This is a genomic window from Actinoplanes campanulatus, from assembly GCF_014647795.1.
Taxonomy (GTDB): Bacteria; Actinomycetota; Actinomycetes; order Mycobacteriales; family Micromonosporaceae; genus Actinoplanes; species Actinoplanes campanulatus.
The window spans coordinates 230,687-284,088 of record NZ_BMPW01000013.1; the positions used below are offsets into that span (position 1 = coordinate 230,687).

The 53,402-nt window shown below is 71.1% G+C and carries 43 protein-coding genes and 2 pseudogenes; 20 read left to right on the plus strand and 25 right to left on the minus strand.

Translation table 11 applies throughout. The features are described 5' to 3' along the window. Positions 1–10 precede the first annotated feature (10 nt). Positions 11–1,030: an aldo/keto reductase gene (locus IEZ13_RS25370; protein WP_183222206.1), complete on the plus strand. Its 1,020-nt coding sequence runs from the start codon at positions 11–13 to the stop codon at positions 1,028–1,030. A 225-nt stretch (positions 1,031–1,255) separates the two neighbouring features. Here IEZ13_RS25370 and IEZ13_RS25375 read toward each other — a convergent pair whose 3' ends face one another. The 4 genes from IEZ13_RS25375 to IEZ13_RS25390 all read right to left on the minus strand — a co-directional run bounded on the left by IEZ13_RS25375 (position 1,256) and on the right by IEZ13_RS25390 (position 6,343). Beyond that, positions 1,256–2,170, minus strand: coding sequence for a carbohydrate ABC transporter permease (locus IEZ13_RS25375; RefSeq protein WP_183222207.1), 915 nt, complete (start codon positions 2,168–2,170; stop codon positions 1,256–1,258). A gap of 1 nt (position 2,171) precedes the next feature. After that, positions 2,172–3,107 carry a carbohydrate ABC transporter permease gene (locus tag IEZ13_RS25380; protein ID WP_183222355.1) on the minus strand — a complete coding sequence of 312 codons (936 nt, stop codon included), beginning with the start codon at positions 3,105–3,107 and terminating at the stop codon, positions 2,172–2,174. Positions 3,108–3,265: 158 nt separating this feature from the next. Next, on the minus strand, positions 3,266–4,633 hold the full coding sequence (locus tag IEZ13_RS25385) for an ABC transporter substrate-binding protein (RefSeq protein ID WP_183222208.1): 1,368 nt from the start codon (positions 4,631–4,633) through the stop codon (positions 3,266–3,268). A gap of 345 nt (positions 4,634–4,978) precedes the next feature. Beyond that, positions 4,979–6,343 carry a UDP-glucose dehydrogenase family protein gene (locus IEZ13_RS25390; RefSeq protein ID WP_183222209.1) on the minus strand — a complete coding sequence of 455 codons (1,365 nt, stop codon included), beginning with the start codon at positions 6,341–6,343 and terminating at the stop codon, positions 4,979–4,981. A 322-nt stretch (positions 6,344–6,665) separates the two neighbouring features. Here IEZ13_RS25390 and IEZ13_RS25395 point away from each other — a divergent pair, with 322 nt between their 5' ends. The 5 genes from IEZ13_RS25395 (at position 6,666) to IEZ13_RS25415 (ending at position 17,840) form a co-directional block, all read left to right on the plus strand. Next, the gene (locus IEZ13_RS25395; RefSeq protein ID WP_183222210.1) at positions 6,666–9,335 is read left to right on the plus strand and encodes a cellulose binding domain-containing protein; all 2,670 of its coding nucleotides are present in this window, start codon (positions 6,666–6,668) and stop codon (positions 9,333–9,335) included. A 57-nt stretch (positions 9,336–9,392) separates the two neighbouring features. Next, positions 9,393–12,311, plus strand: coding sequence for a glycoside hydrolase family 48 protein (locus IEZ13_RS25400; RefSeq protein ID WP_229795005.1), 2,919 nt, complete (start codon positions 9,393–9,395; stop codon positions 12,309–12,311). A gap of 2 nt (positions 12,312–12,313) precedes the next feature. Continuing rightward, complete coding sequence (locus IEZ13_RS25405) at positions 12,314–13,426, plus strand: lytic polysaccharide monooxygenase auxiliary activity family 9 protein (RefSeq protein ID WP_183222211.1); 1,113 nt, start codon at positions 12,314–12,316, stop codon at positions 13,424–13,426. Between the two features lie 163 nt (positions 13,427–13,589). After that, the gene (locus IEZ13_RS25410) at positions 13,590–14,843 is read left to right on the plus strand and encodes an SGNH/GDSL hydrolase family protein (RefSeq protein WP_183222212.1); all 1,254 of its coding nucleotides are present in this window, start codon (positions 13,590–13,592) and stop codon (positions 14,841–14,843) included. A 258-nt stretch (positions 14,844–15,101) separates the two neighbouring features. Next, entirely contained in the window at positions 15,102–17,840 is a 2,739-nt protein-coding gene (locus IEZ13_RS25415) for an AfsR/SARP family transcriptional regulator (RefSeq protein WP_183222213.1), read from the plus strand. Here IEZ13_RS25415 and IEZ13_RS25420 read toward each other — a convergent pair. Then, the gene (locus IEZ13_RS25420; protein WP_183222214.1) at positions 17,824–18,453 is read right to left on the minus strand and encodes an L-threonylcarbamoyladenylate synthase; all 630 of its coding nucleotides are present in this window, start codon (positions 18,451–18,453) and stop codon (positions 17,824–17,826) included. The genes IEZ13_RS25415 and IEZ13_RS25420 overlap by 17 nt on opposite strands. A gap of 23 nt (positions 18,454–18,476) precedes the next feature. Here IEZ13_RS25420 and IEZ13_RS25425 point away from each other — a divergent pair, with 23 nt between their 5' ends. Next, a complete protein-coding gene (locus tag IEZ13_RS25425; protein WP_183222215.1) occupies positions 18,477–18,929 on the plus strand; it encodes an NUDIX domain-containing protein in 453 nt (150 codons plus the stop codon). A 6-nt stretch (positions 18,930–18,935) separates the two neighbouring features. Here IEZ13_RS25425 and IEZ13_RS25430 read toward each other — a convergent pair whose 3' ends face one another. From IEZ13_RS25430 to IEZ13_RS25440, 3 genes are all read right to left on the minus strand, one after another. Beyond that, positions 18,936–19,901 carry a glycoside hydrolase family 26 protein gene (locus IEZ13_RS25430; RefSeq protein WP_183222216.1) on the minus strand — a complete coding sequence of 322 codons (966 nt, stop codon included), beginning with the start codon at positions 19,899–19,901 and terminating at the stop codon, positions 18,936–18,938. Positions 19,902–19,981: 80 nt separating this feature from the next. Beyond that, complete coding sequence (locus tag IEZ13_RS25435) at positions 19,982–20,944, minus strand: hypothetical protein (protein ID WP_183222217.1); 963 nt, start codon at positions 20,942–20,944, stop codon at positions 19,982–19,984. 13 nt (positions 20,945–20,957) lie between these two features. Further along, positions 20,958–21,113, minus strand: coding sequence for a hypothetical protein (locus tag IEZ13_RS25440; RefSeq protein WP_183222218.1), 156 nt, complete (start codon positions 21,111–21,113; stop codon positions 20,958–20,960). Between the two features lie 87 nt (positions 21,114–21,200). Between IEZ13_RS25440 and IEZ13_RS25445 the strand changes: the two genes are divergently transcribed. The 5 genes from IEZ13_RS25445 (at position 21,201) to IEZ13_RS25465 (ending at position 26,299) form a co-directional block, all read left to right on the plus strand. Further along, positions 21,201–22,628, plus strand: a complete 1,428-nt coding sequence (locus tag IEZ13_RS25445; RefSeq protein WP_183222219.1) for an NAD-dependent succinate-semialdehyde dehydrogenase — start codon at positions 21,201–21,203, stop codon at positions 22,626–22,628. Positions 22,629–22,676: 48 nt separating this feature from the next. Continuing rightward, positions 22,677–23,063 (plus strand): GntR family transcriptional regulator, encoded by a 387-nt coding sequence (locus IEZ13_RS25450; RefSeq protein ID WP_183222220.1) that lies wholly within the window; start codon positions 22,677–22,679, stop codon positions 23,061–23,063. Then, positions 23,060–23,908 carry an ABC transporter ATP-binding protein gene (locus tag IEZ13_RS25455; RefSeq protein WP_183222221.1) on the plus strand — a complete coding sequence of 283 codons (849 nt, stop codon included), beginning with the start codon at positions 23,060–23,062 and terminating at the stop codon, positions 23,906–23,908. The genes IEZ13_RS25450 and IEZ13_RS25455 overlap by 4 nt, the downstream gene beginning before the upstream one ends. Further along, positions 23,905–24,981: a hypothetical protein gene (locus tag IEZ13_RS25460; RefSeq protein WP_183222222.1), complete on the plus strand. Its 1,077-nt coding sequence runs from the start codon at positions 23,905–23,907 to the stop codon at positions 24,979–24,981. Before IEZ13_RS25455 ends, IEZ13_RS25460 begins: the two co-directional genes overlap by 4 nt. 184 nt (positions 24,982–25,165) lie before the next feature. Beyond that, positions 25,166–26,299, plus strand: coding sequence for a sugar ABC transporter substrate-binding protein (locus IEZ13_RS25465; RefSeq protein WP_183222223.1), 1,134 nt, complete (start codon positions 25,166–25,168; stop codon positions 26,297–26,299). 24 nt (positions 26,300–26,323) lie between these two features. On the opposite strand, the gene IEZ13_RS25470 is transcribed toward IEZ13_RS25465, so the two are convergent. The 5 genes from IEZ13_RS25470 to IEZ13_RS25490 all read right to left on the minus strand — a co-directional run bounded on the left by IEZ13_RS25470 (position 26,324) and on the right by IEZ13_RS25490 (position 29,464). Beyond that, complete coding sequence (locus tag IEZ13_RS25470; RefSeq protein ID WP_183222224.1) at positions 26,324–27,040, minus strand: alanyl-tRNA editing protein; 717 nt, start codon at positions 27,038–27,040, stop codon at positions 26,324–26,326. Between the two features lie 191 nt (positions 27,041–27,231). Next, on the minus strand, positions 27,232–28,239 hold the full coding sequence (locus tag IEZ13_RS25475) for an LLM class flavin-dependent oxidoreductase (RefSeq protein WP_183222357.1): 1,008 nt from the start codon (positions 28,237–28,239) through the stop codon (positions 27,232–27,234). A gap of 6 nt (positions 28,240–28,245) precedes the next feature. After that, on the minus strand, positions 28,246–28,725 hold the full coding sequence (gene smpB, locus IEZ13_RS25480; RefSeq protein WP_183222225.1) for an SsrA-binding protein SmpB: 480 nt from the start codon (positions 28,723–28,725) through the stop codon (positions 28,246–28,248). Next, positions 28,718–29,005 carry a hypothetical protein gene (locus IEZ13_RS25485; RefSeq protein WP_183222226.1) on the minus strand — a complete coding sequence of 96 codons (288 nt, stop codon included), beginning with the start codon at positions 29,003–29,005 and terminating at the stop codon, positions 28,718–28,720. Before IEZ13_RS25485 ends, smpB begins: the two co-directional genes overlap by 8 nt. Positions 29,006–29,032: 27 nt before the next feature. Then, entirely contained in the window at positions 29,033–29,464 is a 432-nt protein-coding gene (locus IEZ13_RS25490) for a DUF1801 domain-containing protein (RefSeq protein WP_183222227.1), read from the minus strand. A gap of 24 nt (positions 29,465–29,488) precedes the next feature. Between IEZ13_RS25490 and IEZ13_RS25495 the strand changes: the two genes are divergently transcribed. The 3 genes from IEZ13_RS25495 (at position 29,489) to IEZ13_RS25505 (ending at position 31,005) form a co-directional block, all read left to right on the plus strand. Next, a complete protein-coding gene (locus IEZ13_RS25495) occupies positions 29,489–30,172 on the plus strand; it encodes a suppressor of fused domain protein (protein ID WP_229795007.1) in 684 nt (227 codons plus the stop codon). 75 nt (positions 30,173–30,247) lie between these two features. Continuing rightward, positions 30,248–30,577, plus strand: a complete 330-nt coding sequence (locus IEZ13_RS25500; RefSeq protein ID WP_183222228.1) for a putative quinol monooxygenase — start codon at positions 30,248–30,250, stop codon at positions 30,575–30,577. A 146-nt stretch (positions 30,578–30,723) separates the two neighbouring features. Next, entirely contained in the window at positions 30,724–31,005 is a 282-nt protein-coding gene (locus tag IEZ13_RS25505; RefSeq protein ID WP_183222229.1) for a hypothetical protein, read from the plus strand. 54 nt (positions 31,006–31,059) lie between these two features. On the opposite strand, the gene IEZ13_RS25510 is transcribed toward IEZ13_RS25505, so the two are convergent. The 4 genes from IEZ13_RS25510 to IEZ13_RS25525 form a co-directional block, all read right to left on the minus strand. Next, positions 31,060–32,097, minus strand: a complete 1,038-nt coding sequence (locus IEZ13_RS25510) for a GDSL-type esterase/lipase family protein (protein WP_189285750.1) — start codon at positions 32,095–32,097, stop codon at positions 31,060–31,062. Between the two features lie 249 nt (positions 32,098–32,346). Further along, the gene (locus IEZ13_RS25515) at positions 32,347–33,759 is read right to left on the minus strand and encodes a (Fe-S)-binding protein (protein ID WP_183222231.1); all 1,413 of its coding nucleotides are present in this window, start codon (positions 33,757–33,759) and stop codon (positions 32,347–32,349) included. Next, complete coding sequence (locus IEZ13_RS25520) at positions 33,759–34,919, minus strand: FAD-binding oxidoreductase (RefSeq protein ID WP_183222232.1); 1,161 nt, start codon at positions 34,917–34,919, stop codon at positions 33,759–33,761. The genes IEZ13_RS25515 and IEZ13_RS25520 overlap by 1 nt, the downstream gene beginning before the upstream one ends. Further along, positions 34,919–36,376: an FAD-linked oxidase C-terminal domain-containing protein gene (locus IEZ13_RS25525; protein WP_183222233.1), complete on the minus strand. Its 1,458-nt coding sequence runs from the start codon at positions 36,374–36,376 to the stop codon at positions 34,919–34,921. Before IEZ13_RS25525 ends, IEZ13_RS25520 begins: the two co-directional genes overlap by 1 nt. Positions 36,377–36,501: 125 nt before the next feature. On the opposite strand from IEZ13_RS25525, the gene IEZ13_RS25530 reads away from it, so the two are divergent. Together IEZ13_RS25530 and ppdK are read left to right on the plus strand one after the other, a co-directional pair. Beyond that, positions 36,502–37,188 carry a hypothetical protein gene (locus IEZ13_RS25530; RefSeq protein WP_183222234.1) on the plus strand — a complete coding sequence of 229 codons (687 nt, stop codon included), beginning with the start codon at positions 36,502–36,504 and terminating at the stop codon, positions 37,186–37,188. Between the two features lie 266 nt (positions 37,189–37,454). Next, positions 37,455–40,133 carry a pyruvate, phosphate dikinase gene (gene ppdK, locus IEZ13_RS25535; protein WP_183222235.1) on the plus strand — a complete coding sequence of 893 codons (2,679 nt, stop codon included), beginning with the start codon at positions 37,455–37,457 and terminating at the stop codon, positions 40,131–40,133. 603 nt (positions 40,134–40,736) lie between these two features. Here the strand turns inward: ppdK and IEZ13_RS25540 are convergent. Next, complete coding sequence (locus tag IEZ13_RS25540; protein ID WP_183222236.1) at positions 40,737–41,573, minus strand: class I SAM-dependent methyltransferase; 837 nt, start codon at positions 41,571–41,573, stop codon at positions 40,737–40,739. A gap of 267 nt (positions 41,574–41,840) precedes the next feature. Continuing rightward, positions 41,841–43,295: a hypothetical protein gene (locus IEZ13_RS25545; RefSeq protein ID WP_183222237.1), complete on the minus strand. Its 1,455-nt coding sequence runs from the start codon at positions 43,293–43,295 to the stop codon at positions 41,841–41,843. A gap of 179 nt (positions 43,296–43,474) precedes the next feature. Here IEZ13_RS25545 and IEZ13_RS25550 point away from each other — a divergent pair, with 179 nt between their 5' ends. Next, positions 43,475–43,885: a VOC family protein gene (locus IEZ13_RS25550; RefSeq protein WP_183222238.1), complete on the plus strand. Its 411-nt coding sequence runs from the start codon at positions 43,475–43,477 to the stop codon at positions 43,883–43,885. A 175-nt stretch (positions 43,886–44,060) separates the two neighbouring features. Here the strand turns inward: IEZ13_RS25550 and IEZ13_RS25555 are convergent, their stop codons facing one another. Continuing rightward, the gene (locus IEZ13_RS25555; protein WP_183222239.1) at positions 44,061–44,480 is read right to left on the minus strand and encodes a DUF4259 domain-containing protein; all 420 of its coding nucleotides are present in this window, start codon (positions 44,478–44,480) and stop codon (positions 44,061–44,063) included. A 517-nt stretch (positions 44,481–44,997) separates the two neighbouring features. On the opposite strand from IEZ13_RS25555, the gene IEZ13_RS25560 reads away from it, so the two are divergent. Next, positions 44,998–45,561 carry a YceI family protein gene (locus IEZ13_RS25560; protein WP_372441867.1) on the plus strand — a complete coding sequence of 188 codons (564 nt, stop codon included), beginning with the start codon at positions 44,998–45,000 and terminating at the stop codon, positions 45,559–45,561. A gap of 443 nt (positions 45,562–46,004) precedes the next feature. Here IEZ13_RS25560 and recQ read toward each other — a convergent pair. The 3 genes and pseudogenes from recQ to IEZ13_RS25575 all read right to left on the minus strand — a co-directional run. Beyond that, positions 46,005–47,843 (minus strand): annotated as a pseudogene (recQ, locus tag IEZ13_RS25565) (DNA helicase RecQ); the annotation flags it as partial. Positions 47,844–47,879: 36 nt separating this feature from the next. Continuing rightward, entirely contained in the window at positions 47,880–49,808 is a 1,929-nt protein-coding gene (locus IEZ13_RS25570) for a SpoIIE family protein phosphatase (RefSeq protein ID WP_229795009.1), read from the minus strand. Positions 49,809–49,858: 50 nt separating this feature from the next. Further along, positions 49,859–50,512 carry a GTP cyclohydrolase II gene (locus IEZ13_RS25575; RefSeq protein ID WP_183222359.1) on the minus strand — a complete coding sequence of 218 codons (654 nt, stop codon included), beginning with the start codon at positions 50,510–50,512 and terminating at the stop codon, positions 49,859–49,861. 130 nt (positions 50,513–50,642) lie between these two features. On the opposite strand from IEZ13_RS25575, the gene IEZ13_RS25580 reads away from it, so the two are divergent. After that, positions 50,643–51,335, plus strand: coding sequence for a RibD family protein (locus tag IEZ13_RS25580; RefSeq protein ID WP_183222242.1), 693 nt, complete (start codon positions 50,643–50,645; stop codon positions 51,333–51,335). Between the two features lie 191 nt (positions 51,336–51,526). Here IEZ13_RS25580 and IEZ13_RS25585 read toward each other — a convergent pair. After that, a pseudogene (locus IEZ13_RS25585) lies at positions 51,527–52,450 on the minus strand (lysylphosphatidylglycerol synthase transmembrane domain-containing protein); the annotation flags it as partial. A 51-nt stretch (positions 52,451–52,501) separates the two neighbouring features. Further along, positions 52,502–53,278, minus strand: a complete 777-nt coding sequence (locus IEZ13_RS25590) for a class I SAM-dependent methyltransferase (RefSeq protein ID WP_183222360.1) — start codon at positions 53,276–53,278, stop codon at positions 52,502–52,504. Positions 53,279–53,402 lie beyond the last annotated feature (124 nt).

Sequence of the window (53,402 nt, forward strand, 5' to 3'; positions counted from 1 at the left end):
GGAGACCGCCATGCAGTACCGCACCCTCGGCCGCACCGGTGTGCAGGTCAGCGCCCTCGTGCTCGGCGCCATGAACTTCGGCCGGATCGGGAACACCACCCAGCGGGACGCCGAGGCCATGATCGGCGCCGCCCTCGACGCCGGCATCAACCTGATCGACACCGCCGACTGGTACAGCGACGGCCAGTCGGAGGAGATGGTCGGTAAGGCCATCGCCGGCCGCCGCGACGACATCGTGCTGGCCACCAAGGCCAGCATGCCGATGAGCGAGAACCCCAACCACCGGGGCGGCTCACGCCGCTGGCTGTGCACGGCGCTCGACGACAGCCTGCGCCGCCTCGGCGTCGACCACGTCGACCTCTACCAGATCCACCGGTGGGATCCGGAGACCGGTGACGAGGAGACCCTGGCCGCGCTGACCGACCTGCAACGGGCCGGAAAGATCCGCTACTTCGGGTCGTCGACGTTCCCGGCCTACCGGATCGTGCAGGCGCAGTGGGCGGCCCGGGAACACCGTCTGGGCCGGTACGTCACCGAGCAGCCCAGCTACTCGATCCTCCAGCGCGGTATCGAGGCCCACGTCCTGCCGGCCACCCGGGACTACGGGATGGGCGTGCTGGCCTGGAGCCCGCTCGCCTCGGGCTGGTTGTCCGGGGCGGTCCGGGCCGGCCGGGAGATCACCACGAACCGCTCGGCGATCCTGCCCGAGCGCTTCGACCTCACCATCGCGTCCAACCGCGCCCGGATGGACGCCGTCGAACGGCTCGCCGTGGTCGCCGATCAGGCCGGGCTCACGATGATCCAGTTGGCCCTCGGCTTCGTCACCGCGCACCCGGCGGTGACCAGCGCGATCATCGGACCGCGCACGACGGCCCACCTGGAGGCCCAGCTCGCGGCCGCGGACACGGTGCTGCCGGCGGACGTGCTGGACGCGATCGACGAGATCGTCGCGCCCGGGGTGGACCTGGCGGCGCACGAGAAGTTCGACACGCCGCCGGCCCTGCTCGAAACCGCGCTGCGCCGCCGGTGAGAAGTGGCGCTGCGCCGCCGGCGGGAACCCGGCAGAACCGCCGGCGGGAAGGCGCCGGGTGGCAGCACCGCCCGGCGGTGCCTCGCGGGCCGGACCCGGCAGATGGTCGCGGTGCGCCACGGGACGGCGATCGGTGCGGTCGGGGACGCCTCACCCCGTACCGGAAATGGTCGAAGGCCGCACCCTCGCGCGGAGAATGCGGCCTTCAGGGATCTTGCGGAGGGATCAGCCCTTGACGCTGCCCGCGAGCAGGCCGCGGACGAAGTAGCGCTGGAGCAGGAGGAACACCGTGACCGGCACGACGATCGACACGAAGGCGCCGGCGGAGAGCAGGTGCCAGGCCGTGCCGCGGGTGCCGCTCAGGTTGGACAGCTGCACCGTCATCGGGGAGATCTCCGGCGAGCCGGCGAAGGTCAGCGAGACCAGCAGGTCGTTCCACACCCAGAGGAACTGGAAGATGCCGAACGCGGCCAGGGCCGGCGTGAGCAGCGGCAACAGCACCTTGAAGAAGATCGACACGTGGCCCGCGCCGTCGATGCGGGCGGCCTCGATGAGGCTGGACGGGACCTCTTTGATGAAGTTGTGCAGCAGGTAGATCGCCAGCGGCAGCGCGAACGTGGAGTGCGACAGCCACAGCGTCCAGAACGTGTTGTTCAGACCGGCCTTCACGTAGAGCTGCAGCAGCGGCACCAGGGTGACCTGGAGCGGGACGATCTGCAACGCGAAGATCGCGATGAACAGGATGTTCTTGCCGGGGAAGTTCATCCAGGCGAACGCGTACGCGGCCAGCGACGCCAGACACAGCGGGATCACCACCGAGGGGATGGTGATGACCAGCGAGTTCAGGAAGAAGTCGGCCAGGTTGATGCCGCCGTCGTCGAAGACGGCCCGGTAGTTGTCCAGCGTGACTTCGGGGTCGGAGAAGAACGTCCACCAGCCGGTCCGCTTGATCGCCATCTCCGGGCGGAACGAGGAGATCAGCAGGCCGAACGTGGGAATCGTCCAGAGCACGGCGAGGACGACCGCGGCCAGCGACGCCCACGGCGAGGTGAGCTTGTTCTTCGCGGACGCCGCGGCGGACAGCTTCTTGGTCTCCGACTTCGACACCGGCGTGGTGGTGAGAGGAGCTGCGGTGGTCATCTCACGCCTCCGAACGGCGAAGCTGGCGGATGTTGTACACGACGATCGGGATCACGAGGACGAACAGCACCACCGCGAGCGCCGAGCCGAGGCCCTTGTCGTTGCTGCGGAAGCTCTGGCTGTAGAACTCGTTGGCGATCACGTTCGTGTCGAACCGGCCACCGGTCATGGTCTGGACGATGTCGAAGACCTTCAGGGTGCCGATCGCGATGGTGGTCATGACGACCACGACCGCGGGGCGGATCGCGGGCAGCGTGACGAACCGGAACATGCCCCACGGGCCGACGCCGTCGAGGCGGGCCGCTTCGATGATGTCGTCCGGGATCGCCTTGATGGCCGCCGCCAGGACGGTCATCGCGAAACCGGCCTGAATCCAGATCATGACCACGATCAGCAGGAAGGTGTTCAGCGGTGATTCGATGAGCAACTGCACCGGTTCGCCGCCGAGCCAGACGATGACCTGGTTGACCAGGCCGATCTGCTGGACGTTGCGCTGGTCGGGGCGGTACTCGTACATGAACTTCCAGATCACCGACGCCGCGACGAAGGAGATCGACATGGGCAGGAAGATCAGCGCCTTGGCGAACGACTCCAGCCGGGCCTTGTCGACCAGGATGGCGTAGAGCAGGCCGATGCCGGTCGCCGCGAACGGGGTGACCAGCACCCAGAACGCCGTGTTGCGCAGCACGGTGAGCTGCTCGGCGTCGGTGAAGATCTTCGTGTAGTTGTCCAGGCCGATGAAGTTGCTCAGCGAGGCGTCGAAGAACGACTGGTAGACGGTGCGAACACCGGGGTAGAGCAGCCCGACGCCGAGCATCAGCACGGTCGGGAGGAGATAGAGCGCGGCGACCGCACGGTCGCGCTTGCCGGCCACGCGGCTGGCGGCGAACAGGATCACGCCGACGGCGGCGGCGAACAACAGGATCGCCGCGAACATCTGGAGGATCTTGTCTGAGGTGGTGGAGGCGGTGGTGAACACGCGGCCCGTTCCTCCTTGGCTTGGTGCAAGCGAGAGGTTAAGTGAAGAACAGATGGGGGCGAACTGCCAGGGCCGGTCGGGTATGACCCCCGACCGGCCCCGGTATTACCAGTTCGTCACTTGGGCCAGGACTTCTCGATGTTGTCGAGCGTGGTCTTGGTGTCCTGACCGATGATCCAGGCCGTCGCCTGCTTCCAGAACGAGTTGGCGCCGACCGCACCGGGCATCATGTCCGAACCGTCGAAGCGGAACTGCGCGTTCGGGTCCTGGAGGATGCTGGCCGAGAGTTGGTCGATCGGGTTGGTCAGGTTCGCCGGGTCGAGACCCTTGTTGGCGGAGACCCAGCCCGAGGAGAGCTTGGCCTTGGTGTTCGCCCACACGTCGCTGGACAGGTAGGTCTGGAAGGCCTTGACCTCCGGACGGTCCGAGAACGCCAGGACGAACTCACCGCCGCCGAGGACCGGCTTGCTGGTGGCGTCCTTGCCCGGCAGGTAGAAGGCGTAGACGTCGCCGTCCTTGGCCACCTTGGTGCCGGCCGGGAAGTTGGCCGCGTAGAAGCTGGCCTGGCGGTGCAGCGAGCACTGGCCCTCGAGGATCGGCAGACCCGCGTCCTGGAAGGTGGTGCTGGCGATGCTCTTGATGTCGCCGAGGCCGCCGTTCACGTACTGGTCGTTCTTGAGGTAGGCGCCCACGCCGTCCAGGGCCTGGGTCGCCTCGGGGCCGTTGAACGGGATCTCGTGCTTGACCCACTTGTCGTAGGCCTCCGCCCCGGAGAGGCGGAGCATGAAGTCCTCCATCCAGTCGGTGACCGGCCAGCCGGTCGCCTCACCGGACGCGATGCCCGCACACCACGGCTTGCCGCCGTCCGCGACGATCTTGTCGCTCAGCGCCTTGAGCTCGTCGAGGGTGGTGGGGATCTGGTAGCCCTTGTCCGCGAACTCCTTCGGCGAATACCACACCAAGGACTTCACGTTGGCGCCCAGCGGCGCGGCGTAGAACTTGCCGTCGACCGTGCCGTAGGCCTTCCAGTCGGGGCCCCAGAACTTGTCGACGTTGGCGGCGACCTCCGGCGGGGCCTCGACGGCCTTGCCGGTCTTCACCAGGTTCTGCAGCAGACCCGGCTGCGGCACGTAGGCGATGTCCGGCGGGTTGCCGGCCTCGGCGCGCACCAGGATCTGGGTCTCGAAAGCCTTGTCGCCCTCGTACTTCACCGTGACGCCGGTGCACTTCTCGAAGGGGACGTAGGACTCCTTGTGCGGAGTGTCCTCCGGGGTCACGATGCCGGTGTAGATCGTGACCGTCTTGCCCTTCAGGTCACCGAACGCGGTGTAGGGCGAGCAGTCGATCGCCGCCGCCGAAGCGCCGGTGTCGGCTCCGGTGTCGTCGTCGCTGTCGCCGCAGGCGCTGAGGCCGAAGACCAGCCCCACACTGAGGGCACCGGCGAGCGCGACCCGCGATCGCGAACTCCCACGTTGAACGAACATACCGCTCCCTATGTCTGTAGCGCCTCCGGCGTCTTACGACGCCGCCGTCCGAAGCGCCTCTTGTCCCTCAGTCAAGAGGTAACCAGCAAGTTGCGCAATGATTTCCGCGCGATCGAGTCGGTAACGATATCGCTGCGACCCATCGGCACCTTAACCGGTTAAGGAGATTGGCGAAAGAGCCTACCGTCCGCCGAGTTTCACCGGGGCCTTTATCCAGATTTTTCCGGATAAAACCTTGGGTGAGACGGTTTTGTTGGCGCTACTTCTGGCGATACGGGTCCACTGTCGCAAAAAGGAACCGCCGCACCCCTCGGTGAGGGGTGCGGCGGTTCCGGCCACAGTGTTCTAGCGGGCGACTGCGAGGTACTTGTAGCCGATCCGGCGCATCCGCTCCGGGTCCAGGACATGGCGTCCGTCGAGCACCACCGGGTTGCGCATCAGGCCGACGAACTTCGACCAGTCCAGCTCCAGGTACTGCGCCCACTCGGTGACCAGCACGACCGCGTCGCAGTCGGCGAACAGGTCGTCGATGGTCGCGCTCAGGTACGGCGCCAGCTCCGGCTGCTCGGCGCGGAACCGCTCGGACGCCACCGGGTCGTGCAGCTTCACCCGGGCGCCCCGGGCCAGCAGCGAGTTCGCGATGTCCAGCGCCGGCGCGTCGCGCAGGTCGTCGGTGTTCGGCTTGAACGCCAGCCCGAGCAGGCCGATCTTGCGGCCCTTCAGGATGCGCAGCTCGTCCTGGAGCCGCTCGACGGCGATGGCCCGCTGTCGGCTGTTGACGTCGCGGGCGGCCTTCACGATCGGCATCTCGAGGTTGTACTCGGACGCGGTGGCGATCAGGGCCTTGGTGTCCTTGCCGAAGCAGGAGCCGCCCCAGCCCACGCCGGGCTGCAGGAACCGGGAGCCGATCCGCTGGTCCAGCCCCATGCCGCGGGCGACCTCGGTGATGTCGGCGCCGACCTTGGCGGCCAGCTGGCCGATCTCGTTGGCGTAGCTGATCTTGAGGGCCAGGAACGCGTTGGCCGCGTACTTGATCAGCTCGGCCGAGGCCAGGTCGGTGGAGACCAGCGGGACCGCGTTGGCGTCCTCCGGCCGGGGCATGAAGGTCGGCGGCGTGAACGTCTGGTTGATGATCGGCCGGTAGAGGCGGTTGAGCACCTCGAGGCTGCGCGGGTTGTCCGAGCCGATGACGATCCGGTCCGGGTACAGCGTGTCGGCGATGGCGTTGCCCTCACGCAGGAACTCCGGGTTCGACGCGACCGCGAACTCGACACCCTCCGGCCGGTCCTCCCGGGTGGCGAACGAGTCACGCAGGATGGCGTCCACCCAGTTGCCGCTGCCGATCGGGACGGTGGACTTGTTGACCACCACGGTGAAGTCGTGGTCGAGAGCGTGCGCCACGCTCTCCGCCGCGCCGCGCAGGTAACGCAGGTCCGGGCTGCCGTCCGGGGCCGACGGGGTCTGCACCGCGACGAAGACGACATCCGCGCCGGGGACGGCCTCCTCGTACGACGTCGTGAACGTGAGGTTCTGCGCCGCCTCGGCGAGCAGATCCTCCATCCCGGGCTCGTAGATCGGGCACTTGCCACCACGCAGCATGTCGACCTTGGCCTGGTCGAGGTCGACACAGGTGACGTCATGGCCGAGGAAGGCCAGGCTGACGCCCGTGGTGAGACCGACATAGCCGGTACCGACAACGCAAACCTTCATGCAATCTCCTCCACCGCTATGCCGGCCCGCGGTTACGCCACGTATCGGGGGCGTGGCTCACCGGCCTCTGGTCGGAGCCGGCCGGCCGGTGCCGCCGATGGCACCGACCTGCGTGTTCCGGCCGAATGATACACAGCCTTTTGGCTCACTTTTTGTCACTGAATGTGGCCTTCCATCGTGCCGCGCTTCCTCCTCATCGGCAGGTGAACCCGGAGTGCTGCGAAGGATGCGGAAAGTTTCCGGCTCTTGACAGGAAGATGACGGAGACCGACGCTGCTGGGAGCGCTCCCACTCACGAGTTTCAATGGAAGGGTCATCCCCCATGCGAAGGTCCCCCGGCGGCGCGATCGTCGCCGCCCTCGTAACGGCCGCGACAGCGGTCGCCGTCGCGTCTGGCCCGAACATAGCCTCGGCCGCCCCCGCCGAGCCCTACACCTGGAAGAACGTCCGGATCGACGGCGGTGGTTTCATCCCCGGCATCGTCTTCAACCCGGGCGAGAAGGACCTCATCTACGCGCGCACCGACATCGGCGGCGCCTACCGCTGGACCCAGTCCACCCAGAGCTGGACCCCGCTGCTCGACTGGGTCGGTCAGGACGACTGGGGACACAACGGCGTGCTCAGCATCGCCCCGGACCCGGTCGACACCGGCCGGGTCTACGCGGCCGTCGGCATGTACACCAACAGCTGGGACCCCAACAACGGCGCCATCCTGCGCTCCACCGACAAGGGAAACACCTGGCAGCGGACCGCCCTGCCGTTCAAGGTGGGCGGCAACATGCCCGGCCGTGGCATGGGCGAGCGCCTCGCCGTGGACCCGCGGAACAACCGGAACGTCTATTTCTCCGCCGAGGGTGGAAACGGGCTCTGGCGCAGCACCGACTACGGGGCCACCTGGGCGAAGGTGTCCAACTTCCCGAACGTCGGCAACTACGTGGCCGACCCGTCCGACACCAACGGCTACCTGAGCCAGAACCAGGGGCTGAGCTGGGTCACCTTCGACCCGGCGTCGACCAGCGTCTACGTGGGCGTGGCCGACAAGGCGAACCCGGTCTACCGGTCCACCGACTCCGGCGCCACCTGGGAGCGGATCGCCGGGCAGCCCACCGGCTACCTCGCGCACAAGGGCGTGGTGCAGGGGAAGTACCTGTTCATCGCCACCAGTGACACCGGCGGCCCGTACGACGGGACGGCCGGCCAGGTCGCCCGGCTGGACACCACCACCGGCGTCTGGACCGACATCTCGCCGACCCCGGTGGCCGACCGCTACTACGGCTACTCCGGGCTCACCGTCGACAAGCAGAAGCCCGGCACGCTGATGGTCGCCACCCAGACCTCCTGGTGGCCGGACGCGATCTTCTTCCGGTCCACCGACTACGGCGCCACCTGGACCCGGATCTGGGACTGGAACGGCTACCCGAGCCAGACGAAGCGCTACACCATGGACATCTCGGCCAACCCGTGGCTGGACTTCAACAGCAATCCGCAGCCCCCGGAGAGCACCCCGAAGCTCGGCTGGATGAACGAGAGCCTGGAGATCGACCCGTTCGACTCCAACCGGCTGCTCTACGGCACCGGCGCCACCCTCTACGGCACCACCCAGCTCACCAACTGGGACGCCAACACCACCTTCTCGATCAAGCCGTTCGCCAAGGGCATCGAGGAGACCGCGGTCCAGGACCTGGCCAGCCCGCCGACCGGGGCGCCGCTGGTCAGCGCCCTCTTCGACGTCGGCGGCTTCTACCACGCCGACCTCGACACCGTGCAGGCGAGCTTCCACGACAGCCCGGCGCTGGGCAGCAACACCGGCCTGGACTTCGCCGAGCTCAACCCGCAGTTCTTCGTCCGGGTCGGCAACGCCTCGGCCGCCCCGCACATCGGCGTCTCCAACGACGGCGGCAAGAACTGGTACCAGGGCCAGGAGCCGTCCGGCGTGACCGGCGGCGGCACCGTCGCGGTCGGCGCCGACGCCAACGCGGTGGTCTGGTCCCCGGCCGGCGTGGGCGTGCACTACTCCACCACCCGGGGCAGCACCTGGACCGCGTCGACCGGCATTCCGGCCGGGGCCAAGGTCGAGAGCGACAGAGTCAACCCCAAGACCTTCTACGGGTACGCCGCGGGCAGGTTCTACACGTCCACCGACGGCGGGGCGACGTTCACCGCCTCCGCCGCCGCGATGCCCACCGAGGGCCGGGTGAACCTGAAGGCCGTCCCGGGCGCCGCCGGTGAGGTGTGGGTGGCCGGTAGGACCGGGCTGCTGCGCTCCACCAACTCCGGCCAGACGTTCACCGCGATCGGCGGCGGCGTCTCCGAGGGCATCAACGTGGCCTTCGGCAAGGCCGCCCCGGGCGCCACCGCCCCGGCGGTCTACCTGGTCGGCACGGTCGACGGCGTGGACGGCGTGTTCCGGTCCGACAACACCGGGGCCTACTGGGTCCGGATCAACGACGACAAGCACCAGTACGGCAACGCCGGCGACGCCCTGGCCGGTGACCCGCGCGTCTACGGCCGGGTCTACCTGGGCACCAACGGACGCGGCATCCTCTACGCCGACCGGCAGGGCGGGCCGACCTCGCCGACCCCGTCGACGTCGGCCTCCTCGGCGTCGCCCTCTCCCTCGGTCTCCGTGTCCCCGTCGGTCTCGGTCTCGCCGTCGGTCTCCGTCTCGCCCTCCACCTCCACCGGGTGCACCGCCACCTACAAGGTGACCGGGCAGTGGGGCGGCGGCTTCCAGGGCGAGGTGACCGTCAAGAACACCGGTACGGCCACCACCACCGGGTGGAAGGTCGGCTGGACCTACACGGCCGGGCAGACCGTCACGCAGAGCTGGGGCGGCACCGCCACCCAGTCCGGCGCCGCGGTCACCGTCGTGAACGCCGGATACAACGGCACCCTCACGTCCGGGGCATCCACCACGTTCGGATTCCTCGGCGGCAACACCGGCACCACCAACCCCGTTCCGTCCCCGATCAGCTGTTCCACCACCCCGTAGGCCGGATCCCGGGCGGCCCACGGGCCGCCCGGAACCCGGCGGAGAGGAACACCCCCCGTGAGTCCATTCAGACACCGCCTGCGACGCAGGCTGGCACTCTCCGGCGTCGCCGTTCTCGGCGCCGGCGCGGTGCTCGCGGCCGGCGCCCCGGCCTATGCCGCGGCCGGCTGCACCGTGGTCTACAAGGTGCAGAGCCAGTGGCCCGGCGGCTTCACCGGCGACATCCAGATCAAGAACACCGGTGACCCGCTGTCCAGCTGGAAGCTCGAGTTCGATTTCCCGGACGCCGCGCAGAAGGCGGGGCAGGGCTGGAGTGGCGTCTACAGCCAGACCGGCCAGCACGTCACCGTCAACAACGCCGCCTGGAACGGCTCGCTCGGCACCAACGCCACCGTGGGCACCGGCTTCAACGGCACCTTCGGCTCGGCCAACCCGGTGCCGACCGCGTTCACCCTCAACGGCACCGCCTGCAACCAGGCCGCGAACGCGCCGACCGTGGCCATCACCAGCCCGGCGGCCAACACCCGCTACACCGCGCCGGCGTCCATCCCGATCGCGGCGACCGCCACGGCGGCCGGCGGGCAGACCATCAGCAAGGTCGAGTTCTACCACGACGGCCTGCTGCTGGGCACCGACACGGCCGCGCCGTACACGTACTCCTGGGACGGGGTGCCGGCGCAGACCGCCGCCTACCACGTGCAGGCCATCGCGTACGACAACGCCGGCACCAAGAGCAGCACCGCCGACGTGCCGGTCTTCGTCGACGCGGCGACCACCCCGGCGATCGTCGCCGACGCCACCTCGCTGGCGATCAACCCCGGCGCGAGCGGTACGTTCAAGATCGCGCTGAGCAAGGCGCCGACCGCGAACGTCACGGTCGCCGTGGCCCGTTCCGCGGGCTCCACCGCGGTCACCGTGGCCCCGGCGACGCTCACCTTCACCACGTCGAACTGGAGCACCGGCCAGTCGGTCACCGTCTCGGCCGCCAGCACGGCGACGGCCGGGTCCACCGCGACGATCTCGGCCACCTCGACCGGCTACACGGCCGCCCAGCTGGGCGTCACCGTCACCGAGCCGGGCTCGGTGGACACCCGGTTCACGCAGCTCTACAACGACCTGAAGAACCCGGCCAACGGCTACTTCAGCCCGGAAGGCGTGCCCTACCACTCGATCGAGACGCTGATCGACGAGGCGCCCGACCACGGTCACGAGACCACGAGTGAGGCGTTCTCCTACTGGCTGTGGCTGGAGGCCGCCAACTCGCGGATCACCGGCGACTGGGCGCCGTTCAACAGCGCCTGGACCACGATGGAGAAGTACATCATCCCGTCGCACGCCGACCAGCCGACGAACGCGAACTACAACGCGTCCAAGCCGGCGACGTACGCGGCCGAGTACCCGCTTCCGTCGCAGTACCCGTCCCAGCTCGACACCGGCGTCTCGGTCGGCACCGACCCGCTGGCCGCCGAGCTGAAGAGCGCGTACGGCACCGACGACATCTACGGCATGCACTGGCTGCTGGACGTCGACAACACGTACGGCTTCGGGCACTGCGGTGACGGCACCACCCGGGTCGCCTACATCAACACCTTCCAGCGTGGCACCCAGGAGTCGACCTGGGAGACCGTGCCGCAGCCGTCCTGCGACACGTTCAAGCACGGTGGCCCGAACGGCTACCTGGACCTGTTCACCAAGGACGCGTCCTACGCCAAGCAGTGGAAGTACACCAACGCCCCGGACGCCGACGCCCGTGCCGTGCAGGTCGCCTACTGGGCTCTGCAGTGGGCCACCGAGCAGGGCAAGCAGTCGCAGATCTCGACGACCGTCGCCAACGCCGCCAAGATGGGCGACTACCTGCGGTACTCGTTCTACGACAAGTACTTCAAGCAGCCCGGCTGCGCGTCCACCTCGTGTGCCGCGGGCACCGGCAAGAACGCCTCCAGCAACCTGATGTCGTGGTACTACGCCTGGGGCGGGGCCTACGACACCAGCGCCGGATGGGCGTGGCGCATCGGCTCCAGCACGAGCCACTTCGGCTACCAGAACCCGATGGCCGCGTACATCCTGTCCAACGTCAGCGCCTTCAACCCGAAGTCGCCGACCGCGAAGGCCGACTGGCAGGCCAGCCTGACCCGGCAGCTGGAGTTCTACCAGTGGCTGCAGTCGTCCGAGGGCGCGATCGCCGGCGGTGCGACCAACAGCTGGAACGGCAACTACTCGGCGCGGCCGGCCGGCACGCCGACCTTCTACGGCCTGGCCTACGTGGAGGCCCCGGTCTACTCCGACCCGCCGTCCAACCAGTGGTTCGGCATGCAGGCCTGGTCGCTGGAGCGGCTGGCCGAGTACTACTACACGACCGGTGACGCCAAGGCCAAGACGATCCTCGACAAGTGGGTCACCTGGGCGCTGGCGAACTCCACCATCACCGCCACCAACTTCGAGATCCCGTCCGACCTGACCTGGTCCGGCGCGCCGGCCACGTGGAACCCGTCGAGCCCGGCGGCCAACACCAACCTGCACGTCACGGTCAAGAACAAGAGCCAGGACCTGGGTGTCGCCGGCTCGTTCGCGAAGCTGCTGACCTTCTACGCCGCCAAGTCCGGCAACACGGCGGCGAAGACGGCCGCGAAGAACCTGCTCGACGCGATCTGGACGCACAAGGACGGCAAGGGCGTCTCGGTGACCGAGACCCGTGCCGACTACAACCGGTTCGACGACGTCTACAACGCGTCCACCGGTCAGGGCATCTACATCCCGCCGGGCTGGAGCGGCAAGATGCCGAACGGCGACGTGATCCAGCCGGGTGTCTCGTTCCTGGACATCCGCAGCTTCTACCGCAACGACCCGGACTTCCCCAAGGTCCAGGCCTACCTGAACGGCGGCGCCGCGCCGACGTTCAACTACCACCGGTTCTGGGCGCAGGTCGACGTCGCCACCGGCTACGCCGAGTACGCCCGCCTCTTCCCCCAGGGGTGACGATGAGAATTCTCAGAATGGCCGCGGTGGCCCTGTTCGCCGCCGCGGCCGGGCTCCTGGCCCTGCCCAGCAGCCCAGCTCAGGCCCACGGCGCCATCCAGGTGCCCGGTAGCCGCACCTGGTTCTGCTACCAGGACGGCCGTAACCCGAACACCGGCGCGATCGAGCCCAAGAACGCCGCCTGCGCCGCGGCGGTGGCGGCGAGCGGTGTCACGTCGCTCTACAACTGGTTCGCCGTGCTCCGGTCCGACGGGGCGGGGCGGGTCAGCGGGTTCCTCCCGGACGGTCAGCTGTGCAGCGGCGGGACCGGCGGGCCGTACAACTTCACCGGGTTCAACCTGGCCCGTACCGACTGGCCGACGACGCACCTGACGGCCGGGGCGACCATGCAGTTCAAGTACAACGACTGGGCCAAACACCCCGGCACGTTCTACCTCTACATCACCAAGGACGGCTACGACCCGACCAAGCCGCTCGCCTGGAGCGACCTCGAGCCGACGCCGTTCGACCAGGTGACCAACCCGCCGGCCAACGGCGGGCCGGGCACCGACGACGGGCACTACTACTGGACCGGCAAGCTGCCGGCCGGTAAGACCGGCAAGCACCTGATCTACTCGGTGTGGTCGCGCTCGGACAGCACGGAGACCTTCTACGGCTGTTCGGACGTGGTCTTCGACGGCGGCAACGGCGAGGTCACCGGGATCGGCGGCGGGGGCACCACCAGCCCGTCCCCGAGCACGCCCACCTCGCCCTCGCCCAGCGTGCCGGTCTCCCCGAGCGCCTCGGTGTCGCCGAGCACGCCCGGCGGCGGAACCGGCGGCTGCTCCGGCATGTACAACGTCGTCTCGGCGTGGAGCGGTGGCTTCCAGGGCCAGATCATGGTGCACGCCGGCACGTCGGCGGTGAACGGCTGGAACGTCTCCTGGACGTTCCCGGGCGACCAGAAGGTCGCCCAGGTGTGGAGCGGGAAGGCCACCACCAGCGGATCCCTGGTGTCGGTGACCAACGAGAGCTGGAACGCGAGCGTCCCGGCCAACGGTTCCGTCACCTTCGGCTTCCTGGCGTCCGGCACAGCCGCGACACAGTTGCAGAACCTGACCTGCACCACGGGGTGACACCCCGGTGACGGTTCCCCCGGCAGTGTGATGGACGTCGCGCCGCCGGGGGCGCCGTACACCGGGAGGCAGCTTGACGAGCAACGGACGATATCCGTACGTTACCCGCATTAAGCAAAAAAGCTCTTTTTCAGGTCGATCCGGCCGGCCCGCGGTCGGCCGCGTGCTCACCCGCCGCGGCCTGCTGCTGGCCGGTGGCGGCGCGACACTCGTCGTGGCCACGCCCGGTGCCGCCGGGCAGCGGACCACCCTGGAACGTGAGCCCCCGCGGGTCGGCACCTGGGCGGCCGCCCCCACCGCGGTTCCGGTGAAGAAGCTCCTGACGCTCGACGACGAGACCGTACGGCAGGTCCTGCACACTAGCATCGGCGGCGATCTCCCACGGCTCACCCTGTCGAACGAGTACGGCGCCGAACCGGTGCGCATCGGCGCCGCCCGGATCGGGGTGCGCACCGGTGGCCTGGGGTCCAGCGCCACCGTCCCGGGCAGTGACCGGCCGCTCACCTTCAACGGCTCGCCGGCCCCCGTCCTGGCCCCCGGGCAGGTGCTGGTCAGCGACCCCGCCGACCTCGTCATCGAGGCCGGCGCCGACGTGGTGGTCAGCCTCTACCTGCCGGAACGCGTTCGGGCCGGCACGATCAGCCCTCGCTCGAAGCAGGAGAACCTGATCGTCGCCGGCGACGCCACCGCGCGGCCCGATCCGGGTCCCGGCAAGACCATCACCCGGTACCTGTGGGTGACCGGGCTGAGCGTCCGCGCGGTGCGGGCGGCGTCCGCGATCGTCGCCCTCGGCGACTCGATCACCTGCGGCACCTCGACCACCGACAACGCCAACCACCGCTGGCCCGACCTGCTCGCCGCCCGGCTGCGCGTCGAAGGGCTGCCCCGCGGGGTGCTCAACGCCGGGCTCAGCGGCAACCGGCTGCTGTTCGGCTACGAGGACCCGACCGGCAGCGCGGACAAGAAGGCGTACATCGGCGCGGCCACGCTCCGGCGCTTCGACCGTGACGTGCTCACCCACCCGGGCGTGAGCCACGTGATCATCCTGGTCGGCGTGAACGACCTGGCCAACAAGCCGGCCCGCACCGCCGCCGAGATGATCGCCGGGCACCGGGAGCTGATCCTGCGGTCCCGCGCGGCCGGGCTACGGGTGATCGGCGGCACCCTGCTGCCCTTCGCCGGCGCCTCGGACCGCTACGACAGGCAGGCCAGCCAGCGGGTCCGGACGGAACTCAACGCGTGGATCCGGGGCGGCGGCGAGTACGACGGGGTGATCGACTTCGACGCGGCGATGCGCGACCCGAACGATCCGTGGCGCCTGAACCCCCGTTACGACTCCGGGGACGGGCTGCACCCCAACGACGAGGGCACCGCGGCGCTGGCCGCGGCCGTGCCGCTGAGCCTGCTCGGTAACTGACCGTCCACCTCCGGCTGGCTCACAGCGCTGTGTCAGGCCCCCCAGAACAGCACTGCGAGCCAGCCGGAAGTGGCGGCCGGGGCGGCTCAGAAGGTGGCCGCGCCCGGCGTCGCCCCCCATGGACGATCAGGGCGCCCACGACCCCCCGTGATACCCGTGGACGCCGGACAATGGTGCCCTGACCCGTTTGCAAAATCCTTGCACTTGAGCAATCGTTCTAGGCTCTGACGGGGGAAGCTTCACGGGGGAACAAACGGGATGCGCTGGCGCTTGCTGGGGCCGATGCGGCTGCACGACGAGAAGGCCGGCCCCGGGGCGGAGCCCGTCGACCTCGGCCCGGGCAAACAGCGCTGCCTGCTCGCCTCCCTGCTGATGACCCCGCGCCAGGTGGTGCCGGCTGGCACCCTCGTCGACCGGGTCTGGGGCGAGACCCCGCCGCGCTCGGTCACCCCGCTGGCCCCGTACGCCACCCGCCTGCGCCGCGTCCTCGACCAGGTCCCGGGCGCCGGTGCGATCCGCTGGACCGCCGGCGGCTACCTGATCGACTGCGAGCCCGAGGAGGTCGACCTGCACCTGGCCCGCCGCCAGGTGTTCGAGGCCCGGGCCGCCGAGGAGGCCGGCGACCACCGGCAGGCCGCCCGGCTGATGCTCACCGCCCTCGACGACTGGGGACCGGAGGCCCTCGCCGGGGTGCCCGGCCTCTGGGCCGCCCGGGTCCGCTACGCCCTGGCCCGGGAGCGCCTCGACATCATGGCCCGCCTGGGCCGGGCCGGGCTGCGCCTTGGTCGCGCCGACGAGGTGGCCGAACGCATCGGCCCGCACTCCGCCGAGCATCCCACCGTCGAGAGCCTGGCCGCAGTGCTGATGGAGGCGCTGGTCGCGGCCGGGCGCCCGGCTCAGGCGCTGGAGGCGTTCGCCCGGACCCGGGACGCCATCGCCGAGGAGCTGGGCAGCGAGCCCGGGGCCGACCTGACCGGCCTGCACACCCGGATCCTGCGCGGCGAGGCGCCCGGCCGTTCGGCCACCGCCGCCCGGTTCCGGCCCGGCACGCCCGCCCAGCTGCCCGCCGACGCCATCGCGTTCACCGGCCGCCGCGCCGAACTCGGCGAGCTCGACCGCGCCCTGGGCGGCGGCCCGCGGATCGCCGCGGTCACCGGGCCGCCCGGCGTCGGCAAGTCCGCGCTCGCCGTGCACTGGGGCCACCGGGCCCGGCGCCGCTTCCCGGACGGCCAGCTCTACCTCAACCTGCGCGGCTTCGACAGCGGCGGGGTGATGAGCCCCGAGGAGGCGGCCCGCAACCTGCTCGTCGCGCTCGCCCCGGACCGGCCGGCGCCGGCCGGGCTGGACGCCCGTACCGGGCTGCTGCGCAGCATGCTGGCCGGGCGCCGGGTGCTGCTGGTCCTCGACAACGCCAAGGACGCCGGCCACGTCCGCCCGCTGCTGCCCGGCGCCGGCGAGTGCGTGGTGCTGGTCACCAGCCGGGACCGGCTTACCGGGCTGGTCGCCTCGCACGGCGCGTGGCCGGTGCCGCTGGACTCCCTCGACCCGGGTCAGGCCGGGGAACTGCTGGCCGGGCGGCTCGGGGCGGGCCGGCTCGCCGCCGAGCCGTGCACCGTGGCCACCCTGGTCACGGCCACCGCCGGGCTGCCGCTCGCCCTGGTCACCGTCGCCGCCCGGGCGGCCATGCGGGCCGGGCAGCCGCTCGGGGAGCTGGCCGCCGAGATCGCCGGCTCCCGGCTGGACGGGCTGGGATCCGCCGACGGCGAGACCGACCCGCGGACCGTCTTCTCCTGGTCCTACCGGGCGCTGAGCCCGGCCGCGGCCAGGGTGTTCCGGCTGCTCGGCGCCAACCCCGGACCGGACCTCTCGGCGGCCGCCGCGCACTCCCTGGCCGGCACCGCCGACGCCGCCGCCGCGCTCGCCGAGCTGGCCGAGGCCAGCCTGGTCTGCGAGCACCGGCCGGGGCGGTACGCGATGCACGACCTGCTTCGCGCGTACGCCTCGGATCTGCTCGAAAGCGAGGAACGCGGCCCGGCGCTGCGCCGCCTGCTGGACCACCACCTGCACACCGGCCACGCGGCCGCGCTGGCCCTCGACTCACAGCGGGAGCCGCTGCGGCTCGCCGCGCCGGAGGCGGGCGTGCGGCCCGAGCCGATCGACGGCGAGGCCGCCGCGCTGGCCTGGTTCGCGGTCGAGCACGCCGGGCTGATGGCCGCCATCCGCACCGCCGCCGACCTCGACGACTACGGCTGGCAACTGCCCTGGGTGGTGATCGACTTCCTGGACCGGCAGGGGCACTGGGACGACTGGATCACGGCCGAGCGGATCGCCGTGGCCGCCGCCCACCGGCGTGGCGAGGTCCGGGCCGAGGCGCTCGCCCAGCGGGTCCTGGCCCGCGGCTACGTCCAGCTGGGCCGGTACGGCGAGGCCGAGCCGCACTACGCCGAGGCGGACCGGCTCTACCAGGCGGCCGGCGACCCGGTGGGCCGGGCGCACACCCTGTTCAGCATCAGCTGGATGCGCGAGCAGCAGGGCCGCGACGACGACTGTCTGCGGCTCACCAACCAGGCCCTGGAACTCTACCGGGCGGCCGGGCACCGGGTCGGCGAGGCGCGGGCGCTCAACGCGCTCGGCTGGTACCTGGGCCGGCTCGGCCACCACGACCTCACCCTGCGGCACTGCCGGGCGGCGCTGGCGTTGCAGCAGGAGCTGGGCGACCGGTACGGCGAGGCGGCCGTCTGGGACAGCATCGGCTGGGCGCACCACCATCTCGGTGACCACGATCGGGCGGTGGCCGCCTACCGGACCGCGCTCGACCTCTACCGGGCGGCCGGGGACCTGCTCAACGAGGCGGAGATCCGCGAGCACCTCGGCGACGCGTACGCCGGGGTCGGCGACGCCCCGGCCGCCGCCGGTCAGTGGCGGCAGGCCCTCGCCCTGCTGGAGAAGCTCGACCACCCGGCCGCGGCCGGGCTGCGGATCAAACTTCGCTCGTGAACCGGTACGGATCCCCGGCGCCCACCCGCAGGATCTCCGGGGTGCCGCCGGACAAGTCGATCACCGTGGTCGGCTCGGTGCCGCAGTCGCCGGAGTCGACCACCGCGTCCAGGGCGTGGTCCAGTTCCTCCTTGATCTGCCAGCCGTGCGTCATCGGCTCGGTCTCGCCGGGCAGCAGCAACGTGCTGGAGACGAGCGGCTCGCCCAGTTCGGCCAGGATCGCCTGCGCCGTCACGTGACCGGTGATCCGTACCCCCACGGTCTTCTTCCTGGGGTGCAGCAGACGCCGGGGAACCTCCTTGGTGGCCGGGAGGATGAACGTGAACGGCCCCGGGGTCGACGCCTTCACCGCCCGGAACAGCGCGTTGTTGATCGTCACGAAATGACCCAGCTGGGCGAAGTCATGACACATCAGGGTGAAATGGTGCCGATCGTCGAGATGACGGATCGCCCGGATCCGGTCCAGCGCCTCCTTGCTGCCCAACCGGCAGCCCAGCGCGAAGCATGAGTCCGTCGGATAGGCGATCAGAGCGTCGCCGCGGATCAGGTCGGCGATCTGATGGATGCTGCGCTGCTGCGGATTGTCCGGGTGCACGTCGAAGTACTTGGCCACTCGTCGCAGCTTAGGCTGCGGTCATGGCGAGCGTTCACCGTCCGGCGGCAAGAGTGATCTGTTTCGACGCCGACGGGCGTGTCCTGCTCCTGTACTGGGAGGATCCGGTCACCGGCGACCGCCTCTGGGAACCACCCGGCGGCGGCATCGACCCGGGCGAGACGCCGCTGCTGGCCGCCCGGCGCGAACTGGCCGAGGAGACCGGGCTCGACCCGTCCGCGGTCCGGGAGCGATGCATCGACGTGCCGCGCGACACCTGGTGGAAGGGGACCCACTTCGTGGGCCCCGAGCAGTTCTTCCCGGCCTTCTTCGGCACCGCACGGCCGTCCGTGACCAGAGACAACCTGCTTTCGTACGAGCAGAGCGAACTCCAGGGACATCGGTGGGTCCACCCCGCCGACCTGCACACGCTGCCCGGCCGCCTCGAACCGCCCACCCTGCCCGCCGTGATCGCGGAACTGCGCGCCCCGGCCTGACCGGGGTCAGCCGGAGAAGCGGGCGGAGCGCGCCATCCTGCGGTAGGCCGCCAGCGCCTCGGCGTCGCTGTCCGGCCGGAAGTTGCGGGACGTCCCCTTCTGCCGGTCGGTGTCGAACCAGACGACCGCGCCGACCGACGGGGTCTCCTTCACGTAGGCGGAGAGCTTCCGGATCCACGGGGCCTTGGTGCCCCTACCGTGGCCGATCGCCGCGGTCTCGGCCAGCACGATCGGCTTGCGCTTGCCGTAGGCCGACACGATCGGGCTGAACAGCGTCCGCGGCGACTCCTTGGAGAAGTTGTAGCCGGAGACGCCCACCCAGTCGACGTAGTCGTCGCCCGGGTAGTAGTTCTCGAACCGATTCCACGAGACGTCCGGCCCGGAGTTCCAGTTCGGCGCCCACACCCAGGCCACGTTGGCAGCACCCTCGTCCCGGAAGATCCGGTGGATGCGCCGCCACGACCTGATGTAGCCGGCGGGCTTCTTCCCGTTGTGGGCGCCGTCCCAGGCGAACCAGTTGCCGTTCATCTCCCACGCCCAGCGCAGCATGATCGGCCGTTTCATGCCGGCCAGCCGGTTCGCCATCAGGGCGATGTTCTTGTCGGACCTACCGCTGGTGATCCGCTTGTGGGTGGTGCCGTCCCAGGAGACCATCAGGACCGCGCTCGCGGGCACCTCCGGCTCGGCGAGCGGCGCGTAGCCGGACCACGGGTAGTAGCGGTGCACGATCCGCTGCTCCCGGCCGAGCTGTCGTCGGCGCAGCGCCAGGCTCTCGGTGAGCGTCCGCCCGCGCAGCGACAGGTACGAGCCGAGCAGCGCCTTCCCCTTCCGGAAGGGGACCGCGCCGCCCCGGGCAGCGGCCGCCTCGGCGCCGCCCGACACGGCGCCGGACAGGGCCACCGCCGGCACGGTCAAGGTCAGCAGGCTCAGCACCCGCCGGCGGGCCAGCCCGTCATGCTGCTCGTTCTCCATCCGAACCAGCCTGCCGCAACCCGGACGGCCCGCCCTCACCCCCGCGGCCGCCGAAGATCACCCGTTCAGCCGGACGGACCTCAGCGGTCCAGCAGGTCGCGGCGAGCCTCCGCCAGCGCGTCGCTGACGTCCTCCGGGTCGAGGCGGCGTACGTCGTAGGCGTCGACCAGATGCCCGGCGAGCCCGTCCCAGATCTCGATCGCCTCCTCGACCAGCTCCAGCGCCTCCGTGCCGGCCGGCCCCGCGCACAGGATCTCGGTCTCGGCGATGAGGCGGCGGCCCGCGTCCTCCACGTCGGCGATCTCCCACCGGGAGCCGGTGGTCACGGCCTCGACCTCCTGGAGGACGGCCTCGTACACCTCGACCGCGGAACGGTGCTCGAGCAGGCCCGCCGCGCTCAGCAGCCGGGCCGCGAACAGCCGGTCCCGTTCCGCGTGTTCGACCACCAGCGCGGCCAGCCGGGCGGGGTCGAGCATCCGGACGGCCCGCTGGTAGACGGCGTGGTCCGGCTCCTCGGCGTACGGGTCGGCCTCGGCGGCGAACCGCACGTCGGCGTCGAATGAGGTCAGCGCCACGGCGACGGCGTGGGCGCAGAAACCGTCGTCGTCGGACGGGCCGTCGCAGTCGCACTCGCCGGTGAACGCCCGGTCGACGACGCCCACCCAGGCCAGGTACAGGGCGCCGTCGTCGGTCACCTCGGCCTGCGCGCCGCCGCCGACGGAGGTCAGGTCGCCGACGGCGCCGGTGGCGGTCAGGCGGTCGGCGACCGCGATGATGCCGGAGGGGATCGAGTCACGGAACGCGGGTACGTCGATGAGGGCCGCCATGATCGGGAACCCTACCGGTCGACGGTGATCCAGGCGGCGGTGTCCGGGGCAGCAGGCCCCGGAGGTGAGCGACCCGTTGGTGAGCCGGACGCGACCGGCCAGCAGGGGGACCGGCACGGTGCCCATGGCGACGGGGTTGGGGACGATGTCGACGATCACCCGCAGGCCAGGTTCACGGGCACGGGCCGGCATCCACCTGGTAGACGACCCCGTCACGCCACCACATCGGTCAGCGGCGGTGGCCGCGGCTCTGCAGGCGGGTCAGCAGGTTGCGGATGCGGGCCTGGTTCTCCGGCTTGGCCAGCTCGCGGCGGCCCCGGTCGACGATCTGCCGGCCGCGCGGGCTGCTCAGAAACGCTTGGATGCGCTGCGTGATGGTGGGCATGACTCCAGTGTGCCCGGCTTTGCGTGGCGCGACACGTGCGAGCGGACGATGCTGAGCAGGTAACCACCGTGAGTGTGAGGAGTCCCCGTGGAGACCGATCTGTTCATCGCCGGGAAGTGGGTGCCCGCGTCCTCGGGCAGCCGGTTCGACGTGCTCGACCCGGCGACCGGCGACACCATCGCGTCGGTCGCCGACGGTGGGGAGGCGGATGCGATCGCCGCGGTGGAGGCGGCCGCCGCGGCCGGTCCGGGCTGGGCCGCGACCTCGCCGCGGGCCCGGTCGGAGGTGCTGCGCAGGGCGTTCACGTTGATGACCGAACGCGCCGCGGACCTGGCGAAGCTGATCAGCCTGGAGAACGGCAAGGCGCTCACCGACGCGAAGGGCGAGGTGACGTACGCCGCCGAGTTCTTCCGCTGGTTCGCCGAGGAGGCGGTGCGGGGCGAGGGCGCGATCGCGACGGCGCCGTCCGGCGCCAACCGGATCCTGGTGGTCCGCCAGCCGGTCGGCGTGTGTGTGCTGGTGACGCCGTGGAACTTCCCCGCCGCGATGGCGACCCGCAAGATCGGCCCGGCGCTGGCCGCCGGCTGCACGGTGATTCTCAAACCGGCCAGCGACACGCCGCTCACCGCCCTGGCCATGGCCGCGCTCCTGGCCGAGGCCGGCGTGCCGGACGGTGTGGTGAACGTGCTGCCGTCCCGGAGTTCGGGCCGGGTGGTGTCGGCCATGCTGCGCGACTCCCGGGTGCGCAAGCTGTCGTTCACCGGTTCCACCGAGGTCGGCCGGATCCTGCTGGCCCAGGCCGCGGAGAACGTCGTGAACACGTCGATGGAGCTGGGCGGCAACGCCCCGTTCGTGGTGTTCGCCGACGCCGACCTGGACGCCGCGATCGAGGGCGCGATGATCGCGAAGATGCGTAACGGCGGGGAGGCGTGCACCGCGGCGAACCGGTTCTTCGTCGAGTCCGGTGTGGCCGGCGAGTTCGCCCGGCGGCTGGCGCAGCGCATGTCGGAGCTGGTGGTGGGCCCGGGCACGGACGAGAGGACGCAGGTCGGTCCGCTGGTCAACGAGGACACCGTGGCCAAGGTGGACGGTCTGGTCCGGGGCGCCCTGGACGGCGGCGCGTCGGCGGTCACCGGGGGCAGCCGGCCGGCCGGTCCGGGCTTCTACTATCCGCCGACGGTGCTGACCGGGGTGGCCGCGGACGCGCCGATCCTGCGGGAGGAGATCTTCGGGCCGGTCGCGCCGATCGTCACGTTCACCGGCGAGGACGAGGCGGTCCGGCTGGCCAACGACACCGAGTACGGCCTGGTCGCGTACGTCTACACCAGAGACCTGGCGCGTGGCCTGCGGGTGAGCGAGGCGATCGAGGCCGGCATGGTCGGCATCAATCGGGGCCTGGTCAGTGACCCGGCCGCGCCGTTCGGCGGGGTGAAGCAGAGCGGCATCGGCCGGGAGGGCGGCCACGAGGGCCTGCTCGAGTACCTCGAATCGAAGTACATCGCCGTCAACTGGTGATCCGTCTTCAGCTATTCTGCTAGGCACCTAGTGGAATAGAGGTTACGGATGATCGAGTTCCATCTGGACGCCCGGTCCGGTGTGTCGCCGTACATGCAGCTCATCCAGCAGGTGCGGCACGCGCTGCGGCTGGGCGTCCTGCGCGAGGGCGACAGGCTGCCCACCGTCAAGGAGGTGGTGGCCCGGATCGCCATCAACCCGAACACGGTGTCCAAGGCGTACCGGGAGCTGGAGTACGAGGGGCTGGTCCAGGCGCGGCCCGGGCTCGGCACGTTCGTCACGCGGACCCTCGCCGCGGACGCCGAGAGCCACCGACCGCTGCGCCATGACCTGGAGCGATGGCTGGCCGGGGCGCGCGCCGCCGGCCTCGACGACGAGAGCATCGAGGCACTCTTCGTCAGCGCGTTCCGCGCCTTCCAGGAGGCGCGACCGTGACCGCCGCGCTGGAGACCCGGAACCTCACCAAACGGTACGGGCGGCGTACGGCCCTGTCCGACTGCACCCTCACGGTGCCGGCCGGCCGGGTCGTCGGGCTGGTCGGGCCGAACGGCGCCGGCAAGTCCACCCTGCTCCAGCTCGCCTGCGGCCTGCTCACCCCGAGTGACGGCGACATCCGGGTGCTGGGGGAGCGGCCGCTCGGCGGCTCCCCGCGGGTCGCGTTCGTGGCCCAGGACACCCCGGTCTACCCGGGTTTCACCATCGCCGAGCACCTGCGCCTCGGCGCCCGCCTCAACCCGTCCTGGGACGCCGGATACGCCGAGCGGAGGATCGCCGCCCTCGGCCTGGACCCGGCGCAGCGGGCGGGCGCCCTCTCCGGCGGCCAGCGCGCCCAGCTCGCCCTCACGGTGGCCGCCGCGAAACGGCCCGAGCTGCTGATCCTGGACGAGCCGGTGGCCGCGCTCGACCCGCTCGCCCGGCGCGGCTTCCTCCAGGCGCTGATGGAGCTGACCGCCGAGTCCGAGGTCAGCGTGATCATGTCGTCGCACCTGATCGCCGACCTGGAGCGCACCTGCGACCACCTGATCGTGCTGCGCGACTCAGCCGTCACGGTGGCCGCTGACGTCGACGACCTGCTCGCCACCCACCACCGGCTGACCGGCCGGCGGCAGGATCCGGCAGCGCTCTCCGGCGGCCGGGCCGTGATCGACCAGCGGCACACCGGCGTGCAGTCCACCCTGGTCGTGCGCAGCACCGCGCCGATCGACGACCCGGGGTGGCAGGTCGACCGGCTCGACCTGGAGGACATCGTCCTGGCGTACCTGACGGAGGGACCGCGATGATCTGGCTGACCTGGCGGCAGGCCCGCGTGCAGGCGCTGGCCGCCGCCCTGATCCTGCTCGCGGTGCTGTCCGCCGTCGCGTTCACCTGGCCGTCACTCACCGACGCCGCGCGGGTCAGCGGCTTCGCGGCCTGCCACGGCGACTGCGAGGCGGCCGCCGGCGAGTTCTCCGCCCTGGTGGCGACACGGACCGCGATCCTCGTCTACTACGCCGGCACCGCGCTGCTGCTCCTGCTGCCCGCCCTGGCCGGCGCGTTCTGGGGTGCGCCGCTGGTGGCCCGCGAGCTGGAGTCGGGCACGTTCCGCATGGTGTGGAGCCAGAGCGTCCCGGCCCGGCGGTGGCTCGCCGTCAAACTGGCCGGCGTGGGCGGCGGGGTGGTCCTGCTGGCCGCGGCGACCAGCACGGCGATGACCGTCTGGGCCGGGCAGATCGACCGGGCGTACGCCAACCGGGTCGAGCCGGTGATCTTCGCGGCCCGCGGTGCGGTCCCGGTCGGCTACGCGGCGCTGGCCCTGGTCATCGGGGTGCTCCTGGGCCTGCTGCTGCGCCGTAGCCTGCCGGCGATGGCGGTGACGCTGCTCGTGGTGGCGACCGTGCAACTGGCCTTCCCGGTCACGGTGCGCCCGCTGCTGGCCGACCCGGTCACCACGGTCTCCGCCCTGGACCTGAGCGCGGAGAGCGGGCTGTCCCTGTCGGTCGACGAGCGGGACGGCAGCGTGGAGGCACTGGTGGATCCCGGCGTCACCGGGTCCTGGGTGCTCGGCAACCGGGTGCTCACCGCGGGCGGCGAGGAGTTCACCGGGCCGATGGACCCCACCCGCTGCGGCCTCACGGCGGCCCACGGCGCCTGCCTCGCCTGGCTGGGTGAACAGGGTCTGCGGCAGGAGGTGAGACACGTGCCGGCCGGCCGGTTCTGGGCTCTCCAGTGGCGTGAGTTCGGAGTCCTGGCACTGCTCACGGGCGTACTGTCCGGGTTCTGCCTGTTGCGCACCCGCCGCCGGAACCGGGGAGCTGAGGCCGCCCTGACGGCCGGTGCGGTGGTCCTCCCACCGGCCATTCCTCGAGGGGCCTAACGGCCGGTACTGAGGAGAGATGACGCCATCACACGCAGTGATTGTTGGCAGTCGGCGTACAGAAATGAATAATCTTGTTTCTCGGCCCCCACCCGACGATCATCACGGTGCGTTCTGACCGATACTTGGCGGACCGTTCAGTGCTCACCGCAGCTCGGGACACCCTGAGAGGACACCTATAGCCATGCGCAAGTCTTTGCTCGCTCTGGTCGCCGCCGGCCTGCTGACCACGGCCACGCTCACGGCTTGTGATGACGGGGGTGACACTGACGCGGCGGGTGGCAACGCCCCGGCGACCACGAACGGTGGCAGCGAGGAGGTGACCGGCGAGGGCGGCATCGGCGTGATCCTCCCCGACACCAAGAGCTCCCAGCGGTGGAAGTCGGACGACAACCGCTACCTCGAGGCGGCCTTCAAGAAGGCCGGCGTCAAGTACTCGATCGTCAACGCCGAGGGCGACAAGGAACAGTTCAAGCGCCTCGCCGAGACCATGCTCGACAAGGGCTTCAAGGTCCTGGTGATCGTGAGCCTCGACTCGATCAGCGGCAAGGCCGTCATCGACAACGCGCACTCCCGCGGCGTCCCGGTGATCGACTACGACCGGCTCACCCTGAACGGCGCCGCCGACTACTACGTGAGCTTCGACAACGAGGCCGTCGGCCAGCTCCAGGCCAAGGAACTGCTCAACTGCCTGAAGGAGAAGAAGGTGTCCAACGCGGTGGTCGCCGAGCTCAACGGCTCGCCCACCGACAACAACGCCACCCTCTTCAAGAACGGCTACGACACCGTCCTCAGCGCCAGGTACGACGCGGCCCAGCTGATCAAGGGCCCGGACCAGTGGGTGCCGGACTGGGACAACGACGAGGGCCGCGAGATGTTCTCGCTGATGCTCAAGCAGTACCCGAACATCGGCGGGGTGCTCGCCGCCAACGACGGTCTCGGCAACTCGGCCATCGAGGTCCTCCGGGAGAAGAAGCTCAACGGCAAGGTGCCGGTCACCGGCCAGGACGCCACCACCCAGGGCCTGCAGAACATCCTCGTCGGCGACCAGTGCATGACCGTCTACAAGGACGTGAAGCAGGAGGCGGACGCCGCCGCCGGACTGGCGATCAACCTGTTCAACGGCGTCAAGCCGGGCCTCAAGGACAAGCTCAAGGACCCGGAGTCCGGCCTCTACATCCCGTTCCTGAGGCTGCTGCCGAAGGCCATCACGATCAAGAACGTGAAGGATGTCGTCGACGCCGGCTTCGTCGACGTGGACACGCTGTGCAACGCCAAGTACAAGAAGGCCTGCCAGCAAGCCAAGGTCATCGGCTGATCATCGGCACCGGGCCGGTAGGACCTAGTCCGCGATCCTGATCCGGACGCGGCGGTTCTGCCGGCCCTTGCTCTCCACCTTCACCACCTCGACCCGGCCCACCTGCGCGGTCGACGCCACATGCGTCCCGCCGTCGGCCTGCACGTCCAGCCCCACGATGTCGATCACCCGGATCTCCGGATGATCCAGCGGCGGCAGCGCGTCCTGCGTCCGTACCAGCGTCGGGATCTCCAGCGCCTCCGCCCGCGGCAGCACCCGCGCCACGATCTTCCGGTCCGCCACGATCTCCGCGTTGACCGCGTCCTCCAGCGCCTGCTTGAACCCAACCGGAACCTCCGGCAGGTTGAAGTCCATCCGCGCCTCACCGGGCTGCATGTTCCCGCCGGTCACCAGCGCCCCGAAATCCCGGAACACGGTCCCGCACAGGATGTGCAGCCCCGAGTGCGTCCGCATCAGGCTGCTGCGCCGCGCGTCGTCGATCGCCCCGCGCACCGTCGTCCCCGCTTTCGGCACCGGATCACCGGGAGCCGGGATCAGATACTGCTCGTCACCCTTGCGCGTGTCGACGATCCGGGTCTGCACACCCTCCCAGAGCAACACCCCGTGATCCGGCGGCTGCCCACCCCCACCCGGGTAGAACGCCGACCGGTCCAGCACGATCCCCGCCTCCGGATCGGACCACAACACCGTGCATTCCCATTCCCGCACACTCGGGTCGATCCAGTCCAGCCGCTCCGTCACATCACGACTCTATGACAAACACCCCACCGGCGCGGTCACCCTCACCGCCACCCGGCCTTTCCCCCCGATTTCGTACGGCGTGCGCCGCCCCCGACCACACCAACGGCGTCCCGCCACCTCCGCGACCCATTGCCGGGTCGAGCCCGCGAGGCCCCGCCGGGCGGAGATCGCCACTCACCCTCCGATCCGGATCACGCCGCGAGGAGTTCGCGGACTCGGGGGACGACCTCGGTGGCGTAGAGCTCGACGCAGGTCATCAGGTGCTCGTGGGGGAGCGGGCCGTGTGAGTACTTCAAGTCGAAGCGGTCGATGCCCAGGTCACGGATCGTGGCGGCGATCTTGCCGGCGACCGTCTCCGGGGAACCGACGTGCCAGGCGCCCTCGGTGACGTCGGCCTCGAAGCGGTCCCGGGTGGCCGGGGGCCAGCCCCGTTCGCGGCCGATGCGGTCCAGGTTGCGGCGGGCGTGCGGCCACAGGATGTCGACGGCCTCGGCGTCGGTGGCGGCCACGAAACCGGGGCAGTGCACGGCGATCGGCTGGGGCTCCTGCTCCAGCTCCTTGAGGGCGCGGTGGTAGAGGTCGACGTACGGCGCGAAGCGGGCCGGGGCGCCGCCGATGATCGCGAGGACCAGCGGCATGCCGTACTGTGCGGCGCGGACCACCGACTCGGGGCTGCCGCCCACGCCGATCCAGGTGCGGATCCGGCCCGACTCGGTCTTCGGGTAGACCTGCTGGGCGCGCAGGGCGGGGCGGATCGAACCCTCCCAGGTGACCGGGCCCTCGGTGAGCAGCTCGGCCATCAGGTCCAGCTTCTCGGCGAACAACCGCTCGTAGTCGGCCAGGTCGTAGCCGAACAGCGGGAACGACTCGGTGAACGAGCCACGGCCCAGGATGATCTCGGCCCGCCCGTTCGCCACGGCGTCCAGCGTGGCGAAGCGCTCGAACACCCGTACCGGATCATCGGAACTCAGAACCGTGACCGCCGTGCCCAGCCGGACCCGCTCGGTCCTCGCGGCGATCGCCGCGAGGACGATCTCCGGAGCCGAGATCGCGTAGTCGTCGCGGTGATGCTCGCCCACCCCGAAGAAGTCCAGGCCGAGCCGGTCGGCGAGCACACCCTGCTCGACCACGTCCCGGATGACCTGCGCGTACGGCTTGTCGTTGACGTCGCCGAAGGTGTCCAGACCGAATTCCACCAGTCGACCCTACCGGCGGCCCTTCAACCGCCGGCCCATCTCCTTGGCGATCTCCTTCTTGGCGTCCCGCTCGGCCATGACCTGCCGCTTGTCGTAGCTCTTCAGGCCGCGGGCCAGGCCCAGCTCGATCTTCGCCCAGCCGTCCTTGAAATAGAGCGACAGCGGCACCAGGGTCAGGCCGGAGCCGTCGCGCAGCTGGTTGAGGATCTTCACGATCTCGACCTTGTGCAGGAGAAGTTTCCGGGTACGCCGTGGGGCGTGGTTGGTCCACGAGCCGAACCCGTACTCGGCGATGTGCAGGCCGTACAGCATGAGCTCGCCCTCGTGTTCCTGGGCGAACGTGTCGACCAGCGACGCCCGGCCCAGCCGCAGCGACTTCACCTCGGTCCCGGCCAGGACCAGACCCGCCTCGTACGTCCGGAGGATCGCGTAGTCGTGCCGCGCCTTCTTGTTCGACGCGATCAGCTTGACGCCGGTCTCCCTAGGCACCCGGATCCACCAGGTTCGGCGGGATCGGCCGGCGCATCGAGTAGGTGACGCTGCTCAGCCGGTGCGGCTCGCCCATCACATGGATCGCCGCCCGGTTGTACGCCTGCCACCCGGCCGCGCCCGCCCGGTTCAGATGCCGCAGGTCGTCGAATCGCTCGTCGGTGCCCCAGCGCAGCACACCGCCCGGGTGGTGGAAGGTGGCGGTCCAGTCCATGTACCGGTCCTCGCCGAGGGTGCCGGCCGCCCGGTACTCCAGGCGCGCGTATTCCCAGTTGTCCACCGGATGATTATGACGTCCGATTCGCCGCTAGGGCTGCTCGGCGGCCACCGTCCGTCCGTCCAGATGCCGGAAACCCTCGATGACCAGCTCTTTCAGCACGGATTGGTCGACGTCGGCGAGTCGCTTCAGGTAGAGGCACGACCTGCCGGTGGTGTGCGGGCCGAGACGGGACAGCAGATCCTCGTACGCCTCGAAACCGGCCGAGACGTAGAGGGTGAGCGCCTGCTTGCGCGGCGACAGCCCGATCGCGGGCCAGTCGCCCGTGCGGCCGGTGCGGTAGCGGTAGTGGTACCGCCCGAACCCGATGATCGCCGAGCCCCACATCACCGGCTCCTCGCCGGTGGCCGCGGCCATCAGCGCGCACGCCGCCTCGGCGTCCGCCCGCCTCCGCGGATCGGCCACGGCGGCCAGGAAGGCCGCCACGTCACCGTCGTTCCGGGTCGTCTTCGGCTCCGCCATCCCGCCAGCGTAGGCTCACGCGTCGTGAATCGGGGTGACGGGGTGCTGCGGCATCAGTCTCAGCATGACGGTTTCGTGCCGTCGCAGGGCGCGCGGCGGGAGATCGCCGAGGCCGTCGACCAGCACATCGCCGAGCACTTCGGGCCGGTCGAGTTCGTCTACCACGAGATGCTGTCGCACCTGGTGGCCGTGCACGTCCATCTGGTGGAGCCGACGGAGCACCGGCCGTACCGGACGCTTGTCACCTCCGGCATGAGCGAGCTGCCGATGACCGTTCCGGACGGCGTCAGCCCGTACGCCGAACTGATGCTCTGCCTGCCCTCCGACTGGCCCATGGATCAGGCGGCGCTGTCGGATCCGGCGGTCTACTGGCCGATCCGGGTGCTCAAGGAGATCGCCCGGCTGCCGCACGAGTACGGCACGTGGATCGGTGAGTGGCACTCGATCCCCAACGGCGACCCGGCGCAGCCGTACGCTCCGGGTGTGCCCTTCGCCGGTGTCGTCATCACGCCGATGGTGCGGGCGCCGGAGGAGGCGGGCACGATCGTCGCGCCGGACGGTACCGAGATCAACGTGCTCGCGGTGATCCCGCTCCACCCGGCCGAGGTGGCGGTCAAGACCGGCCAGGGCACGCAGGCCCTCATCGAGGTCCTCAACCGGGGTCACGTCTCCGAGCTCCTCGACCCGGCGCGCCCGTCCTTCGCCTGACCGCCCCTCCTTCGCCTGACCGCGCCGGCGGGTGCGGCGTGATGGGATGGAGAGAAACCGGACCGAGGGGGACGAATGATCTTCATTACCGCGAAGTTCCTGGTCAAGCCGGAGCACGCCGACGACTGGCCGCGCATCGCCGGGCCGTTCACCGAGGCGACCCGTGCCGAGCCGGGCTGCCTGTGGTTCGACTGGTCCCGCAGCCTCGACGACCCGGCCGAGTACGTCCTGGTGGAGGCGTTCCGGGACGGTGACGCGGGCGGCGCCCACGTCAACTCCGCCCATTTCAAGCAGGCTCAGCGGGAGTTGCCGGGCTACCTGGCCGCCACCCCGAAGATCGTCAGCCAGTCCGTCGACCAGGACGGCTGGTCCGAACTCGGCGAGATGTCCGTCGATCAGGCGTGAGCCGCTGAGGGCCAGCCGGGATCGGTCGATCTGTGCCAGATATCGGGTTGGCTCCATTTCGGTCGGGGATCCGATTGTCCGGTGGGTTCGGGATGGGTCACGGTGGAATCCGCGAAGCATTTCGGCCGGGGTGGGCGGAGGATGCCGTGGACAACGCGTTTTCGCTGAATCAGGGCCGGGCGGATGGTGGACCGGTCAACCGCAAGGCGTACACGAGCAGGTCGCCCCGGGGTGACGCGCTGGCCCGCAAGCCACCGGGCCGCTGCTGGATCCACGACTACGAGGACGGTGCGGACGGGCCGCGGTTCGTCTGCTGGGACGCGGACGGGGAGCCGGTCGTCGCGGTACGGAACGTTCCGCACCATCGTTTTCGGTCAGCCGGGAAGTTCGATCCCGACCTGCGGGACGAGCCCGGCGACCTGCCGTAGGCCGGGAACGGGCCCGGCGCCATTTCGCGATACGGAAATGACGCCGGGACCGGGTCAGGCGATCGCGGCCTGGACCGCCGGGAGCCAGCGGGCGGCGATCTTGACGTTGCCGGCGTCGTTGGGGTGCACGCCGTCGTACGTGTCGGTGGTGGTGTTGAAGCCGGTCCACTGGTCGACCACGGTGACCGGCGACGCGGCGGTGTTCAGCGAGGCCGCCCAGGCCGGGATGGCCGCGTTCAGGTTGACCACGCGCTGGCCGCAGTCGGTGCAGGTGGACGGGTTCAGCGGGATGATCTGCGCGACGATGATCTTCATCTTCGGGTTGGCGGCGCGCATCTGCCCGACCAGGGTGGTGTAGGCGTTCAGGATCGTGGTCGTGGAGAGGTTGCTCCAGGCGTCGTTCGTGCCGAAGTGCATGAGGACGACGTCCGGGCCGGAGGCGGAGAGCCAGGCCGGCAGCATGTTCTGGCTCGCGACGTTGGTGACCAGGTAGCCGCCGTGGCCCTCGTGCTCGCCGTCGTAGGGGAAGCCGCAGCCGTCGCCGGGCAGGGTGCCGACGAAGTCCACCCGGGCGGCCGGGAGTTGCTGCCAGAGCAGGGCGCGCCAGCAGCCGGGGGAGCCGGTGATCGAGTCGCCGAGCGCCATGATCTTCTTCTTGGTGGTGGCCGAGCTGCTCGGCGAGGGGGGTCCCGGGCTGACGTCGGTGGGTGTGGGCACGACGCCTCCGGTGCAGGTAACGCCGTTGAGGGTGAATGACGTGGGGACCGGGTTGCTGTTGCCGTTCGTGGCGATCGCGCCGTTCCAGGCGGCGTTCTTGACGGTGACGGTGGACCCGGACTGGGTGACCGAGCCGCTCCACAGTTGGGTGATCGTCTGCCCGGCCGGGAACGTGAACACCAGCGACCAGGAGGAGATCGGGTCGCCGACGTTGGTGACGTCCACGGCCGCGCCGAAGCCGCCGGGCCACTGGCTGCTGACGGTGTACTTGACGGCGCAGCCGGCGGCCGCGTTCGCGCTGGTGGCGGTGGCTACGGCGGTTGCGGTGAGCAGGGCGGTGACGAGGCCGAGGACGGCTGCCTTTCGTCGTTGCATCGGGATGCCTCCGGGGATGTGCTTGACGGGGGTCCGGGGACGGAGCACGCTGGGAGCGCTCCCAATTAACGCACATCAATGCGCGGTTGGAGAAGGGCGTGCGGCGCGATGGGATGGGCGCCGCGCGGGTGGGCGACTGCGGTGGGGGTGAGATCCGCGCGCGATTTCACCCGGCAGCCGTCCGGCCGGGAGAGCGGGGAGACGGGTGCTACGGGGCCCGCCTCCCCGCGTCACCCGGGCAGGGCGTGATCAATCACGGTCGAGGAGGGCGTCGGGGCCGAGGTTGCGGATCGACGCGTCCAGGACGTGGGCGGTGTGCGCCAGGGCGATCGAAGCCCCCCGGCGGCGGACCGCGGCCGCCACCTGCATGAGACAACCCGGGTTGGCTGTCACCAGCAGGTCGGCGCCGGTGGCCAGGACCGCCTTCGCCTTGCGGTCGCCCAGCTCGGCGGCCGGGGCGGGATTCAGCACGTTCCACACACCGGCCGAACCGCAGCAGATCTCCGGGTCGGCGATCGCCCGCAACTCCACCCCCGGGATGCCGCGGAGCAGGGCCCGCGGCTGCGCCCGGACGCCCTGGGCGTGTCCCAGGTGGCAGGCGTCGTGGTAGGCCACGGTCAGCGGCAGCGGATGACGCCGGGCGACCGGGCCCAGCTCGGCCAGCAGTTCGGACAGGTCACGGACCTTCGCGGTGAACGCGGCCGCCCGCTCGGCGTAGACCGGATCGTCGGCGAGCAGCTCGTCGTATTCCTTCAACGTCGAGCCGCAGCCCGCCGCGTTGACCACGAACCAGTCCATGCCGCAGCGCTCGAACGTGTCGATCAGCTTCCGGGCGAAGCGCTGCGCCTCGGCACGGCGCCCGTTGTGCACGCTCAGCGCCCCGCAACAGCCCTGGCCGGGCGGGATGAGCACCTCACAGCCCTCGGCCGCGAGAACCCGTACCGTCGCCGCATTGACGTCCGGGAAGAACGCGGACTGAACACAACCGGTCAGCATGCCCACCACCGCGCGCCGGGTGCCGCGTGCGCGCACGCGGGCCGGCGGGCGCGGCACGCCGCGCAGCCGCGGCGCCAGCGATTCCAGCGTGGCGAGCGTCGGGGCCAGGCGCTGGAGCAGGCCACTGCGGGCCACCAGCTTTTGCAGACCCGACATCTGGTACGCCCGAAGCGGCCCCCGCAGCAGCCGGAGCCGTTGCGGGTACGGGAAGAGCGCGAAGATCGCCGTCCGCAGGGCCCGCTCCCGGGCCGTCCGTGGGTGGCGGCGCTCCACCTGGGCGCGGGTGTCCTCGATCAGCCGGTCGTAGCGCACCCCGGACGGGCACGCGGTCACGCAGGCCATACAGCCCAGACAGCGGTCGAAGTGGGTGACCATCGAGTCGCTCAACGGCTCCCCGGACAGGCCCTGCCCGATCAGGTGGATCCGCCCGCGAGGCGAGTCCATCTCCTCGCCCCACAGCACGTAGGTGGGGCAGGTGGTCAGGCAGAACCCACAGTGCACACAGTCCGACACCAGATCGGCGCGCGGCGGATGATCGGAGTCGAATGCCGGCCCGCCCGCCGGTGGACCGCCCGTCCCGGCCGCCCGCAGCGCGTCGACCGGCGGCGTCCCGATCCCGCGCGTCGCGTCCACCGGCGTGTGGAGTCCGTCGTCGATATCGGACATCAGATCCCTCCCACGAATCGGCCGGGCGCGAAGCGGTGGTCCGGATCGAACTGGTCCTTGACCCGGCGCATCAGCTCCAGCCCGGGCACCGGCCCCCACATGTCCAGGCCGTCGAGGGCTCCGTCGGGCGCGGTCAGCACGACGGCGTGGCCCTCGGCCCGGGTCGCCGCCGCCCGCAGCCCGTCCACCAGTCCCGGAGTCCCGGTCGGCGCCCCGGACGGGAACCCCGCGTGGAGGGCGCCGGTGGCGGCCGAGCCGCGGATCGTGCCGCCGGCCGCGGTGACGGCCTCCACCAGGGCGGGAACGGCGGAGAGGACGCCGGTCAGCTTCAGGCCGAGACCGCCGGGCGGCCACGGTGGGGTGTCCCACCAGGACGGCGGCAGGTCGGTGACCTCACCGTCGAGGAGCCGGGCCAGGGTGGCGGCGCGGTCGCGGACGCCCTCCTCGGTGCCCTCCACCAGGACCGCGAGCTCCGGGGACGCGCCCGGCCCGGCGTTGATCTCCACGGCGCTCGGGGCCAGCTGGGCGGCCAGGATCCGTGCTACCGCGGTGGGCGGGGCGGTCGCCCGTACGAAAGCGGTGGCGAGCGGGACCGGATGCAGGCGGAAGACGCACTCGGTGATCAGCCCGAGCGTGCCCTGCGCGCCGGTGTAGAGCTTGCCCAGGTCGTAGCCGGCGACGTTCTTCACCACCTTGCCGCCCGCCCGGGCGATCCGGCCGTCCGGCCGCACCACCGTGACGCCGATCAGCAGATCGCGGGCCGTGCCGTAGCGCAGGCGCCGCGGCCCGGAGGCGTTCGCCGAGACGGCGCCGCCGGCCGTCGCGGTGGGCGGCGCGTCCAGGGCCAGCTGCTGACCGGGCAGGGCGTGCAGCTCGGCCATCGGGGTGCCGGCCCGGACCACGGTGATCAGGTCCCCGGCGGCGTGCTCCACCACTCCGGCCAGCCGCCGGGTGTCGATGATCAGATCCAGGTCACGCGGCGGCGGCCCCTGCTGGAGCTTCGTGCCGCCGCCGCGGATCACGACGGTGAGATCGCGGGCGGCCGCGATCAGCGCGGCGGCCTCCTCGGTGCTGGCCGGAGCGGCGACGAAGCGGGCCGGGACACCGCACACCACATCGTCGTCGCCCGCCTTGACGGCGAGGTCGTCCAGGACGCTCATCAGAAGATCTCCGCCACGCCGGACTCCTGCAGGGGATGGGGGCCGGTGCGGCGGCCGGGGCGTTCGCCGCACAGGCGGGGAGTGGGGAAGATCTTGCCGGGGTTGGCCAGGCCGCCGGGGTCGAACGCGCAGCGGACCAGCTGCATGGTGTCCAGGTCGGTGTCGGTGAACATGCGCGGCATGTAGTGGGCCTTCTCGACGCCGACGCCGTGTTCGCCGGTGATCGAGCCGCCGTACTCGATGCAGAGGTCGATGATGGCGCCGGAGACCGTCTCGGCGCGCTCCTCCTCGCCGGCGACCTGGGCGTCGAACAGGACCAGCGGATGCAGGTTGCCGTCACCGGCGTGAAAGACGTTCGCCACCCGGACGCCGTGCGAGGAGGCCACCTCGTCGATGCGGCGCAGCACCTCGGGCAGCGCGGTCCGGGGGATCACCCCGTCCTGGACGATGTAGTCCGGGCTGATCCGGCCGACCGCCGCGAACGCCGACTTGCGGCCCCGCCAGATCAGCTGCCGCTCGTCGTCGTCGGCGGCCACCCGGGTCTCGAAGGCGCCGTTGGCGTCGCAGAGCCGGCTCACCTCCTCGAACTGGGCGGCGACCTCCGCCGACGGCCCGTCCAGCTCGACGATCAGGACGGCGCCCGCACCGGCCGGATAGCCGCAGTGGACGGCGGCCTCGGCGGCCTCGATGGACAGCGCGTCCATCATCTCGATGGCGGCCGGCACCACCCCGGCCGCGATGATCGCCGAGGTGGCGGCGCCCGCCTGGTCGGTGCCGTGGAAGGCGGCGAGCAGCGTGCGCACGGTCTCCGGCAGCCGGGTCAGCCGCACCGTCACCTCGGTGGCGACCCCGAGCGTGCCCTCCGAGCCGACGAACGCGCCGAGCAGGTCGTAACCGGGGGTGTCCGGGGCGGCGCCGCCGAGCCGGACCAGGTCGCCGTCCGGCGTGACCACCTCCAGCCCGGTCACGTGGTTGGTGGTGAAGCCGTACTTGAGGCAGTGGGCCCCGCCCGCGTTCTCCGCCACGTTGCCGCCGATGGAGCAGATCTGCTGGCTGGACGGGTCGGGGGCGTAGTAGTAGCCGTGCTCCTTCGACACCGTCGACACCTGGAGGTTGATGACGCCGGGCTGGACGACGGCCCGCTCGTCCGCCGGCCGCAGCGACAGGACCTCCCGCAGCTGGGAGGTCACGATGAGCACCCCCTCGGCGTGCGGGAGCGCCCCACCGGACAGGCCGGTGCCGGAGCCGCGGGCCACGAACGGCACCCCCACCCCGGCGCAGGCGCGGACCACGGCGGCGACCTCGGCGGCGGTGTGCGGCAGGGCGACCAGCGCCGGGACGACCCGGTAGTGGGCGAGGCCGTCACACTCGTACGTCCGCAACTGCTGCCGGTCGGTGAGCACCTGGTCAGGGGTCATCTCGGCCCGCAACCGCACGGCTAAGGCGTCGATGCTCATCGCGGACCTCCTCGGCGTCACTGCCTACGGCTCACGCTAACCGTGATCGTCCCGCCGCGCGATGGGAAGCCCGGCCGGATCGACCGCCCGGCATTTTTCGGCCGGCGGTCTGGCACTATTGCCGGATGCTCCAGACCGCCAGACCCCTCCGTGCCGTCCTGGGCGCCGCCTGCGCCCTGGTCCTGGCGGCCGGGTGCAGCTCCTCGGACGACCCCGACGAGAGCCTGATCACCGCCACCACCATGCGCGGCGCGTTCCTGCAGCCCACCGAGATCGGCCCGGCCTGGGCGGCCCCGCAGGAGAGCGCGAGCCCGCAGCAGATGGTCAGCTTCTGCGGCGGCACGAGCACGCCACCGCAAGCTCCGCCGGGCGCCGAGGTGGTGACGTCGTCGGCCGCCGACGAGGGGGAGAAGGGCGCGCAGACCCTCCACCAGACCGCTCTCGTCTTCGCCGACGAGGCGAGCGCGAAAGCCGGCCAGGAGCTGCTCCGGGTGGTCGCCAACCAGTGCCCGCCCTCGGCGAGCGTGGCGGCGGTGCAGACCGCCGACCGCAACGAGCCCGCCTACACCGAGACGGCCGAGGTGCGCGATCTCAATGAGGGCGCCTGGTCCGGGTTCGTGATCGTCCGCCACAAGCTGTACGAGTCGGAGCACCCCGGCACCGCCGACACCGCCGTGTCCGTGCTGCGCACCCGCAATGTGGTGCTCGTCGGCACGTACGCGATCTACCGGCTGGAGAACAGCACTCCGTCCCCGGGCTTCGAGGCCGACTGGCAGCGGCTGGTCGGTTCGGTCGTGCAGCGGGTGGGATAGACACACGGACAAACGTCGTCTAATGTTCGCGGTGCGCCGTTGCGAGTTCTTCCCCCGTGGAATTCGCAGCGGCGCCCTTACTTCTGCCGGGTTTTTCGCCGCCGTGCGCGTTGCTGCGCGGAGAGGGCGCGTACCGAGCAGACATCTCCGTACCCGTGTGGAAAAGTCCACGGGACTGTTAACTATTCACTCCGGACGTGCTTAGCCTTACGAATCCCAGGGCAGGACTTGGTATCCGCCGCGGATTCTTCACCGGAGGTATGGGCATGAAGTTCGTCTACGACTTCGCCGAGGGCAACAAGGACCTCAAAGATCTGCTGGGTGGCAAGGGCGCCAATCTCGCGGAGATGACCAACCTGGGCCTGCCCGTGCCCCCCGGCTTCACGATCACCACCGAAGCCTGTCAGCAGTACCTGCGCAACGGCACCCACGTCGACGGCCTCGCCGCCGAGATCGACGCGCATCTCGCCGCGCTCGAAGCCGGGATGGGCCGCCGCCTCGGCGACCCGGCCGACCCCCTCCTCGTGTCGGTCCGCTCCGGCGCGAAGTTCTCCATGCCGGGCATGATGGAGACCGTCCTCAACGTGGGGCTCAACGACGAGTCGGTGGCCGGGCTGTCCCGTCAGGCCGGGGGCAACGACCGGTTCGCGTGGGACTCGTACCGGCGTCTCATCCAGATGTTCGGCAAGACCGTGTGCGAGGTGCCCGGCCACGAGTTCGAGGACGCGCTGCACGAGGCCAAGGTCGCCAAGGGTGTGCGCGACGACGTCCAGCTCGGCGCCGACGACCTGCGGGAGCTCGTCACCGCGTACAAGAAGGTCTTCGCCAAGCACACCGGGCACGAGTTCCCGCAGGACCCGCGCGAGCAGCTCGACCTCGCCGTCGAGGCGGTCTTCCGGTCGTGGAACGCCGACCGCGCCGTCCTCTACCGCCGCCAGGAGCGCATCCCCGCCGACCTGGGCACCGCCGTCAACGTGGTCGCCATGGTCTTCGGCAACCTCGGCGCCGACTCCGGCACCGGCGTCGCCTTCACCCGCGACCCGGCCACCGGCGAGCCGGGCGTCTACGGCGACTACCTGGCCAACGCGCAGGGTGAGGACGTGGTCGCCGGCATCCGCAACACGCTTCCGCTGGCCGACCTGGAACGGCTCGACCCCGATTCCTACGCCGAGCTGATGCGCATCATGGCCACTCTGGAGGGCCACTACCGCGACCTGTGCGACATCGAGTTCACCATCGAGCGCGGCAAACTGTGGATGCTGCAGACCCGCGTCGGCAAGCGCACCGCGGCCGCCGCCTTCACCATCGCCGCCCAGCTCGTCGACGAGGGCGTCATCGACCTCGACGAGGCCCTCACCCGGGTCTCCGGCGCGCAGCTCGCCCAGCTCATGTTCCCCCGATTCGATCTCTCCTCTTCTTTCGAGGCGATCACACGGGGCGTGGGCGCCTCCCCGGGCGCCGCCTTCGGACAGGTCGTCTTCACCTCGCAGCGGGCCGTCGAAGTGGCCGCGTCCGGCGCGCCCGTCATCCTGGTCCGGCGCGAGACCAACCCCGACGACCTGCCCGGCATGATCGCCGCCAACGGCATCCTGACCAGCCGCGGCGGCAAGACGTCACACGCCGCCGTTGTCGCTCGCGGCATGGGCAAGACCTGCGTCTGCGGCGCCGACGAGATGGAGGTGGGCCGCGACTCCTTCACCATCGGCTCGCAGACCGTCCGCGAGGGCGACACGATCTCCATCGACGGCAGCACCGGCCGCGTCTACCTCGGTGAGGTCCCGGTCCGGCCCAGCGAGGTCGTCCAGTACTTCGAGGGCGACCTGGACCCGTCGAACGCCAACGATCCGCTGGTCGCGGCGGTGCACCGGATCCTCACGCACGCCGACTCCGCACGCCGGCTCAAGGTGCGCACCAACGCCGACACCGGGCTCGACGCCGCCCGCGCCCGCCGTTTCGGGGCGCAGGGCATCGGCCTGTGCCGCACCGAGCACATGTTCCTCGGCGACCGGCGGGAACTCGTCGAACGCCTGATCCTGGCCCGCAACGAGGTCGAACGCAACGACGCCCTCGCCGCCCTCCAGCCGCTCCAGCGCGCCGACTTCCTGGAGATCTTCCGGGAGATGAACGGGCTGCCCGTCACCATCCGGCTCATCGACCCGCCGCTGCACGAGTTCCTGCCCTCGCTGGAGGAACTCGCCGTCAAGGTCGCCGTCGCGCACGAACACGGCCGGCACGTCGAGCACGACGAGCAACTGCTCGCCGCCGTCCGCCGGATGCACGAGCAGAACCCGATGCTGGGGCTGCGCGGCGTACGCCTCGGCCTGGTCATCCCCGGCCTGTTCGCCATGCAGGTCCGCGCCATCGCCGAGGCCGCCGTCGCACTCGCCGCCGAAGGCGGCCGGCCCCGCCCCGAGATCATGGTCCCGCTGGTCGGCGCCGTCCAGGAACTGGAGACGGTCCGCGCCGAAGCCGAGAAGATCATCGCCGCGACCGTCGGCGACTCCGGCGTCGACATCCTGATCGGTACCATGATCGAGGTCCCGCGCGCGGCCCTCACCGCCGGCCAGATCGCCGAAGCCGCCGAGTTCTTCTCCTTCGGCACCAACGACCTCACCCAGATGGGCTGGGGATTCTCCCGCGACGACGTCGAAGGCGCCTTCTTCTGGCGCTACCTCGAACTCGGCATCTTCGGCATCAGCCCCTTCGAATCCATCGACACCGACGGCGTCGGCCGCCTCGTGAAGATCGCCGCCGACGAGGGCCGTGCCGCCCGCCCCGGCCTCAAACTGGGCGTCTGCGGCGAGCACGGTGGCGACCCCGACTCGGTCCACTTCTTCCACGAGGTCGGGCTCGACTACGTGTCATGCTCGCCCTTCCGGGTGCCGATCGCCCGCCTGGAGGCCGGCCGGGCGGCCATCGAATCCGAGGGATCCGATCACCGCTGACCTCTACTCACTCAGCCGGGCGGTGGGTGCGGCTCCGGTCGCATCCACCGCCCAACCCCATTTCCGGTACGCACGTCGCCGCCCTCCGAGCGCACCTTCCCCGTCCTGCCGGTTCCACGCGACCCACTGCCGTCCCCGGCCTGTGCCGCGACTTCCGGGCCGAGTTGCCGTCCGGCGGGCAATCGATCCATTCGCCCTGGTAGATCTTGGGTTATCGGATACATCCGGACAGCCGCGATCGCTCAAGATCGTGCTGTCGGCGACGACTGCCCAAGATCTACATCGGTGCTCACGGATGAATCGAACGGCTCGTTTTCGCGGCGAAGGTGGGGCGACACGCGAACAGGCGACTCGACGTCGACGCCGGGCGACAACCGAGACGGAGACTCTCAGGGCTGTCTCACCTGTCTCGAAAGAGCCCTGAGGACCAGCCGTTGAGATCCACAAGGTCGTCAATCCCCGACCCGGGGCCTGACCGGGTGGCTCCTTGCCCGGCGAGCCGGGGTGCGGGCCGCCCTTCTCCGGTCTCCACCCACCCGCGTTCACGCGTTCGCCGAGACAAGCGCTGCCGGCGAGCGGACTCCGGGCCGCCGGGGCGTGGGGTCAACTGGTTGCCGAGAGAGCGTAGAAGAGGGGGATACGTGGGGCGTCGTCGGGGAGGCGCCAGAAGCCGGTGCCGGTGGGGCGCATGTGGGGCCAGCGTGGCCAGGGGATCTCGTCGCTCTCGTGCAGGGAGCGGATGGTCAGACCGGCCCGGACCAGGGAGGTCACCACCTCGCCCAGGCCGTGGGACCACTCGTGGCTGACGGTGGCCTCGGTCAGGGGCGGGCCGTCGGTGTAGGTGCGGGTGGCGTCGAGCTCAGCGGCGCCACGGCCGGCGAGATAGTCCTTGCGGAGCAGCAGCGACTGGTCGCCGGGGTCGCGCGGGACCAGGCCGATCGACTGGAGCAATGGGTGGAACTCGACTACGTACAGTAATCCGCCGGGCTTCAAGAGTTGCTTGATCACACCGGCCCAGTGATCCAGGTCCGGTAGGTAGCAGAGGGCGCCCTTGCCGGTGTAAACCAGGTCGAAACTACGGCCGGGCAGGGCCTCTGCGGCGTCGTACACGTTGGCGTGGACGTATTCGATCGGGAGGCCGGCGTCGGCGGCCAGCTTGCGCGCTGTCCGGACGGAGGCGCTGGACAAGTCGAGGCCGATCACGGAGCGTGCGCCCCGGCGCGCGAACGCGGCGGTCTCGGTGCCGAGGTGGCACTGGAGGTGCAGGACATCACGGCCGGTCAGGTCGCCCATGTCGGACCACTCGTAGTCGGCGAACCAGCTCTCCGGGTCGCGACCGGCCACGTCGTAGAACCGGCTCGCGGCGTGGATGGGGGTGCGCTCGTCCCAATTCGCCTCGATGGCGGCCATGCGATCGCGGGTCGCGTCGTCGAAGGTCATCGGACTCCTTTCAGGACCGCGATTCCGCCGGGTGGGACCCCGCGGGTCTCGCTTCGGTCCGGCCGGTGCCGAGCCGGCCGCTCCGTGGGTTCGGATGGCCGGGGCTGGTTCGGGTTTGCCGGTCGGGGTCGGCGTTGTCGTGGGTTCGGATGGTCGGGGCTGGTTCGGGTTCGTCGGTCGGGCCGGCGTTGGGTGGGTTCGGACGGCCAGGGCCGGTTCGGGCTCGTAGGTCGGGGTCGGCGTTTCGCGGGCGCTGTGGGGGCGGGGTCAGCCGCCGGCGTCGGGGTAGGCGCCGTCGATCACCGAGGGTGGCCTTGCGCCGGGTGGGGTGGCGCAGGCGAACGCGCTGGTCACGGCCCGGTGCAGGTCGTGGGCGATGCGTGGGCCGGCGGAGGCGAGCAGTTCGGTGACGGCGTGTTCCAGGACGGCCGCGGCGGTCGGCCAGTCGGCGACGGCGGCGGCGCTCAGGTGACGGGCGGCCTCGGCCGGGCGATGCCGGAAGAGCAGCGTCGACAGCTCGGGAACCGGTGGGCCGGCGGCTGCCAGCACGGCCTGCGGGGTGGCGTAGGCGGCGCCGGCCAGGACCGCGAGCGGATCGGTGTAACCGGCGTCGGCCAGGATGAGCAGGGCCTCGCGGTCGTCGCGGGCGGTGGCCTCGGCGCGGACCCGGCCGGCCAGGGCCGCGACGATCGGGGTGTCGGCGTTGTGGCGGACGATCCCCGCATACGCCGGCAGGCGGGCCGGATCGAGCGGGGCGGGCACCGGCTCCGGGGTCAGGTCGTCGGCCCCCAGCTGGTGGGCGCGGACGGTGCGCGCGGTGATCCGGGCGTGCAGGCGGTAGACCGGGTCGGCGACCGGCAGCTCCGGACCGCCGAGGATCTGCTCGTTGGCGGAGACGACCGCCGCCGCCACGGCGCTGCTGCTCGACGGGGTCTGCCGGATGGTGTTGTGCGCGTGGGCGAGAGCGGGGTCGGGCCGCCGGCCGGCCAGGCGCTGGGCGGTGTAGCGGTCGGAGGCGTCGCACGCGTAGGCCTCCCGGTAGACGGCGCACAGCCCCGGCAGCTCGGCGAGCAGGGCCAGGCCCAGGTCGGGGGCCAGCTCGAGGATGCCGATCGCGGTGTCGAACCGGGCGCGGTGATCGGGCCGCAGGTAGGCCAGGACGTCACGGTCGTGGGGCGTCGCGCCACCGGGCCAGGACCGTGACGGCATCCGGGTGATCAGGTGCCGCAGCCGGGACCAGGCATGGGCCTCACCCTCCAGGTCGTGGACCCGGACGGCGGCGCGGACCAGGGCGCAGTGGGCGACGGCGGCCTCGCCGGGATCCTCGATCAGGGTGGCCAGGGCGGTCGCGGTGTGGCGGTCGGTGGGCGCCAGGTGGGTGACGAAGACGCGCAGGAGGCGGGCCAGCGAATGCGGGTTGCCCGGGTGGGGTGGCGCCGGGAGCAGGGAGCGGGGCAGGTCGGCGGGCGTGGTGAACAGGTGACGGCGGGGGTCGGCGGGCTGCTCGCTCCGGCGCGGGCCCGGGGCGGCCGGGGTGGCGAGAAGGCCCCGGAGCACGCTCAGGTGGAGGATCCGCGGCAGGTCGGCCCCGGCGCCGAGGACGGTCGCCAGGGCGTCGTCGAGCAGGCGCCGGAAGTGGTCGTCGGAGCCGTTGCGAGTGTGCAGGGACAGCCGCAGCGTGCGGTCGAGGATGGTCACGCCGTGATCTTCGGTCGCGGTCACGGGTCCTCCGATCGATGTTTGTGCCTGCCGGTCTGCTGCGGGAATGCTACCGGCCGGGTACGACAAGTCACGGTCCGTCGCGGTCTCGGCCGGGTGGAGCGGAGCCGATCGGGCCGAAAACGTCAGGGGGCGGGTCTAGGTTCGAGGGGATCGCGAATTCGACGACGATGGAGTTTCAGATGACGTCCCGGCTCAACCCGTACATCGCGTTCAGCGGAAACGCGCGTGAGGCCATCGAGTTCTACCAGTCGATCTTCGGTGGTGACCTGACGTTGCACACGTTCGGCCAGTTCGGCGCGCCCGATCCGTCCATCGCCGACCAGGTGATGCACGCTCAACTCGAGACGCCGCAGGGCTACACCCTGATGGTGTCCGACACCCCGCCGGGCATGAGCCACACCCCGGGCGACAACGTCACCGTCAGCCTCAGCGGCACGGACGGTGACGAGTTGCGCAAGGCCTGGGCGGGGCTCTCGGCGGGCGGCACGATCAACATGCCGCTGGAGAAGCAGATGTGGGGCGACGAGTTCGGTCAGCTGGTCGACCGGTTCGGCATCCCATGGATGGTCAACATCGTCGGGGCAGGCTGACGGCCCCGTGGACGGCTCCGGTGACGCCGGGGCCGTCCACGGCCGGAGTTCAGGCGGCGGCGGCTTCCGCAAACTCGGGGATGGGCCGGAGACCGGGCGGTTACCCTTCCAAATCTCGCGGATGGGCCCGAGGCCGGGCGGTAACGCTTCCAGAATCTCGCGGATGGGCCGGAGGTCAGGCGGCGGCCGCGGCTTCCAGGACCTCGCGGATGGGCTGGAGGGCGGCGAGCACCTTCGGCAGCCCGTCCTCCCACAGCTCGGCCCACTCGGAGTCGTCGCCGGCCACCCGGTCCAGGGCGCGCAGGGCCAGGGCGGGCAGGTCGTCCGGCAGGTCGAGGGTGCCGCCCTCGATGAGGAAATCCGGGGCGTACGCCGTGGTCAGCGCCGTGCCGCCGGGCAGCAGAGACGCGATCACGGCCGCCGCGGCGACGGCCTCGTCGCCGGTGTCCACCTGGAGGTATTCGCCTTCGTGCAGAACCTCCTCGAGGGTCCTGCGGATCAGGGCGGCACGCTCGCCGGGGGCGGCCTCGTGCAGGTCGCCGCTCCAGTCGGCGGCGTTGTCGTTGTCGAATGGCCCGATGCCCCAGGCGCCCATTCATGTCCTCCGATGTCATTCGTGGCGTCGCGTCCGGGAGATGATCACATGTTCTTCGGCGACTCCGATGGTGACGGTGTGACGTCACAATGAGTGACTATTAGGTGCCGCGCATACTCCCTGTCACTCTTCCGACAAGGATCTCGGAGGAGTGTCCCGGATGGTGCGACGGAATGGCGTTCCCGCTGCTCAGAAATAGTGGGAAGGGGCACGCGTGGCCGATGGATTTTGGGGCTAATGACCAATCTTCGGGTGGCTGGTCCACTGTGGTGGCCGACACGAAACGCAATTCTCGGGGTGACTGTGTGATCACAGTCGTGCTTAGACTCCCGGAGAAATCGACATCGAGCGAGCCGGGGGGCTCGTGCGCCGCCGTGCGGCCATGATGTTGCTTGAGGGGGAGAGCGACGTGACGGTCGACCGGCCGATCCGTGAGTGAAACGGCCTGATCATTCCGGACCCAGGGGTTTACCGACTGGACGAAGCCCACAAGAGGATCGGCTTCGAGGCACAGCACATGATGGTCAGCCCGATCCGGGGCGAATTCGCGAAAGGCAGCGCGACGATCGTGGTGGCGGGGGATCCGCTGCGGTCGTCGATCACCGCGACCATTCGGGCGGACTCCATCAACACCCACAATTCGGAGCGGGACGCGCACCTGTCCAGCCCGGATTTTCTGGATGTACGGCGTTATCCGACACTGGCGTACCGCAGCACCGGCATCGTCTGGGAATCGGACAGTGATCCGATCTTCCACTGGGCCCGGCTGCGCAACAATCCGCTCGGCCGCCGGGGGACCACCGCCGATCTGCCGCCCGCGGCGACCCGGGCCTCCGGCCGTTTCGTGGTCAAGGGCTGTCTGACGGTCAAGAACGTGAGCCGGCAGATCGACATGCACCTGGAGTTCGGTGGGGCCCGCCGCGATCCGTACGGCCGGGAGATCTTCGGATTCAGCGCCACCGCCGAGATCGACCGCGAGGACTACGGCCTGGTCTGGAACGTGATGCTGGAGGCGGGCGGCGTCCTGGTCGGCAAGAAGATCCGTATCGAGATCGCCGGCGAGGCCATCCGCGACTCCTGACCGGGCCCGGGAGCCCGGGCGGCCCGGGACCAGGCCAGCTCAAGACCAGGCTGGCCCGGCAGCAGGCCGCCCGGGAGCCCGATCCGCCCGGGAGCCCGAGCGGATCGGGCCCCACGGGCGAGCGGGACTCACTCGTCGAAGGGGTTGGGCTCCTCGTCGAAGAAGTCGTATTCGGCGTATCCGGGATCGGCCTCGGGCTCCGGCCCGTTGTGGAGGCCGGAGGCCCGCCCGCCCGACGCCCGGGTGGACTGGCGCGGAGGCCGGGCACCCGACGATCCGGCGGTGCCGCCGGAACCCGGGCCGGCGGCACGACCCGAACCCCGATCGGTGAAAGAGGGAGCCGAGGCCGGGCCGGAAGCGGGGGCCGCAGTGGGGCCGGGAGCGGGGGCCGGGGCGGATCCGGAGAGGTCGGCCGCGGCGGTGTCCGGCAGGGGCTCGCCGCGGACCACGGCCAGGACCTGGTCACCGAACTTGGTGAGCTTGCTCTGGCCGACCCCGCTCACCGTCCCGAGCTGGTCCAGCGAGGTGGGCGCCAGAGCCGCGACGGCCCGCAGCGTGGCGTCGTGGAAGATGACGTACGCCGGGACGCCCTGCTCCTTGGCGGTGGCGCCGCGCCAGGTCCGCAACCGCTCGAAGAGACCCACCGCCTCCCCGGAGAGATCAACCGGCGCGGCGGCGGCCGCCTTGGTCGCGGCCCGGGAGGAGGACCGGGCCGCCCGTGGCGCCGCCACCTCACGGCGCATCAACAGTTTCCGCTCCCCGCGCAGCACCTCACCGCTGCGCGCGGTCAGCGTGATCGTCTGGTGGGCGGGCTCGACGGCCAGGAAGTCGCCGGCCAGCAGCTGCCGCACCACGTTGCGCCACTCGACCTCGCTCAGGTCGGCGCCGATCCCGAAGACGGTCAGCTGGTCGTGGCGGAACCGGCTCACCTTGTCGGTGCGCTTGCCGAGCAGGATGTCGATGCTCTGCTGGGCGCCGAACCGCTGTCCCCGCTCCTTGTGCAGCCGGTACACCGTGGACAGCAGTTTCTGCGCGGGCACCGTGCCGTCCCACGACTCCGGCGGGTTGAGGCAGCTGTCGCAGTTGCCGCACGCCTTCTCGAAGGTCTCGCCGAAGTACTGGAGGATCTGCGCCCGCCGGCAGGTGACGCTCTCGCACAGGGCCAGCATGGCGTCCAGGTGGCGGGCGGCGTTGCGCCGGAACGCCAGGTCACCCTCGGAGCCCTCGATCATGCGGCGCTGCTGCATCACGTCCTGCAACCCGTACGCCAGCCAGGCCGTCGACGGCAACCCGTCCCGCCCGGCGCGCCCGGTCTCCTGGTAATACCCCTCCAGTGACTTCGGCAGGTCCAGGTGTGCGACGAAGCGGACGTCCGGCTTGTCGATGCCCATGCCGAAGGCGATGGTGGCGACCATGACGAGCCCGTCCTCGCGCAGGAAGCGCGACTGGTTCTCGAAGCGGGTCCGCGCGTCGAGGCCGGCGTGGTACGGCAGCGCCGGAATCCCGTTCTGGGAGAGGAACTCGGCGTGCTTCTCCACCGACGCGCGGGACAGGCAGTAGACGATCCCGGAGTCGCCGGCGTGCTCGGTGCGCAGCAGGTCGAGCAGCTGACGGGACGGGTTGTTCTTGGGCACGATCCGGTACTGGATGTTGGGCCGGTCGAAACTGGCGGTGAAGTGCCGCGCGTCGGTGAGCTGGAGCCGGGTGGCGATCTCGTCGCGGGTGGCCGGGGTGGCGGTGGCGGTCAGCGCGATCCGCGGCACGTCCGGCCAGCGCTCGTGCAGCATCGACAGGGCCAGGTAGTCGGGCCGGAAGTCGTGGCCCCACTGCGACACGCAGTGCGCCTCGTCGATGGCGAACAGCGAAATCCTCCCCCGGTCGAGGAGCCGCTGCACACCGGCCGTGCCCAGGCCCTCGGGCGCCACGTAGAGCAGGTCGAGCTCGCCGGCCACGAACTCGGCCTCGACGACGCGCCGCTCCTGCAGGTCCTGCGAGGAGTTCAGGAAGTTCGCCCGGACGCCCAGGGTGCGCAGCGCGTCGACCTGGTCCTGCATGAGCGCGATCAATGGGGAGACCACCACGCCGGTGCCGGGCCGGACCAGCGCGGGGATCTGGTAGCACAGCGACTTGCCGCCGCCGGTGGGCATCAGCACGAGGGCGTCGCCGCCGCCGATGACGTGTTCGACGATGTCGCCCTGCTGCCCACGGAACGACGGGTAGCCGAAGACCCGGTTGAGGGCGTCGGTGGCGCTGGACACGGAAAGCGAGGGGGCCGAAGTCACCCCGCGAAGTCTAGAGAGCCGAACGGATGATCGGATTCACCCTGTGGATGACGGGAGACCGACCAGGTCGAGAATCCGCTGAGCCGGGGAACCGGTGGCCGCGACCAGGACGAGCGGCGCCTTGTCGTCGTGGTGGCTCTCGGCGACCTGGTGCAGCGCGGACACCCCGGCGCTGGCCAGATGGCTGACCCCGGACAGGTCGACGGTCATCGGCACGGTGCCGCCCCGGCTGCGGCGCAGCAGCTCCTGCCGGACCTGCTGCGCCGACGCGGCATCGACGGGGCCGTCCAGGCGGACCCGGGCCTCATTCCCACCGGGCAGCTCGGCGATGGTGAGCTCGGTGGCGCGGGGCACGACGACGGCCGCCTCGTCGAAGCGGACCAGCAGCCGGGCCGGGCGGGCCAGCGGGTGCCGGACGGTGGCGACGGTGCCGTCGGCGCCCGGCTCGACCCGCAGGCTGCGCATCAGCTGGGCGGTGAGCGCCAGGCCCCGGCCGCGAGCCGGCTGCCGTTGCGGCGCCTGCCAGCCGCCGTGGTCGGTGACCGTCACCTCGACCGTGCCGGTGCGGTCCAGCCCGGCCCGGATCCCGACGACGTCGCGGCGGGGGTCGCCGCCGTACCCGTGCTCGATCGCGTTGGTGGCCAGCTCCCCGACGGCGTGCTGGAGGGCGAAGACGTCGTGTTCGGCCGCACCGATCTCGGTCAGCCAGTCGGCCAGCCGGCCGCGGGCGCCGCGCAGCGCCGACGCCTCCGCGGGCAGATCGATCGTCAGTTCCGGTACGGCCGGGACACGCTGGGCGGCCAGCAACGTGATGTCGTCGGCGTGCCCACCGGTACGGACCAGCAGCTCCAGCGTCTGGGTGCAGACCCGCTCGGCGGCCGTCTCCGGGTCCCGTAGCGCCCGCCCGGCCGCCGCGTCCGCCGCCACGTGCGCCAGTTCGGCGGCACTGTCCAGGGTGCCGTCGCGCCCGCTGCCGGGCCGTTCCAGGATCCCGTCGGTGTAGAGAAGCAGCAGGTCGCCCTCGGCGAGCCGTTCGGTGCGGACCGGGAACGTTCCGCCGGTGCCGAGCGGGACGCCCCACGTGCCGGGCAGGTAGCGGGCGTCGCGGCCGGCCGGGATGAGCAGCGGCGCCGGATGGCCGGCCGTGCAGTACGACAGCTCCCCGGTGGCCGCGTCGAAGACGGCCAGGCACACCGTCGCCGCGTACGCCGCCCGGACCCGCCCGGCGAACCGGTCCGCGGCGGCCAGCGCCTCGGAGATGCCGGCCCCGGCGTCGAGCCGTTCCTGGAGCACCGCCCGCAGCTGTCCCATCACTCCGGAGGCGGTGACCCCGTGCCCCACCACGTCGCCGACCACCAGCGCGACCCGCCCGTCCGGCCGGGCCACCACGTCGAACCAGTCGCCGCCGGCCGCCGTGTCCGCGTCGGCGAGCAGATAGCTGGCCGCCACCTGCAACCCCGGCAGCACCGGCAGCCCGGCCGGCAGCAGCTCCCGTTGCAGGGCGTTTATCACGTCCCGGCTCTGCTCGTAGCGGCGGCGCAGCCGGTCCGCCTCGGCCTCGGCGGCCAGCCGGGTGCGGGCCAGCTCGGTGACGTCGAACCCGGCCCCGATGACGCCACGGCGCCGGCCGTCCGCGTCCAGCCACGGCACGATCGTGAACGTCGCGAACATCTCCAGCGCCGACCCGTCGGGCTGGTCGATGTGGGTCCGCCACTGCCGCCCGATGACCGGCTCCCCGGTGCGGTACACCTCGTGGTAGGCGTCCACATACTGCTGTCCGGCCAGGTCGGCGATGACCTCCCGGATCGGGCGGCCCAGGATGTCGCGCCCGGGCAGGACGGCACGGGTCGCCGCGTTGCACGCCACCAGCAGCAGGTCCGGCCCCTCGCACACGGCGACGATGAAGGGCAGCTGATCGACCGCGGCCATCATCGCGTCGAGCTCACCGGCATCCGGTACGTTCACGCTCGTCACCATGCCATCGTGCCGGACCCGCCGCTAGAAGGCGCCGAACGTCACTCGGCCAGGGGCAGATCGATGGTGTGGGCGGTGTGCGACGCCTTGACGCTCAGGTAGCGGACGTTGGCCGCGGACAGGTGCACCCCGGTCGGGATCCGCTGAGTGACGTCGATCCCCAGGTCGGCGAGCTGGCCGGCCTTGTCCGGGTTGTTGCTGAGCAGCCGCACCCGGTCGACACCGAGGGCGAGCAGCATCTGCGCGGCCGCCGTGTAGTCGCGCTCGTCCTCGCCCCGCCCCAGCGCCACGTTCGCCTGGTAGGTGTCGAGGCCGTCGTCCTGGAGCGCGTACGCGTCGAGTTTCGCGTACAGGCCGATGCCGCGGCCCTCCTGGCGCAGGTAGAGCAGGAAACCGCCCTGCTCGGCGATCCGTTCGACGGCCTCGCGCAGCTGCGGACCGCAGTCGCAGCGCTGGCTGCCGAAGACGTCGCCGGTGAGGCACTCGCTGTGCGGCCGGACCAGTGGGGCACGTCCACCGGCCGCCGACTTGGTCAGGGCCCGTTGCCAGTCGCCGAGGCCGAGCGCCAGATGTTCCTTGCCGTCGTCCAGCCCGTCGAAGGTCATCACCCGGGCCGTCGTCGCGTAGCCGTCGGGGAAACGCAGCGGCACGGTGACCTGACGGCGAATGCTCGCCTTGGCAACCGTCATATGCATGGCCGTGGCCTCGAACATCGGTCCTCCTCGTTGGTTCCCGCCGTGCTCGGCGACGTCAGATGCACTGCCCGGAGATCGGCCCTCGCACACAGCGGATTATGGTGAGGAACAATCCCGGGAGGCGTCATCGGTGGCTGAGCGTCCTTACACCTTGCTGAGCTGTGGCATGTCCATCGACGGTTACGTCGACGACACGACCCAGGAGCGGCTGCTCCTGTCGAACGACGCGGATTTCGACCGGGTCGACGAGGTCCGCGCCCAGTGCGACGCGATCCTGGTCGGCGCCGGCACGATCCGCCAGGACAATCCGCGGCTGCTGGTGCGCTCCGCGACCCGCCGGGCCGAGCGGATCGCCCGTGGGGAAGATCCGGACCCGGTGAAGGTCACCGTAACCGGTAGCTGCCACCTCGATCCGGGGGCGTCGTTCTTCACCACGGGGGAGTCCGCGAAGCTGGTCTACTGCGCCACGTCGACCGTGGACGAGGCCCGGAAGCTGCTGGACGACCGGGCCACCGTGGTCGACGGCGGTGACCCGGTGGACGTCCGCCGCGTCTCCGCCGACCTCGGCGCGCGCGGGATCCGCCGCCTCATGGTGGAGGGCGGCGGTCACATGCACACCCAGTTCCTCGCCGCCGGGCTCGCCGACGAGTTGCAGCTGGTGGTGGCCCCGTTCTTCGTCGGCGACTCGCGGGCGCCGCGGTTCGTCTACGACGGCGACTTCCCGTGGAGCTCCGGCAACCGGGCCACTCTCGCCGAGGTCCGCCCGATGGGTGACGTGGTGCTGCTGCGCTACGCGCTGTCCGAGCGGTTCGGCCGACCCTGAGATCAAGCCGCGACCCCGCCGGAGTAGGCGGGGCGCGCCCCCACCCGTACCGGAACCCGCCGGCCACGATCGGCCGGAAGCGGCACGATGACCGGGAGCGGCGCCATGGCCGGCGCCGGGACGACCGGGAGCGCGAGAGCCGGGACGACCGGGAGCGCCGGGGCGGCCACCGGCCGCTCGCGACGGCGCGCCACCAGGCGCAGCAGCAGGATCACCGCGCCGGGCGCCGCCGCCACGAACGCCAGGATGCCGTAGGCCACCGCGATCGTCAGACCCTGCGCCGCGCTCAGCCCGGCCGCGCCGAACGCCCACGCCATGATCCCCTCCCGGGGACCCCAGCCGCCGACGTTGACCGGCAGGCCCATCGCCAGCAGCGCGAGCAGCAGCAGCGGGGCGAGCTCCAGCAGTGACGCCGTGCTGCCCGCGGCCCGCGCCGCCACCATGAACATCGCCAGATGCCCGGCCAGCGCCGCGGCCGATGCCAGCAGCACCGCGGGCCCGTTGCGCCGCGACAGCAGACCCACGCGGATCTCGGCCATCCCGGTCCGGGCCGCGCCGGCCGCCCGGGAACGCCCACGCCGCAGCCGCCGCAGACCGGCGACGATCAGAACGCCGGCCAGCGCGACTCCCACGCTCACCGCGGCCACCCGCGCCACGTTCCCCTTCATCAGGGTCAAGACCGGCGATGGTACGGAGACGAGCACCGCGGCGCCGACCGCCAGCAGCACGACCTGCCCCGCGATCCGTTCCAGGACCACCGCCCGGACGCCGCGGCCCAGGTCACCCTCGTCCCGGCCGTGCCGGACCGCCCGGCCCACGTCGCCGAGGATCCCGCCCGGCAGCGCGGCGTTGAGGAACAGCGCCTGGTAGTAGTCGGCGGTCGCGTCCTTCAGCGACAGCCGCATGCCAAGGGCGCGCGCCACCACACACCACCGCCATGCGGTCAGCACCGTGGTCGCCGCGCCGATCCCCAGCGCCGCCGCCAGCGCGCCCGTGTCGAGCACACGCAATCCGTCCAGGAACGCGCCGGTCCCGAACCGCCACAGGACCAGTGCCAGGATCCCGGCACCGCCCAGCAGTTTCAGCCAGGTCCAGATCGATCGCGTCACGTCCATCGTCCCCTCGTAGCCTTCGAGGACTAGTACGCCCGACCGGCGGCTTAAGGTTCAGCTGAAGATCGCTAAAACATCCTGGTGTCCCACGGACGCGTGCGGTAGCGACGCCAGACGCCGTTCCACGTAGTCGCCGACCGGCAGACCGGGCCGCTCTTCGAGGGCCGCCGCCACCCAGCCGCGCAGCCACTCGGCGGTCAGCGCGGGCAGCGCCGGACCCAGCCGCCACGGGCTCGGCCGGACGATCACCCGGGCGCCCGCCTTCTCGAACGCCGCGACCGCCACCTTCGGCGCGTCCGGCCCGAGCAGCCGGCGGCCACCCTCGGCGCGCCGCTGGTGCTCGTTGAACGCCGCCTCGATCTCCGCGTCGAGGGGGTCGTCCGGCGCGAGCCGCACCTCGCCGGTCACCGACAGCGTGAACAGTGCCGCCACCCTCGCCTCGGCGCACACCGCGGCCAGCCGCTCCACCTCCGCGGCGGTCAGCAGGTCCAGCAACGCCGAACACGTCACCAGGTCGGTGCCGGCCAGGTCGGCGGCGGTCAGCTCGGTCACGTCACGGCGCTGGGTGCTGACGGTCACCCCGTCGGGCATGTCCCCGGCGGCCCGCAGCAGCAGCGCCGGGTCCCGGTCCGTCATGATCCAGTGCTGGGGCAGCGGCAGCCGCGGGGACAGCCACCGCCCCAGCGAGCCGGTCCCGCAGCCCAGGTCGCGCACCGTCCGGACCGGTCCGGGCAGTTCCCCGATCAGCTCGGCGGCCCGGGCGGCCGCGTCGGCGGGCTCGCGCAGCGCCAGCCAGGCCGCGCTGAAGTCACCCTCGCCGTCGCCGCTGATCGGCGCGGCCCGCTCGTGCGCCGCACCGCGCGGCCCGGCCCCACTGATCGGCCCACCCTCACTGAGCGTCCCGCTCCCACTGCCGGTCCCGCTCCCACTGCCGGTCCCGCTCCCACTGCCGGTC

Bases quoted from the DNA above. Each gene is read 5' to 3' on its own strand.
- IEZ13_RS25370 (WP_183222206.1), top strand. From the start codon at position 11: ATGCAGTACCGCACCCTCGGCCGCACCGGTGTGCAGGTCAGCGCCCTC.
- IEZ13_RS25375 (WP_183222207.1), bottom strand. From the start codon at position 2,170: ATGACCACCGCAGCTCCTCTCACCACCACGCCGGTGTCGAAGTCGGAG.
- IEZ13_RS25380 (WP_183222355.1), bottom strand. From the start codon at position 3,107: ATGTTCGCGGCGATCCTGTTGTTCGCCGCCGCCGTCGGCGTGATCCTG.
- IEZ13_RS25385 (WP_183222208.1), bottom strand. From the start codon at position 4,633: ATGTTCGTTCAACGTGGGAGTTCGCGATCGCGGGTCGCGCTCGCCGGT.
- IEZ13_RS25390 (WP_183222209.1), bottom strand. From the start codon at position 6,343: ATGAAGGTTTGCGTTGTCGGTACCGGCTATGTCGGTCTCACCACGGGC.
- IEZ13_RS25395 (WP_183222210.1), top strand. From the start codon at position 6,666: ATGCGAAGGTCCCCCGGCGGCGCGATCGTCGCCGCCCTCGTAACGGCC.
- IEZ13_RS25405 (WP_183222211.1), top strand. From the start codon at position 12,314: ATGAGAATTCTCAGAATGGCCGCGGTGGCCCTGTTCGCCGCCGCGGCC.
- IEZ13_RS25415 (WP_183222213.1), top strand. From the start codon at position 15,102: ATGCGCTGGCGCTTGCTGGGGCCGATGCGGCTGCACGACGAGAAGGCC.
- IEZ13_RS25425 (WP_183222215.1), top strand. From the start codon at position 18,477: ATGGCGAGCGTTCACCGTCCGGCGGCAAGAGTGATCTGTTTCGACGCC.
- IEZ13_RS25430 (WP_183222216.1), bottom strand. From the start codon at position 19,901: ATGGAGAACGAGCAGCATGACGGGCTGGCCCGCCGGCGGGTGCTGAGC.
- IEZ13_RS25440 (WP_183222218.1), bottom strand. From the start codon at position 21,113: ATGCCCACCATCACGCAGCGCATCCAAGCGTTTCTGAGCAGCCCGCGC.
- IEZ13_RS25450 (WP_183222220.1), top strand. From the start codon at position 22,677: ATGATCGAGTTCCATCTGGACGCCCGGTCCGGTGTGTCGCCGTACATG.
- IEZ13_RS25460 (WP_183222222.1), top strand. From the start codon at position 23,905: ATGATCTGGCTGACCTGGCGGCAGGCCCGCGTGCAGGCGCTGGCCGCC.
- IEZ13_RS25465 (WP_183222223.1), top strand. From the start codon at position 25,166: ATGCGCAAGTCTTTGCTCGCTCTGGTCGCCGCCGGCCTGCTGACCACG.
- IEZ13_RS25490 (WP_183222227.1), bottom strand. From the start codon at position 29,464: ATGGCGGAGCCGAAGACGACCCGGAACGACGGTGACGTGGCGGCCTTC.
- IEZ13_RS25500 (WP_183222228.1), top strand. From the start codon at position 30,248: ATGATCTTCATTACCGCGAAGTTCCTGGTCAAGCCGGAGCACGCCGAC.
- IEZ13_RS25510 (WP_189285750.1), bottom strand. From the start codon at position 32,097: ATGCAACGACGAAAGGCAGCCGTCCTCGGCCTCGTCACCGCCCTGCTC.
- IEZ13_RS25515 (WP_183222231.1), bottom strand. From the start codon at position 33,759: ATGTCCGATATCGACGACGGACTCCACACGCCGGTGGACGCGACGCGC.
- IEZ13_RS25520 (WP_183222232.1), bottom strand. From the start codon at position 34,919: ATGAGCGTCCTGGACGACCTCGCCGTCAAGGCGGGCGACGACGATGTG.
- IEZ13_RS25525 (WP_183222233.1), bottom strand. From the start codon at position 36,376: ATGAGCATCGACGCCTTAGCCGTGCGGTTGCGGGCCGAGATGACCCCT.
- IEZ13_RS25530 (WP_183222234.1), top strand. From the start codon at position 36,502: ATGCTCCAGACCGCCAGACCCCTCCGTGCCGTCCTGGGCGCCGCCTGC.
- ppdK (WP_183222235.1), top strand. From the start codon at position 37,455: ATGAAGTTCGTCTACGACTTCGCCGAGGGCAACAAGGACCTCAAAGAT.
- IEZ13_RS25540 (WP_183222236.1), bottom strand. From the start codon at position 41,573: ATGACCTTCGACGACGCGACCCGCGATCGCATGGCCGCCATCGAGGCG.
- IEZ13_RS25550 (WP_183222238.1), top strand. From the start codon at position 43,475: ATGACGTCCCGGCTCAACCCGTACATCGCGTTCAGCGGAAACGCGCGT.
- IEZ13_RS25555 (WP_183222239.1), bottom strand. From the start codon at position 44,480: ATGGGCGCCTGGGGCATCGGGCCATTCGACAACGACAACGCCGCCGAC.
- IEZ13_RS25560 (WP_372441867.1), top strand. From the start codon at position 44,998: ATGATGGTCAGCCCGATCCGGGGCGAATTCGCGAAAGGCAGCGCGACG.
- IEZ13_RS25575 (WP_183222359.1), bottom strand. From the start codon at position 50,512: ATGCATATGACGGTTGCCAAGGCGAGCATTCGCCGTCAGGTCACCGTG.